Raw genomic sequence first — 57671 nt, 5'->3', positions numbered from 1 at the left:
CGACCCGGTGTTCAAATCGCTCGAACTGACGGCTCCGCTTCAGCTCACCGCCGAAGCACCACCACTGAAGGCCGAAACCTGGACCGAAAGTGCGACCGTGCGGTATATCTTCCCAGGCACCCAGTACACCGCCGGCGATACGATCCACGTAACCTGGTACGACGCCGTCGGCGTTCGCCCGCCAGCGGAAGTGACCGCTCATCTCCCCAAATCGTACTCGCTTCCCAACGCCGGATCGGTGCTGATTGGTGAAAAGGGTACGCTTGTGATTCCGCACGTGGCGATGCCCAAATTCTTCCCCAACGGTGCCGACACGGAAGCCGCGATCGAGGAAGTTCTCAGCGTCGATCACTACGTGCAGTGGGCCGACGCAGCACGGGGCGAAGCGGAGACGACGTCGGCGTTCGATTACTCGGGGCCACTCACCGAAACTGTCCTCCTGGGCACCGTCGGCATTCGCTTTCCAGGACAAACTTTGAAGTGGAATGCTCAGGAAATGAAGATTCCCAATTTCTCCGCGGCGGAGCCCTGGCTCACCAAGAGTTATGCCGCCGGATGGGAGCCGACCTGGGTCTAATCCAACCTACATGGTCACACTCCGAGACGTGATCGCGGTACAATAACGGGGTCAGCTTGATTCAATCACAAGCTGACCCAACAACCACCAATCTGCACCCGCGGGAGAAGACCATGTCGCGAGAGAAGTCGATCGAAAATCTGCAAAAGGCCCTGTCGATGGAATTGACGGCCAGCCATCAATATCAGTTGCATGCCGCCGTCCTGGAAGACTGGGGGCTGGACCTTCTCGCCAAGCGCATGCGAGAAGAAATGCAGGAGGAACTGGGGCACTCGGACTTATACCTCAACCGCATTTTGTTTCTTAAAGGGGAGCCGCAGCTGACGTTCGACAAGCAGCCGGTCCGTGCCGAATCGCTACAGGCCATCTTCAAGACCGACATGGAAGACGAGAAGGAAGCGATCGAGTTCTACACGAAGGCCTCGCAGCAAGCGTCCGCCGATTCCGATATCGGAACACGTCAGATCTTCGAGCAGATCGTCCTCGATGAAGAAGGGCACATGGCCTGGCTCGAACTCCAACTCGATTTGATCGAACGCATGGGAGAAGCGGCCTACATCGCGAAGCACATGTCTTCGCCGTAGGCGTTGCGACTTGAAAAGCGATATCAATGAACAGGGGGATGCCAACCGCGAGGTCGGCATCCCCTTCCTTTTTCGTGTGTCTTTAGAGCAGATTCTAACTACGCTTCGCTCGGTTTCGTCTTGGCAAACTTCCGCAAAACCACGTAGAAGACCGGCGTCAGGAACAACCCGAAGATCGTCACCCCCAGCATGCCGGCGAACACGGCCGTTCCCAGCACGCGTCGCATTTCGAAGCCGGCACCGGTGGCGATCAGCAGCGGAATCACCCCCAGGATGAACGAGAACGCGGTCATCAAGATCGGGCGAAGTCGCAAGCGACACGCTTCGATAGCGGCCTCAAATCGGTTCTTGCCGGCATCTTCTTCCGCTTTGGCGAACTCGACGATCAGAATCGCATTCTTACACGCCAGGCCCACCAGTACGATGAAGCCAATCTGCGTGAGGATGTTATTGTCCATCCCGCGAAACCAGATACCCATGATTGCGAACAGCAGGCACAGCGGAACAATCAAAATGATCGCCAGCGGCAAGAGCCAGCTCTCGTACTGAGCGGCCAGCGTCAGAAAGACGAACAACACCGCCAGCGGAAACAGGAAGACAATCGTGTTGCCCGCCTGGCGTTCCTGAAACGCGATGTCGGTCCACGCATAGCCGAAGCCTGGCGGAAGGTTCGCGTTGGCCAGTTGTTCCATCGTATCGAGAGACTGCCCCGAGCTATAGCCTGGGACCGTGTCGCCGTTGAGATCCGCGGCGGGGTACAAGTTGAATCGTACCAGGCGATCCGGGCCGACGACCCGCTCGACGTCGACGATCGAAGCCAACGGCACGCTGGCCCCTCGTGTGCTTCGCGTACGAAGCTGCAAGATGTCGCTCGGTTCGTCGCGGAACTCCGGCTCGGCCTGGGCGGTGACCCGGTAGGTGCGTCCCAGCAGATTGAAGTCGTTCACGTAGACCGAGCCGAGATAGACCTGCAGGGCAGTGAAGACGTCGTTGACCGGAATGTCGAGCATCTCGGCCTTCGTTCGGTCGACGTTCGCTTGAATCTGCGGAACGCTGAGCCGGTAGTTCGAGTAAACCTGAACCAGCCCCGGCTGCTGATTGGCCTGGGCCGCGATCTGATTGGTAACCTGGGCGAGTGCATCCAGGCCGGCACCGCTCTGGTCTTGCACGTACATCTTATAACCGCCCCCACGACCGATGCCGCGAACCGGTGGCGGAGGAATCACGAAGATCTGCGCTTCGTTAATGCCGGCCAGCTTTTGCCGCAGTTCGGCAACGATCACATCAATCCCGCGCCCCCTGGCACTTCGCTCTTTGGCGTCTTCCAGCGGCAGGAAGGTCACCGCGGCACTCGGGCTAATCGTAAAGGTCGATCCGGACAGGCCTGCGATACCGACCGAGTGAGCCACCCCGTCAATCTTGCCACCGATGCGGGCAACCTCCTTGGTGACGGCATCCGTTCGAGAAAGTGCCGCGCCATCAGGAAGCTGAATCGCCACGATGGCGTAGCCTTGGTCCTGTTGCGGAATGAAGCCGTTGGGAACCATGCCGAAGCTGTAGTAGGTCGCGACGAGCAGCCCGGCGTACATGAGTAGCACCAGGGCCGAGACGCGAACGATTCGCGAAATGATGCCGGCGTAGATGTTGCTCGTCACGTCGAACGTCTTGTTGAACAGTCGGAAGAACCAACCAAACAGCACGTCGACCACTTTGCCCACCCAGTTCTTCTTCGCATCCTTGGGCCGCAGCAGCAGGGCACACATGGCCGGGCTGAGCGTCAAGGAGACGAACGTCGAGAACGCGGTCGAGATGGCGATCGTGATGGCAAACTGCTGATAGAATCGCCCACTGATGCTGGGAATGAAGACCGTCGGCACGAACACCGCGATCAACACCAGCGTGGTGGCAATCAACGCCGAGCCGACCTCATCCATCGCTTTGTGCGTCGCTTCTCGTGGCGACAGCCCTTCGGCGATTAAACGTTCGACGTTTTCGACTACTACAATCGCGTCGTCCACCACGATCCCAATCGCCAGCACGAGGCCAAACAGCGAAAGCGTATTAAGCGTCACCCCCATCGTCTGCATCACGGCAAACGTTCCGATCAACGATATAGGAATCGCGATCACCGGGATGACGGTCGGTCGCCAGCCATGCAGGAAGATGAACACCGTGAAGACCACTAGCAGCGTGGTGATCAGCAACGTATCGAACACTTCGGCAATCGACTCTTCGACGAAGTCGGTTGGGTTGTAGGCAATCTGGTAGCCGATCCCCTGGGGGAAGTCAGTCGACAACTGGGCCATCGTCTCCTTGACTTCTTTGGCCGTATCGACCGCATTGGTGCCTGGCCGCTGGTAGATCAGCACCGCGACGGCCGGGTTGCCGTCCAAATAGCTCAGACGCGAATAGTCTTGTGCCCCCAGTTCCAGGCGGGCCACGTCGCTAAGCCGCGTCACGCGACCATCGTCGCCGCGTTTGATGATGATGTTACCGAACTCCCGGGTATCTTTCAGCCGCCCCTCGGTCGTCACATTCAATTGGAACGCGCCGGTACCGTCGTTGGGCGGCTGACCGATCACCCCGGCCGCGACCTGAGCATTCTGACCCCGAATCGCACCGATCACGTCACCTGGCGTCAGATCGAGATGGGTCATCCGCTCGATATCGAGCCACACCCGCATCGCGTATTCGTTACCACCGGCGATGCGAATATCGCCCACCCCATCCAGCCGCATCAGCGCGTCGCGAATGCGGAGGAACGCGAAGTTGCTGATGTAAAGCTGATCGCGGCTACCGTCGGGCGACTCCAGGTGCACCACCATCAGCATGTCGGGAATCTGCTTGCTGGTGGTGACGCCAATCTGGCGAACGGCTTCCGGCAGGCGCGGTTCGGCGATGGCCACGCGGTTTTGCACCAACACCTGGGCGTCGTCCAGGTCGGTGCCCAGTTTGAAGGTCACCGTCAGCTGCATCGTTCCGTCGGCACTGGACGACGACTCCATGTACAGCATGTCGTCGACGCCGTTCATTTCCTGCTCGATCGGCGTCGCGACGGTATCGGCAATCACCTGGGGCGTGGCACCGGGGTAACTGGCCCGCACCACGATCGTCGGTGGAGCAACGTCTGGGTACTGCGAAACCGGCAGTGTGAAGTAAGTAATACCACCCACCAGCACGATGATGAACGACAGCACCGACGCGAAGATCGGGCGTTCGATAAAGAAGTGAGGAAACTTCATCGGATCGCCTCCTCGGTCTTCTCAACCGCGGTTTGCGTCTTGTTCCGCAGGAGTTGAACCGAGCTAAGCCCAGGCGAAATCCACTGGTCTTGTGGCAGCGGCATATAGTCATCCGGCAGGCCGTCTTCGCGAACTTCAATTGTCCCTGTCTCAACCTTCACCGGCATCTCGGGACGCACCAGCAGAATACCTTGGATGACCAACGACTCGCTTCCATCGAGCCCCGTACGCACTACGCGTAGTCCGTCGACCAACGGGCCAACCTCTACGCTTCGACGTTCAATCTTGCCATCGACGACGATGTAAACGTACTGCGAGGATTGATCGGTGCCGATCGCCGAATCGGGAATCAGTACGGCCTCGTAAGCCGCGCTGCCTGGCAGGCGAACCCGGCCGAACATGCCCGGCACGAGAACTTCGTTGTCGTTGCGAAAGATGCATCGCACGCGAATGCTGGCCGTGTCGGAATCGAAGCGGTTATCGACGAAGTCCATGTGCCCCATATGCGGAAAGCCTTCTTCGTCGGCCAATCCGAGGAACACGGGGTTTTTCGCCGATCGCGAGCTTTCACGTTTGCCTTCAAGCGCCAGGCGTATGTACTTCAGGGCCTGCTGTTCGTTGACGTCGAACACGCAGTAGATGGGGTTTACCGACGTGATGGTCGTCAGCAAGGTCGAGGTCGCCGCGCCGCCACTGACCAGGTTGCCTTCGGTGACGTATTCGCGGCTGATCCGGCCGGATACCGGCGCGTAGATCTTGGTATAGTTCAGGTCGAGTTCGGCCGTTTCGACCGCGGCTTCAGCCGAATGGATCGCCGACTGAGCCGTCGCCACGCCCGCTTCCGCCAATCCGATGCCCGCTTCCGAGGCCGTTACGTCCGCTTCGGCTTGCGTGAACTCCGCTTCCCGCTGGTCGAGTTCGTCCTGGGCGACCGCGTTCGACGTGCGGAGCGTACGCGTTCGCTTGACGCGGGCCTCGGCCAGGTTCAGCTCGGCTTCGGCTTGCTTCTTCTGAGCACGCGCTTCGTCGAGTTGCGCCTTGGCCTGGGCCATTTGTGCTTGGGCTTGCCCCAGGGAGGCCTTCGCCCCATTGAGCGCCGCGATGAAGGGTCGCTGATCGATCACGAAGAGCAGGTCCCCCTCGTGAACGATCTGACCTTCGTCGAAGTGGATCGACTGAAGGTAACCGCTGACGCGTGCGCGGATCTCGACGAACTCGATCGGCTCGAGACGGCCCGTGTAGGCATCCCACTCGACGATCTTTTTGTTGACCGGCTGCGAAACGGTCACCGTCGGGGGTGGCCGATCCACAGGCCCTTGAGGTGCGCCGGAACAGCCTGCCAGAGCAATCGCGCTGATGCCACACGCGAGCGTGGCGAGCGCCAATGGATAGAAACGTCGAAAGATTTCCATAAAGCCAATCGAATGCTGGGAGTCGTTTTTTTGCACAGTCCTCTTGGATGGATTGCCAATTCTAGACAGCCTTTGGGCCGGGTCGAGAGAACGATACTCCAAGATCCTTGGCAGATCCTTTCAACAAGAAGCACCGGCAGCAATAACCGCGAGCAGGCGGATCAACAGAACGTTAAAAACGAGAGTAGGTCCGAGAAATGGCAAGGTGAGTCCTCTGGCCTCAAAAGCCTTATTATGGAAACGATATCGTTTCCTAGATGCCGTCATCCGCGCCGATGCCACCCGTTTGCGGTAGCTGATGGCGAGACATTACCCACCCCCTCATGGGACGAGAGGTCGAGGTCGATGATGACAAAAACTTCCTGCCAAGAAAGTCGACAAAAATCTTCCACGTAAACATTTAGCTGCCTAAGTGTCCACCTGGATTGGCAGCCTGAATATCACTGGATTCCCATGAAATACGGGGATTAGAGGCCCAGCGGCTTACGCTCGGATGTGATCGACCGACTTCTTATCGCGCTTATCGGGACCCAGATTTCGTTCGACGCCCATTCCGCGGAGCAGCTCGTTGTAGGCATCGAGCCCTTCCGCTTTGACGTCGACGACTTCGCCAGTCTTGAAGCGGCCGTTGGCACCAGTGACGGCATGAAATACGCCGGACAGCTCGCGCTTCACGTCGTTGTGACGGCCGTCGCCCGACTCGGTGCTGATGGTAAACAGCGAGTTCTCCAGAATGGTCCTGCCGTTGGCTTCCATCGCGTCCTGCTCGTCGAGCCGCTGGAGGAAATACGCCACCTCGCGCATCTTCATGTGAGCATGCGCCCGCAACTGTTCGTTCGATTTCTTCTCGTTGAACTGATGCCACCATTCGTGGCTGCATCCTTTGTCGCCGCTGGCCTTGAGCTGCTTGGCGTCGTCGAAGACGAACCGCTTCTCGCCGTTGTACTCGTAGTCGCCGGTCAGACGAATACGTTCGCCGGCGGCCAGGAAGGTAATCGAACCGAAACGGCAACGATCCATGGCGATGGCCAGCGCGTACAGGTCAGCCATCAGGCGCCATTCGGTAGTGAGTTCTTCCAGCGTGATGTCGATCCCTTGCCCGCTTGGGTCGGCCTCGTTGCCGTGTGGCAGCGGAGAAGCTGGCGGCACCGGCAGGTCGCGTCTGCGCTCTTCGGCTTTTTTCTCAAACTCGATCGTGCGCTGTTCGTACTCGCGCACCCGGTCGAGATGATCTTGCAGACGCGACCGTGAGACCTTCCCCAGTGGTGAGTTCGGCGCGGTATAATGCTTCGCCTGCCGCACGACGCTATCGAGCACGCTGCGCGACAACCGCTGGCGGCGCGGATCGAGCGAGTCAGTCGGGACTTCCCCGAAGATCCGACTGAACAGGTCACGCGGCTTCTCCTGCATGGCCGCGGCGGGCGTGCCGTCGTCTTTGAAGCTATGCGTATAGCGCACCACGCGGCTGCGGCGAAAGAAGGTACCGGCGATCAGCGTCGAGATCATCCCTGGTGGGAGGCCATTGGGATGATAATGCTGGCGGACTAGCTGATCGATCGAAGGACCGCCTGCCTTGGCCGTTCCTTCCGCGGGCATCGCGGTGAACGCCGCCGAAGCGCCATCGAAATGCGCATTGATGCCTGGCATGTCGCAGCGAACGTGGTCGACGTTCTTCATGACCAGCAACTTATCACGTAGCGGCTTCAGTGGTTCCAACACGCCGTCGAAGCCCTCGGTTTGCAGTGGAGAGGGTATCCCCAGACCGAAGAAGACGTTGAACGCCCGCACGGGAACTTCCGCCTTGGCAGCCCCCAGCACGGGCGTAACGGTCATCTCTTCCAATAGCGGCAGCCCGATGGCAACCGTCCCCAGACCTTGCAGAAGCGTTCGGCGATTGAGATGTGTTCGTTTCATCGGTGAAACCCAAAAGGGAAGGGGAATGTTAGCGTGACGTTTGGGAGGGAGGGAACTTCTGAACCAGGTCACTGAGGACGATGGCTTGCATGACGGCCTGATACGTACCGCCACCCGCTTGTGCTTGCTCGTGAATCTGTTTGACGATGGCCTCATCGCTGGAAGCCAACGGGCGCGAGATGGCGAACTGCACCAGCTTCCGCGTGATGCCCATTCGTACGCGATCACTCGCCGCGAGTATCTCCATCAACTGCCGCGACGACTCATACTTCACCGGCTCTTCGGTGCCTGGCAGCAGAATCTCACCATCATCGCGCAGGGGGTTACCAAATCGATCTTTGTCCGAGAACGCGCCAATGCCGTCGAACTTTTCGAGCCCGAATGCCAGCGGTTCGAATCGCGAGTGGCATCCACCGCACGAGGCGTTGTTGATACGCTCCATGGCGATGCCACGCTGCGTGAGTCCCTTCTTGGTAGGCACAGGGCTCGTATCGACGCACGGTGGCGGGGCCCCCACGTGACTGTAAAGCAGCTCGTGCAGCACGAAGAGCCCTCGACTGACCATCGAGGCGTTATCGCCCCCGAGCGTCAGCGTGCTACCTTGCGTCAGGATCCCTCCCCGCTCGGGATACCAAGCCAGATCGTACTTGCGGATCGGCTCGTACTGCACGATCACTTCTTCGGCCGAGAGTGCCCGGTCGTAGATCGCCACCGAATGCAGCGTGCCCAGCCAGGGGCGATCGCCGGTGACTTCGTTCGCCAGGCCGAAGACCATCTCGCTTTCCCAGTTCGAGAAGTCCCCCAAGCCTTTGCGTTCAGCAGCTAGTTTGCCGTCGATGTAAAGCCGCGCAACCCCGTCGTCGTCTTTCGTGTAGACCACATGCGTCCGCTGCGTCTTCACCTGGCCATCTTTCGTGCTGATCGATGGCATGCCGTTACGATCGGTCTTATTGGTTCGCAGGCGGGCATCGTATTTCTTTTTCTCTTGCCCCAGGGTGAAGTTGCGGCTGCTTGTGTCGTGCGAAAAGGTCACGATACGGGCAGGTCCGTTCTGTTGGAGGTCGTGCGGCGTGATCCAGGCCTCGATCGTAATCTGGTTCGTCTTTCGCAGCGCGGCGGTCATCGGCCGGGGCGGTTCGGTCGTGAAGATCCGTGTCGGTTTATGAACGACGAGCCCATCTGACGTCCAACGTACATTCTCCGGCGATTGAATCTTCAAGTAGAGGGATGAATCGCTGCGGCTTCGATCGTGCACGACATCGCCGCTCCCTTCACTGAAGTCATAGTAAGCGAGGACGCCGCTCGATGTCCCCGCTGTTTGCCGTGCGCCGGCCAGCGGTTGTCCCTGCGTGGCTTTCAAACCGTAGAAGCGGGCCAGCCGCGGAGAGACGACCGTGACCTGAGCATTGAGCAAATCGGCCAGCGGCCGCTGCTGTTGCCAGGCAACTTCGTCGAAGAAGGCCAGCGTCTCGTCTTGCATATCGCTTCCCAGCGCAGGGCTCCACGCCGGGTAGAGTTTCTCGTTGGGGCGCAGCGAATCGAGCCGTTCGAGTTCTAGCCACTCGTGCACGAATTGTGCTGACCGTGCTTTGGCGCGCGGATCGGTTAGCATCCGCTGGACCAATGCTTCCAGCTCAGCCCCCTTTAACTTGCCCGCATCGGCCAGGTGGATCAAATCCTCATCGGGCGGCGCGCCCCACAGAATGTAGCCGAGCCGGGAAGCCAGCTCGTATTGCGACGGCTTGTCGCCGTTGGGCTTTTCGATGCGATAGATAAACCGGGGCGACTGAAGCATCCCTTCCAGGATGTAGCCGACCGCTTCCTCATAAGTTCCCTTTTCCTGCTGAACGGCCTGGGCGATCTGCTGATAGCTTTCCACCTCCCACGGATCGAGCGGACCGCGCAGCACGCGTTTGCCCATCCGCTGGATCAGCTCGCTCAAACAGCCCTCGTCAAACGAACGGCAGTCGGCAAAGCGGGCCGCGAACTCGCCGCAGTCCATCTTCTGCACGATCCGCTGAGCCAACTCGTGGTAGGCTTGAACGTGACTCAAGTCGATCGTCTGGCTGTAGGCGGTATTCGAGAAGCCATCGGCCCGCACATCCGGGGGCAGCAGTCGCTTTGCCTCCGACGCGACGTCGACGCCGGTGATCTCGCGGACGGTCGTGATGTATTCGACAAGTGTGAGCCGCTGCACCCAGACTTCGGACGATTGTTTCACCAGGTGCGAGCCTGGGTCGATGACCTCGCGTGTCCAGACCGCGCCCTCTTCGATCCATGACTGGATGATCTTCTTTTCTTCGGCCGAAAGAGGAGCACGCTTCGGGGGCATTTCGCCTGACTCGATGGTAGTCCACAGTAGACTATCGGCAGAGTTGCCGGCGTGGATGACTTTCCCCGAATCCCCTCCGGCCAGGGCCGTTTGTTTGCGTGAAAGATTCAATCCCCCTTCGGTCTTGCCGGCCCCGTGGCACTCTAGGCAGTGCCTGGAAAGGATCGGAGCGACCTGCGTCTCAAAACGGTGAGCCTGCTGCTGCGGTTTGCTCGGCACCTCTTCGGCATGGGCGCGCGAGCCTAGCCAGGAAAGGAGCACCATCGCAAGAATTTGCGCACTGCGCAGAGGATGATTCATAGGGGACCAATCGAAGGATCGGGCGAGCGGACAGGCAAGTGAAAAGCGAGGAACGTGATCCGCGCATTGTAAGTAGAAAACGGAACTTTCGTCAATTTAATGGCAAATTGATGTCCTAATCCGTCTTTCACTGCTGACCACGTGGGGGCTCGTCGGAAGACTTTTCCTCGGTTTCGGCGCTTGGATGGTCGGTCCGGGTGAGCAGAAAGTCGACCATCTGGCTCAATTCTTCCGCAGTCAGCGAAGAGGCGAACGACGGCATATTGTAGCCGCCGTTATTGATGCGGATGACCAGTTCGCCCCGATCCAAGCGGTCGCCGATCACCGAGAGTTCCGGCCCGCGATACCCGCCAAAGCCGTCGACGTTATGGCAATAGAGACACCCCTTGTCGCGCAGCAGGACCGCTCCGTGCTGGATGTTGGGGTCGTCCGAGCGCACCACCTCCGGCGGCAGCGGTTTGACGTCGAAGTCGGGCGACCATGGTTTGCGGTAGCCATAGATCGTCAGCACGACAAACGCCGTCGCCCCCACGATGACCGTTGCCACGGCCCAGGGACGCTTCGACGGCGCCCGATGCCCGCGATTGGAAAGCATGGGAACGATAAACAAACCGATCGCCCCCAGGATCGGCATCCCCAGAATGACGTAGGTCTCCAGTTCCGGCGGCAACATCGAAAGGACCGCGAAGTACCACCAGAAATACCAGTCCGGCATTGGGTTGGCGTGAATGTTCGCCGGGTTCGGGGCCGGGCCGAGCGAAGGGGGGCCGACGAAGATCGCACAACCTAGGATCACCGCGACCATGATCGTGGAAAACACCACATCGCGCCAGGCGGCAATCGGCCAGAACGGCACGCCCGTCTTTTCGAGGCGCCCCTCGTACTGTTCCTTGTATGTTTCGGGGTCGACCGGCTGGTCGGCCTTGGGCATTTCGGAAATGCCGTGCCGGAGGATGAGCCACAAATGCAGACCGACGCCTGCGAAGATCAGCCCCGGCAGGATGAAGACGTGGATGGCAAAGAAGCGGCTGAGCGTCGAACCGCCGACCGTTTCGCCCCCCATCAGAAACTGGGAAATATACCCGCCGACAAACGGTACCCGAGCAGCCATCTCGGCGGCGACCATCACCGACCACACGCCATTAGCGTCCCACCGCAGCAACTGCCCAGTGAAGGCCATACCCAGCACGACGAACAGCAGCACGACGCCGCTCATCCAGTTCATCTCACGCGGGTACTTGTACGAGGCGTGCAGGAAAACCTGCGTCATGTGAATGACGGCCAGCATGACCATGGCGGTCGCCCCGTAGTAGTGCATTCCGCGCACCAGGTAGCCGAGCGTGGCGTCGTTGGTGATGTAGACGAGGCTTTCATACGCCGCGTCGCCGCCAGGGACGTAGACCATCGCCAGCGCGACGCCGGTCAACACCTGGATAATGAACGCACACAGCGTGGCACTACCGAACACGTACCACCACCGCGCATCGCGGGGGACGACATGCTCGAGCATCGGCATGACGACATCGGAGAAGCCGCTTCGATCGTCGATCCAATTCCAGATCTTGCCCAGCATCGTCATACCTGGTCGTTGGTGGTCAAGGGAACGGACGACGTTTCGATCTCGACGAAACCGTCTTTCACCCGCACGGTGTAACGGGCCAGCGGCTCGGGCGGAGGGCCGGCGGCGACTTCGCCATCTTCGTAATAGACACCCCCGTGACACGGACACATGAACAGGGAAGCGTCTTCGACCCAGTTCACCGGGCAGCCGAGATGCCGGCAGTTGATCGAGAAAGCGATGAACTCGTTCTCGGAAACGCGCCGCAGCCAGGCGCCACTCAGTGCCGTGACGCCAGCCCAGGGTTGGTCGATCGTGTCTTTGAATTCGACGCTGACGGTCTTGCCGACTTCGTACTCGTCAAGCTTGCCGAGCTTCCGCCACGCTTGCTTGGGCCGGGCAAACACCGGGGCGAGCACGAACCCGACGCCTGGCAGCGTGATCATCGCGCCGATCAGCGCTGACAAGCCCAGGCAAAGCTTGGTCAGAAAGCCGCGTCGGTCTTCGTCCGACGAAGGGGACCTTGTTTCGGGACTATCACTCACCAGTGTTTTCCTTCTTCCAATCAAGACGGATGTCGTTGATCCACATCCACAGCGACCACGCCATCACCCCCAGCCCCGCGAGCGACATGATCCACATCGTGGTCACGCCCCACAGCAGCATCATGATGCCCAGGGCCATCGCCGCCGGGGCATAGGTGGGCTGCGGCGTGGGGGACTCGTGCGAACTGGCGACTTCACTTTCGCTCATAGGGAAGCCTCCGGTAGGTTCTCATTCGAAGCGTGATCTTCCATCGCATACCAGCGGCACAGCACGCTGAGAATCGCACAGATATAGAGCGAACAAGGGGGCACCCACATCAACAGCCCGCCGAGTTGCTGATCGACCATCGGCGTGAAGCCGGCTTGATACAGCGACGTGAGGATGCCGACCCGATCGACCGGATTGGCAAACGCCGGACAGACCGACACCGGCGTGAAGGTGATGTAGATTCCCAGCAGCGTGCATCCGGCACACGCGGAAAACAAATAGATCACTGCCAACAGCGGATCCAACCGAAAGCGAGCCACCGGCGAATAGATGGGCCACCAGAACGCCAGGCCTGCCGCCAGGAACGTCGCGCTGCGAACGAAACCCAAAGCGTCGCTTTGGGTCGCCGCGCTGCACAGCGAGGGGACGTGCCACAGCCACATTGCCCCGAGACCAGCAACCCAGCCGACAATCGGTATGGACAGCAGCGCGCTGAACTTCGATAGGCTCGGTCGATTAAGCAGCGACTCGATCAGCTGGCGTGGAAGGAACAGCATCAGGGCAAGGGGCACGATCAACAGCAACAAAAGGTGCTGCACCATGTGAGCGCTAAACAGGTAACCACTGGCCAGCACGCCAATCGGGGAAACGAAGGCCAAAATTAGCACGACCACCGCGACGGCCAGCCACCACCAGTTGGCACCGGCGAACTGCTTTCGCCACGTCATGGCAGCGACAAGCAGCGGCACCACCACCAGCCACACCGGCGAGGTGAGGTTCCAAAGGGACGGACTCGTAAGAAACGTCATCACTGCAAGTACCCCATGTACACAATCAGGAAGACGATAATCCAAACCACGTCGACGAAGTGCCAGTAAACGCCGACGGCCCCGAACACTTTGCTTCGCTGGCTGGAGAATGAATCGCCGATCGCCAGGGCCAGCAAAATCGACAGCGCGATGAGCCCTGCCGTGACGTGCAATCCATGAAATCCGGTCACGGTGAAGAAGGTCGCCGCGAACAGATTCGAGTCGACGGTAACGTCACTTTGAATCAATCCGATGTATTCCCAGGCTTGCCCCAACATGAACACCGTCCCCAGGCCGATCGTCAAACCGAGCCAGCCCCGGAAGTGCTGCGACTTACCTGCTTTCAAGGCCCGTTCGGCAAACCAGAACGTGACGCTGCTCAGCAGTAAGCAGACGGTGAACGCCCCGGTACGTGTGGCATCGAGCGCCGTGGCCGAGGTCGGTCCTGCCAGCTCTTGCGAGTTGAAGACCACGTAAGATACCAACAACAGCAGAAAGAAGACCGCCTCCGAAGCGATGAACGTCCAGGCACATACCATCGCCTTGTCGGGGCGTCGGCCATTATCGCTTGGTGTCTTGGAGGACTTCCAGTCGGCATGCTCAGGCTGGTCTAGGTCCCAAACCGGACGTCGGCTTTTGACCTCGGGAATCGTCTCAAAATTTTCGGGCGGAGGTGGCGAGGTAGTGGCCCATTCCAGCGTGAAGCCGTTCCACGGATTGTTCCCGGCCGGCTGTCCACTGCGTAGGCTGATCGCGATGTTCCACAGCAGCACCAGCGTACCGGTGGCCATGGCAACGGCTCCGGCGGTGGCCACCATGTTCAGCAGCATCCAGCCTGGGTTGTCGTCGTAGGTGTACACGCGCCGCGGCATGCCCATCACGCCGAGCAAGTGCTGCGACATGAAGGTCGCGTTGAGTCCAAACACCCACAGCCACAGCTGCCAACGGCCCAGGCGTTCGCTGAGCATACGCCCGGTCATCTTCGGGAACCAATAGTAAGTCGCCGAGAACAGCCCGAAGACCGTTCCGCCAATCAGCACGTAGTGAAAGTGCCCCACGACGAAGTACGTATCGGTCAACTGCCAGTCGATCGGCACGGCGGCGAACATCACGCCGGTGAGTCCCCCGATCACGAACTCTAATAGAAAGGCCACCGCGAACTGCATGGCGACCGTCAAATGAATGGCACCGCCCCACATGGTCGCGGTCCAGTTGAAGATTTTTACCCCAGTGGGTAGCGCTATCAGAAGCGTTCCGACCGCGAAGAAGATGTCGGCTCCCATGCCCAAACCAACGGCAAACATATGATGAGCCCACACGCCGTAGCTCAGCAGCACGATCACGGCACTTGAGCCAGCCACGAACGCGTAGCCGTAGATCGGCTTGCGTGAAAAAGTCGGGATCACTTCCGAGACCATCCCGAATGCCGGCAGAATGAGAATGTAAACCTCGGGATGGCCAAACACCCAGAAGAAGTGTTGCCACAAGACGGCCGATCCGCCACGTTCCGGCTGAAAGAAGGCCGCACCCAGGAAGCGATCGATCAGCAGCATGGCAAGCGCCGCGTTCAAAGCCGGCAAGGCCAGCACGGTCAGGATCGCCGTCATCAGGCTCATCCAGACGAAGAGCGGTACGCGCTGCAAACTCATCCCCGGCGCACGCAGGGTCAGCACCGTAACGATGATATTGATCGCCGCGGCCACGCTTCCCACGCCGAGGCAAAGCAGGCCGATGATCCAGTAGTCTTGGGCAACCATTAGATTGTACGGCCGCGTCGAAAGGGGCGCGTAACTGAACCACCCTGCGCTAGGTGCCGCACCGGTAAAGAAGCTGAAGTACAGCAGGATGCCCCCCATCGGCAAAAGCCAGAAGCTCATCGCGTTGAGCCGCGGAAAGGCGACGTCGCGAGCCCCGATCATCAGGGGAACGAAGTAGTTCGCAAAACCAACCAGCACCGGCATGCCCACCAGAAAGACCATCGTGGTCCCATGCATGGTGAACATCTGGTTGAAGAAGTCGGGCGAAAGGAAGTCGTTCTTAGGCACCAGCAGTTGAAACCGAATCAGTAAGGCTTCCAGCCCGCCGATCGCCAGGAAGATGGTCGCCGTGCAGATGTACATGATGCCGATCTGCTTGTGATCGACCGAACTGACCCACGTCAGTAGCGGCCCCAGGGCCGAGCCCTGTTCGGCTTCCGTCTCCGTCGTTTCGATCAGTGGCATGCTCAACGGAGGGTCTCCAGGTAGGCAACCAATTGATCGAGTTGCTCGTCTTTGAGTTTGAAGTTCGGCATCTTGCAGCCCGGCTTCACGGCTTGCGGGTTGGCCAGCCAGATGCGGAGATTCTCGGGCGTGTTCTTGATCACGCCAGCACCCAGTTGGGATCGGCTGGCCAGGTGCGTCAGATCAGGCGCGAAGTCTTCTTTCGCCTGGGTTCCGGAAACGGCGTGACACTGCGAGCAGGTCAGCTTCATGAACAGGGCCGCCCCATCGGAGGCCAGCTTTTCGCTGGGCGCGGCAGCTGTCTGCTGCTCTCGCTGCTGCCAGGCATTGAAGTCGTCTGGTTCGTGGGCGATGACCAGGAAGTTCATCCAGGCATGCTGCGTGCCGCAGTACTCGGCGCAGCGTCCCTGGTAGGTGCCTGGCTTGTCGGCTTCCAGCCAGACGAAGTTCTCGTGCCCCGGTATCGCATCCATCTTGCGGGTCAACTGGGCAACCCAAAAACAATGAATGACGTCTTCCGAGCGCAGCGCGACGCGGAGCCTCTTTCCGGTGGGAATGTGGATTTCGTTCGCCGAGACGATGCCGGACGCGGTGTACTCGACTTCCCACCACCACTGATGCCCTGTGACGATGATGTCGATGCCGTCGTCGCCCGTCCCCCCCTTGGCATACTGCGGGGGCAAGGCGTTGATGGTCAGGATCAGTTTGATGCTGATCACGGCGATCCAAATGACAATGATCACCGGGCCCGCCATCCAGGCAATTTCCCGCCGATGGCTGCCGAAGTCTTGAACCGGTAGCTTTTCGGTGACGCGAAACCGGTAGAGGGCGAAGCAGATCAGCCCCGAGACGATCGCGAAGATACCGGCACTGATGATCAGCACCTGGACGAACAGATCGCGTATCGATTCCGCCTGGGGTGATGCCGGATCGAATACGGGAAATGTCGACTCCATCGCTTCCAAACTCTAGGGTACTGAATGCTTAGCGTAATCCTTACTGTTGGATGCGATTGTACGAAGATTCCGGCGCGTCGCAATCCGATTCAATCAGACATCGCTCACCGCAGCTTAACAATCGGCAAGTCGCGTTAAGCCTTTCGCACTACGTATTCAAGGCAATTTAGAGAAAACGTTTTGCCACGGGTGAGGAGTGCGTTCGAGCCGGTCCGTTATCGAACAGTTGGGGGCAGATGCCAGGAATACCTCGCTAGAGGTCAGGGCACGGGGATAGGTAGGTATTAGCGATGGCTATCCGTGGAGGGGGCGATGTCCTTCAGCGACAAGAAGCCATCGTCGTCGCGATCCATGGCGGAAAACTTCTCGGCCGAGGCAGGGAATTCATCCCGGGAAATCTGTCCGTCGCGATTACGGTCCAGGGCCTGAAACCACGCGGGACCTTGCGTTGGGCCTTGATCGAGCAGTTTTTGGCTGGGTCCTTGAGAAATGACGAAACGCAATTGACGCGGCAATTGACGCGGTACCAGTCGACCGGCTTGAACGACGCCAGCAGACTGAAGGACTTCCCAGGCCTCGGACAGTTCCTGAGCAGAGAGGGAACCATCGAAGTTTTCGTCGAGGGCCGTAAAGAGGTTTTGCTCGAAATCAAGGATGGCGACGACAACCACCGAGCCAATGTAAGCTTGGACCACGACCTGCCACTGGGCGAACTCCTGGGCGGTCAAGACGTCATCTCGATTCCGATCGGCCAATGGGATAAGGTTCTCCAGGTCAACCTGATTCTGCATTCCGGCGATTTCACTCAACTTGATCTCGTTATCCTCGCCGGCACTACTGGCAAACTGACTTGCCAGCTCGGCCAACGAGGCTTCGGCTCGGGAGTTACTCGGGGTGGTCACGTGCAGACGAGCAGTAGACGCGATGGAAGTGGAAGTCAGCGCGTTAACCTTGGTCTGGGGGGAACTCAGGTCCTGCAGGCTCGCGCCGTCTGGGGAAAGATTGATCGCCCAGTGGTGATCGCATGCGGCGGCATTTCCTTGCCGAACTTGGATGATGCCAAACGAATGAACCGATACGTTGTCGCCTGACACCAATCGCGTCGGTGTCACCCCCGGGTAGACATGCCGGGGAAGTAGTTCGCCGGGACTGATCAGTTCGTCCGCGTTCATATCCAATGTCATCAACCGCATCATGCTACGCTCAATCCGCTTTGGATCGACCTTGTCGCCTGGCATGATTGCCATAGCACGCAGCAGCGCTGCATTCATCTCGGCGTTGCGGGGCGTCACGTCGCTGGTCAACCATAACCCAGCCTTGCTGAAAGCCGCGTAGTACGTCTGAAATTCGTCCAGGGTTATCAGGCCATCCTCGTTGGGATCGATATCCGTGGGACGCTGGACCATGGTGGGCAGCAGTCGTCCGAGTGGAAGCTGACGCAGTCCAGCCGGAGATGCAATCGTCTGTGATTCCACTTCATCAAGCCGCTGGTCGTTGTTCAGGTCATAAAAATGGAATAACGCCGCGGTCGCTTCACCGGCGCGCTTGGCAACCGGCTGACCATCGGCCTGAATCGTCAATGCCCAAGCTTCGATCTGGTCGCCGGTCGTCATCTGGACGACGGTGGTTTCGAACGTTTCCTGTGCGAAGACGAATCGCGGAAGAATCGTGACCAGCGCAAACCCGATTAACAAGCACGCGTTTCTCATCCAACCAGTTCCTCGATCAAGCCAGCGGATGGATCGGCGATGCGGATTGGCCGGTTGACGTTCGAATCGTTCTGCTTCATCGGGTCGATTCCCATGCTGGCACAAACGGTGGCGATCAAGTCGGGCACCTGGTATGGCTTACTTTCGACGACCGTTCCGTCCTTGCTGGTGCTGCCGATGACCTGCCCATGGCAGTTCGGTCCCCCCGCGGCCATCACCGCCCAGGCCTTGGGCCAATGATCGCGGCCGGAGTTGGCATTGATTTTGGGCGTTCTTCCGAATTCGCCTTGGCAAAGAATGAGCGTCTCTTCCAACATGCCCCGTTCGCTCAAATCTTGCACCAGCGAAGCGAAGCCGCTGTCAAGCTGGGACGACAATCCCGCGACGCGGCCGAAGTTATCGTAGTGCGTGTCCCATCCGCCCAGCGAGACCTCCACAAACGGCACGTCTCGTTCGGCCAGACGACGTGCCAGCAAGCAGCCTTGTCCAAAAATGGTACGGCCATAACGATCGCGTACCGAGTCCTTTTCACGTTCCAAATCAAACGCCGCGACCACATCGGGATGCATCATCCGCAGGGCCCGCTGCGTGGCAGCGGCTAGTTCAATGGCCTTACGGTCGGAACCTTGGGCCAGGAAGTGCTCGTTCATCTGGCCAAGCAAGTCGACTCGTCGCGACTGGCCGAGCGGCGATCGTTGCTCCAGGTCTCGCACGACCAGATCGTCGACGCTCTTGGCCATTTCTCCCACGACCAGCGGGGAAGCGGCTGTATCGAGAAACCCTCGACTGGCAATTGCCGGACGCTGCGGTGGAGCGATACTGATGAAGCCGGGCAGGGGGGCCTCCGACTGTGCCTGTTCTTGGGCGACTAGCGCGCCGAGGTCTGGAAAGTCGATGCCGGCCTGGGGAATGTATCCGGTGCGCGCCAGGTGCACGGCACGGCCATGGTCACCTTCGCGGGACGTCATCGAGCGGACGATCGCGCAGTGATCGGACCATTTCGCCAGACCGGGAAAGTGCTCGGAGATTCGCATGCCAGGCGTCTTGGTGGCGATCTCCTTGAACGGACCACCATTGTCGTGCTCGGGCTTCAAATCCCACAGATCGATCGTTGCCGGTCCACCGTGCAGCCATAGCAGAATGACGCGTTTCACCTTCGTGTCGGAGGTCTTCTCGGCGGCGGACAAGCTTCGCAGCCAGCTACCTTGCAGCATCATTGATGAAGAGGCAGCGGCCAGCGACATTCCGAACAGGCGGCGGCTAATTCCTTGAAGCACGGTAGTTTCCCTTAAATGACGCGGACTTCCGCGCGGTCAATGATTTGTGTTGAACTCAACGGAGTTAACCAACACCCAAAACAAGTCCCCCAGTCGCTGGGCACGCGTGGCCGGGTCGTCTTCCAGGTAGCCTGCTACCCGCAGTTGCTGCCAGTCGGGCTCGCCTGGGGGCCGGTTAAGCGTTGACCAGAAGAGGCTCTCGACACATTCCCGCTCGGTGAGAAACGGAGCGGCGGCCAGCCCTCGGACCAATGGGTTCGAGTTCGGATCGCTCAACCGGGCAATCTTCTCGCCATTCATCAGCGAAAGTGCCTGGGTCACGCAGCGCTCGACGTCGACGCTACGATAGGCCGGAAACATTTCAAGGAACGCCTGGCGATCGTGAAGCTGCTCGGCCGAGTCGAGGTCGCCGCGAATCGGTGGTTTTCCGGCGGCGATATTCAGGCTGTCGTATAGCTGCGGGCCCGTCAGACCGCGCGTCGTCATGTAAGGAAAAGGATCGGTCGCCGTGGTGGCCGGGCCGCGATGGTGGATTTGGTAGGCATCCGTCGAGACGATCGTTTCGGCCAGCCAACGCAGATCGAATTGATGCTCGACCCATGCTTCGGCCAGAATCTCCAGGGCTTGCTCGCGCACCGGGCTGGCGATTTGATCGGGCTGTCGCGTGACCAGCGGCGCACCAAAGTATTCGGCCCACAACTGATTGACGGTCCGCCGGGCGAAGAAAGGATTGTTCGCCTGACCGACCCACGTGGCGAAGACTTCCCGTCCGGAGGTGAGCTGCAAGTCAGGCGATTCGCTTTCCAAGGGCAAATCACCGGTGAATAGCACGGGAGCAACTGACTTGCCGGCATCGGGAATCTTGATCTCGATTTCATACCAAGGGCGGTTTTCCTCGAAGCGGCTCTTGGGCACAAAGAACGCCGCCGTTTGCCAGAACTGCTCTTGGCTGTAGGCATCGAAAGGATGATCGTGGCATTGGGCACAGCTGAGATCGACCCCTAAAAAGGAACTCGTCGCGTTGGCTGCCATGCGTTCGGGACGGTGGTCGTTCGCTTCGATCAGCGTCTTGGGGGTCGTCAGGCTGCCCATCGGGCCGCCGCTTTGTTCGCTCGTTTGTGGGGCGTACGAAACCGAGATCAGCTGCTGGGCGATTTCGTTGAGCGGACGATCGTGATTCAACTGATCCGCGATCCAGGCCTCGGTATCGCCAGCCAGGTACTCGTAAGGCGCGACGGACGTTTGCGGAAACCAAAGGGTTCGCACGAAGGTTGCCAGATGCTTCGCGGCGGCCGGACTACGGCTAAGCCGCCGGATCGCTTGCTCACGCGTCTCTGTATCCTCGCTGGCAACAAACGCTCGCGCTTCGGCGGCCGTGGGAATTCGTCCGATCAGGTCGAGCGACGCGCGACGCAGAAAGGTGGTCCGATCGGCAAGTTCGTGGTGATTCGACTCCAGCAACTGCGCAAGCTGCCGGTTCACCTCTTGAACGACGCCCTCTGGTTGGTCGCCCAGTGCTGAAACGCCACTTGGAATCGCGGAAAGCAAACAGACAAGGAAAACACGTTGCATGAATTACTCGTTGGCCTGGTAGTCTTCAGCTGAAATGAACTCGCCATCGGCGATGCTGACTAGCGCGACCATCACTTCCTGTTCCAAGCCGGCCCGCAACGGGGCGACGCTTCCATCGGCCATCAATGCGTGGGCTTTCTGGGGATGAAAGCCGTAGATCGAGCCTCCATTGGAACAGTTGACCGCGCACCGGCCGAACTGGTTGCGACCCTCTTTATCGTAGGAACGCAGGTGGTTCCAGTTGGGTGCGATCCATTGTCCAAAGCTGAACCCTTCCACCAACGGGCGATGTTCCTCGTCATCGGTCTTGTGGGCATGCAGCTTGCCGCTTCGCCACTCGTTCGGTTTATCGGCCATCTCGACCACCAAAAAAGAATTGGCTCGGCCATCGGTGATGTCGCTTAGCTTGATCGCGTGACCGGCGGTTACTTTCGATCCGCCGTAGTATCGACCGGGCGAAGCCATCGCGCCGCGATAGAGTCGCTCTTGCACGTTGGTCAGCAGGTAAGCCCCTGAAGAGGCCACGTAGTCGGTCGCTGCCGCGGTGAACTCCTTGCCGTCCGGGTCTAACAGTCGTACTTCACGATCGCCGTGCGGAGCCGAAGGACAGACGAGCCCACTTAGGTGTGTTGCTCCGACCTGTTGGTTAGCCCCGTCCCACCACTCGCGACTCAGCTGGTACTGATCGTAAAGTGCGGCCTGATCCATGAAGGGAAGAACCAATGTATTCCAGCCGCGATGGGGCTCGCGCCCGTTGCTGGGCAAGGAATCTTGATGGACTTCCGCGAAGGCCAGGCAGGCCTTGCCAATCACAGAGAGGTTCTTTTCGCAGAGAGTGGCTCGCGACTCTTCCCTTGCCCCGGCCAACCAAGGCGTACCAATCGCGACCACCAGCAGTACGCTGGCGGTCGCCACGATCAGGTCAAGTAGACGATCTTGTTGTTGACCAAACATGTCAATCGATTCCTCGGTTGGCAGGGCAGGACACGTAACTTGGGCGAAACGATTTTAGAAGTCGCCTACTACGTTGCCATCAGCTTTGAAACACAAGTTCAGGAACGTTTGCGTATCGACCGTTTCAGGAATCGTGCGCGTGGAGCCGTCGGCCAGCACCACATTGATGATGCCGGGATGAAACGCGTAGGGGGCCGTTTCATTGTCGATATTGATGTAGCTGGTACAGCCGTCGCAACCCTTGGCGCTTCCATCGCTTTCCCAGTTGTAGATCATCACCCCGTTGTTCCCGGACCAGGGTCCATAGCCGTAAAACTGGGCGTTGGTAACTTGCAGCTGTTTGCTCATATTCCAGTGAACGGGCTTACCGGCCATTTCGAACAGCAGGATTGTGTTGCTGGTCCCGTCAGTGATGTCGGCGAAGTCGGCGCCCGCTTCATTCAGAATGCCAACTTCGCGGCCTGGTACGTCGGTATGGTTGCCGGAACTATCGAGCACGTGCATACCGCGAATACCCTGGTAGTCGGTCGCCACACCGGTCACGCTTGGATCTAAAGCGGTCGGGTCGGTCGTCCAGCCCATGTTCCAGCCAGCGTAAAGGGGCATCTTGCGATCACCGCCGGGGGCACTCGGGCAGAGGTAAATATCGATCGGCGTGTTGACGGCATCGTGGTTCGCTGGATCGTCAAAGCCATACGACTGGTTGTAGATGTTCGAAAGGTTTCCCTGCTCGACGAACGGCATGATCATCGCCAGAAACCCAGTCACGACCTTGGTGCTGTTTCCTGAAGAATCAAAACCGTTGTAGACCAATCGGCCCGGAGCAAACGTACGAAATGTATCGTGGTAGTTGTGACAAGCCAGGCCGATCTGCCGCATGTTGTTCGAGCACTGCATGCGCCGAGCCGCTTCGCGAGCTTGTTGCACTGCCGGCAATAGAAGGGCAATTAGAATCCCAATGATGGCAATCACCACCAGCAATTCAACCAGCGTAAAACCAGACGGACGTGAACGTGACACGGTAGGCATCTCCCAGGAACTCTTCGATTAAAAAAACACATGGAACGCATTTGTTTCCAAGCGTCGCAATCGCGAGGTGCCTTGGGCTTTTTGAGAGAGCCTGGGTGCCTAACGGCTAGCTTTAACTTTCGGTTGCGTTGTAAATCAGATCAGCAATCTCTGCAAGAATCATTCCAAAAGGAAACGGGGGTTTCCTCCTGGATTTCGTCAATTTCTTTCGAGATTAAGTGCCCGTGACAAAACGTCATGACCAACAGCCACCTCATGGTGTCGGTTGATACGACATCCATGTCGTATTGCGCTACACGCGATTCCTTTTTTTGAGGAGCGGACCAGTAATTACCGCCTCTCGATCTCTGACGTTGTGAGTTATCTGTGGCCGGTTCGAACCATAGTCACTCCAGGGGAAGAACGACCCGTCGGAATATCGCTGCGTACACGTACCTATGATTTCAACTATATTGGAAGGCAGCCCACCACTATTCGATCCCGCCAATGCCTGGAACCTGCCCATGATCACGGTTGGACCTACAACTGCTCGACCTCTACTTGCTAAACGAATGCTCTTTCCATGGGCGGTTTCTTTCGTTCTCGTAGTGACCGGCGCGTGCCGCCTGTCGCTGGCCGAGCAACTAACGTCACCCAATGGACGCATTCAGGTTCACGTCGATCTCAAGGAAGTCGACCAGAAGAGCCAGCTGAACTACTCAGTGAAGTTGGACGGTGACGTCTTGGTGGATGACAGCACGATCACCTTCGTGCGAAACGACCATGCGGTCATTGGCGACCACTTGAGGCTCTTACAAACCACGAAAGTGTCGAGCATTCGTAACACGTGGAAGCCGGTGTATGGCGAGCGGTCCGAGATCGCCGACAACTACAACTTCCAGTTGTTCCAGTGCGAAGATACGAAAGCCAAGTGTGCGCTGCACGTGGAAGTCCGCTGCTACGACCAGGGGGTCGGTTTCCGAATGCTAGTCGGTGATGGCAAGCCGATTACGCTGGTGGAAGAGCGAACCGAGTTTCGCTTCCCAGGCGCCCCCTGGGCCTGGCGTACCAATGCCGCCCAAGGCGAATACGAGAAAGTGCGGCTGGTCGAACTGGGTGCCAACGTCGAAAGGCCACTCACGATTCAGATTGGCGCGTATCGCTACGCCGCGGTCGCCGAAGCAGGTGCGATCAACTATCCGATGATGCGTTTGAAGTCGGTCACCGGTGATCGGCCGACCGTCATGAGCCAACTACAAAGCGAAGTCACCTCCGGCACGTTCGTGCGAACGCCGTGGCGCGTCATTTTGATTGGCAACACGCCTGGCGACCTCCTGGAAAACAACGATCTGATCCTCAATTTGAATGAGCCGTGCGCGATCGAAGACACGAGTTGGATCAAGCCCGGCAAGGTGCTGCGCGAGATCAGTCTGACCAACGACGGAGCCAAGGCCGCCATCGACTTCGCGGTCGCCAATAACTTTCAATACGTGGAGTTCGACGCCGGTTGGTATGGCTACGAATACGACGATGCTTCCGACGCAACGACCGTCACCCTAGACCCAAGACGTTCGGCCGGGCCGCTCGATCTACAAGAGATGGTCAAGTATGCCCATGAGCGAGACATCGGCATCATCGTCTACGTCAATCGTAGGGCGCTCGAGAAACAACTCGACGAAATCCTGCCGCTCTACAAGAGTTGGGGAATCGCCGGCGTGAAGTACGGATTTGTGAACACCGGTTCGCAGAAGTGGACTTCATGGCTGCATGAGGCCGTGCGCAAGGCCGCCGAGCACCAATTAATGGTCGACATCCACGACGAATACCGCCCCGTCGGTTACTCGCGAACGTATCCCAACCTGATGACGCAAGAAGGAGTCCGGGGAGACGAGGCGAAGCCATCGACCAGCATGGCCGTCACAACGCTCTTCACCCGAAACCTGGCCGGTGCGGCGGATCACACCATCTGCTACTTCGACCCGCGCGTTGATCAGTTATGGACGCATGGTCAGCAGTTGGCCAAGGCCGTGTGCACCTATTCGCCATGGCAATTCCTGTATTGGTACGACACGCCACTAACTCAACAGCAAGACGGTAAGTCCTCGCGAAGCCGTATTGTCGATTCGCCTGAGTTGGAATTCTTCCAGCAGGTTCCGACCGTCTGGGACGAGACCAAGGTCATCCATGGCGAAATCGGCGAGTACGCCGTGATCGCTCGTCGCAGTGGCGATGTGTGGTTCGTGGGCGCGATGAACGCCAACCAGAAGCGTGAATTGGGCCTGCCGCTGACGTTCCTTTCGCCGGACGCGAAGTACCAGGCCCGCCGCTATCGAGACGACCCCAACATGGAGACCAAGACCAAGGTGCGCATCGAGAACCTGACCGTTGACGCCACAACCAAGCTGACACTCACTCTGCTGCCCAACAGTGGCGAAGCCATCCGGATTGCTCCTATTAAGCGGTAGCCATCTTTCCCAATAGCAGCGCAACACAATGCTGTTTAAAGACTTGCGACGCCCTGAAAATCTAGTGAATTTATAGCGATTTTACCGATTGCTCAGTTCTCAGCGGTTATCCATTGGGCTAAAATCTTGGCGTTTGCTATCCACCCGAAGAGGGTGGCGGCCCCCATCACACAGCAGGTCCTCGCAATTAGTTCCCCATACCGAGCCACGATGCCGAGTTTCGCTCTGGGCGGGGGAGTTGGAAGATACATCTTGATTCGCCGCACGATTACCCAAGCTCTCCGCCGTACAACAAACACTGTTCTGAAAAGCCTGCCGGCCATCAAGCCAGTGAAGTCGAGAAACTCGAAGTTTCGCGCTCGCTCGTTGCGGCTGGAAACGATGGAAACCCGGGTCATGCTGGCCAACAACCTGGTAGCCGACTTCAATACCGATCCGGTTGAGTACGAACTGCACGAGGTGCTTGAATTCCAGAACAAACTCTTCTTCGTCGGGTCGGATCGCAACGGAACCTATTGGAATGCCAAGCTGCGCTACTATGATCCCGTCACGGGAGAAATCACGCATGTGGCACGTCTGGAAGGTACTGGCTATACGGGCAATGCCCCCAAACCGGGTGAAATGACCGTCATCGGAGACCAGTTCTTCTTTCGTAGCCATGTCGATGGGGGAAGTCAGCTATGGCGCTACGATTCCAACGCCAATGACGGAGCCGGCGGCGCTTCGATGGTCGAGGACTTTGGTGATCCTGGTTTTGATTCGTATCCCACCTTCTTAACCGTCTTGGATGGCAAGCTCTATTTTCAAGCCTATACCAGCGAAACGGGAACTGAGTTGTGGGTTTTGGATCCGCAGGCCATCGGGACGGAGAATCAAACCAAGCTGGTCGCCGACCTGGTCCCGGGCAGTGGATCTTCCTCTCCGAGTCATCTGACGGTATTCGACGGGAAGCTCTTCTTTCAGGCGAACGATGGAGAGTCCGGTGCGGAGCTTTGGGTGTATGACCCTCAAGCCGATAATGGTGCCGGGAGTGTCTCTTTATTCGCCGACATCGCGCCCGATCACCAGTCTTCTTCGCCGCAAGAGATGGCGGTTCTCAATGGTATTCTCTACTTCCAGGCGACCACGCTCGCGGAAGGGGCCGAGCTATGGCAATACAACCCGGCTCCCGAAGAAGGGGAGGTAGAAGTCACCATGATCGCCGACATTTATGACGGCTACGGGAGTTCGGCACCGACCCAGTTAACCGTCGCCGGCGGCAAGCTCTATTTCCGGGCCACCGATTACTATCACGGTACGGAGCTCTTTGTCTATGATCCCGAACAAGGAGTCAGCGTGGCGGCCGACATTGGATCGGGAGACTACGGTTCCGATCCAGAATACCTGACCGAGTTAGGTGGGCTGCTCTATTTCCAACCGACCCGCGGAGGCGGGGGAGTGGACGTCCGGGTCATCGACCCAGCCACCGGTGAGATGCAGCTGATAAGCGTGCCCAATGGTTCCCGTACGCCGGAGAACTTCGGCGTATTTGATGGGAAGCTCGTTTTCAATTCAGGAGCCGAGCCCTACTATCGCACCGACGTCTATATCTACGATCCCCAAGATGAAAGCCTATCGATCCTGTACGATCCCGTTCGCACGGGCGAGTCGGCAATTTGGGGAATCGTCGAAGTTGATGGCGTTGTCTATGGGGGCGTTGTGACAGATGCCGAAGCCAAGGAGCTTTGGAAATTCGATCCTTCGGCCAACGGCGGCCAAGGAGAAGCCTCGGTGGCGGCACGTATCCCGGGGTCGAATGTCGGGTACTATCCTGCCGAACTGACGGCGTTCAACGGAGACGTCTATTTCCGTACGACCACCGGACCGTCGTTTTCGCTCACGCTTTACCGCTACGACCCAGACACCAACGGACCGACGCAAGATGCCGAACTCGTCTTCAGCATTCCGGTGACTTACCCCAGTCCGTTGACCTTCCAATTTATGCCTGCGGACGATCGGCTTTACTTTGTAATGAATGATCGTATGCATGGGGAAGAGATTTGGGAGTTGATTCCGCAAGAAGAGGGACAACCACCCATCGTTCGCATGGTGGCCGATCTGGCCCCCGGGATGGCCTCGCTTGATCCGGAACCACGATTTGTCCACGACGGGAAGCTTTATTTCGTCGCCCATCGAGGCGTTCCGGGGCTGTGGCAGTATGATCCGACCGCGAACGATGGCCAAGGAGAAGCGAAGCTTGTCGACGACCTGGCCGAGTATGACGTCACAGGCATTACCGAGCTCAACGATCGCTTCTATTTCGGACACGACAAGCAGCTTTGGGAGTACGATCCGACCTCGACCGACCAGCCGAACACGCCTCGCTCGCTTGGCTACATGGGCAGCGACCCGGTGCTGCCCGACGACTTTGTTGCGCTGGGCGAGAAGGTGTACTTTATCTCCGACCAGAAACGTCTGTGGGAGTTCACACCCAATGCCCCCGCAGGAGAAGCCAACTTACAGGCGATCGTAGGCCCCGGAGTTAACAGCCGTGGCTACAGCTACTATCTGACAACCAATCTCGTCGCGAATTATGGACGGCTCTACTTCGGCTACGCCCCGGAGACTGCATTAGATTACGAATTGTGGGAGTACTACCCCGAAGACACCGGCGGTGACGGCCAGTTACGGCAAGCCAGCAACATTCAATCCGACCTGGGTGCGTCTCCTTCCGACTTGATGGTCATCGACGGCGATGTCTATTTCGCAGCCTACCACGAAGATGTCGGCCGCGAACTGTTTGTGTATTCGTTCAATCCGGAGCCGGTCGTCGGTAATGACACCTACGAGACCGACGAGGACGTCGAACTGGTGATCGACACCACCTCGCTGCTGGACAACGACTTCGACTACAACAGCGAAGACTTTTCTGCAAGTTACCGTACAGGGCCGGCCCACGGGCAGGTGACCATCAATCCCGATGGCACGCTCCGCTACGTGCCCAACCCCCATTATCATGGCACCGACTACTTCACCTACTTTGTAACCGATGGGGAAGGGGCTACCTCGTTCGGCGAGGTCTTCCTCACGATTCATTCCCAACAAGACCCAGCCACGATCGGCGGCGTCTTGACGTACACAACCCACGAAGACGAGACCCTGCCGATCAGCGCCAATCTGATCGTCAACGATGTCGACGAGGGCGAGGCGTTTGTTCAACCTGTTACCGACCAAAGCGGCACGTACGGCACCTTTAGCATCGACACGTTGGGCCAATGGACCTATCAGCTGAATCCGGCAGACGTACAAACGCTTCGGGCCGGCGACGCGGCCGAAGACTCGTTTGACGTTATCTCTTACGACGGCTTGACCACGGAAACGGTAACGATCACGATCGATGGCCTTAACGACGTCGCGATCCTGGGTGGAACCTCGACCGGTTCGACGTTCGAGGAGTCGACTGATGACGTGACGGGAACGCTTTCGATCGATGATCCCGACCAAGGCGAGTCGCTCTTCACGGCTCGCACCAGCGTGCCAGGAACCTACGGAACGTTCAGCGTCACGGAGCAAGGAAGTTGGACTTTCCAGCTCGACAATCAGGCCGCGCAGCATCTTGGGCAGGGGGAGAGCTTTCAAGAAACCTTTACGGTCACTTCGGTCGATCAGGCAGCTTCCATCGACGTTCGTATCACCATCTCGGGCGAAAATGATTTGCCCTCCAGTATGGTTCATGCCGTCGAGGGCTTTCGCATCGAACAGCAGCTTATTCATATTCCGATCTCTGCCAGCGACATCGACCAGAATAATACGCAGTTTACCCATGCCTATCGAGTCGTTCGCATTGCCGACCAGCAAGTGGTCGACTCGGGAAATGTTGTCGATGTCGATGAACTCACCGTGACGATTCCCGCCGCCGGCCAGTACCGGATCGAGCTGACCACCACCGATAGCCACGGGGGGCAAACGACTTCCCAGCGAGAATTTTCCGTCGGGCCGCAGTCGACCGTCGCTCTGAGCATCTCGCGCGATCAGCAGGCCGAACCAGGCACTATCAGCGCTACGCCAGAGACCGGTCTCAGCTTCCACGAGTGGGAAGAAGCTGCCGGACATCTTTGGTTTACCTTGCAAGAAGGTTTGCCCAATCAGCCGTTTGACTTCACGTTTGAGCTTAGCAAGAGCGGCTCCTGGTTGGGCGATCCCCAGGTGTTGGCTCATCTGGGATCAGAGCTTCAGTGGACCTCGGACGAAAACGTCTTCACCGGAACTCTCTCGGAGCTCGACCTGACAGGCTACCAGGTTGGCGATCGGGTTTTGCTGGCGACGCTGTTGCTGCCGAAGGATCTGCAAAATGCGGTCGGCCTGCCAATGGATGGCCAAGGAGCTTACCCGCAAGCCACTATGCAGACCGGCATTTCGCTCACTGGTGCTCACGCCGATCTGCTGCATCCATTCGCAATTCAAACGTCGGACAACGCCGAGTTTCGACCCGTCATCTACGATGCCAGCGACGATGGCCGAGTCGGCATTGCCGACTTCGCCCAGTTCATCAGAAATTACGGCCGAAACGCCGATCAAGATTCGCCGGACGCCTATCGCTTCGACTACGATGTCAACGGCAAGGTTGGCCTGAGCGACTTTGCGCTGTTCATCCAGCATTATGGGATTCAGAAGTCTGGCGATCGACCGATCAACATGCCGGTCTTCAACACGCCGCAGCCACCGGCCGAGACGCAATCGCTACTCGAGAGCGAACCGCTATTCCAATCGGCCGAATTGCTTACAAGTCCCACGGAAACCTTCATCATGCCGATCGCCGATCCGTTCGATGATGGACAGTCCGCAACGACCAGCCACAGCGACTTGCCAGCGTCAAACGAAGTTCCCAAAGACGCGCCGCTGGAGGTGTCTACCCATCTTGACGCTCGCCTTATCGATGCCGTCTTCCAATCGGAGGAGCATGCCCCAGCGTACGACTCGTCGCCATGGGATGAAGAACTCCTTGGACTGATCACGTCCGAAGATTTGGAAGACTCACTCTTCTGATTCCTTCGCGCCCGCTTTCACACGGCGATGCGCCCCGGCGAAGAACGTTTTGTGCACATTCAGCAGTCGGGCAAGCTCCGTGACTGGCTGCTGATGATCGTCGACGCGCAGGTCGATGTAACGATCGTTCCCCCCGTAGCCGGCACCTTGTCGATAGACCATCAAGGCAGCCGACTGCTTGCCGCGTCGGTCTCCTCCGGCGTCGTCACCGGCAATCAAAGCAGCCATCAACCAGTCGGCCAGTTCTCCATCCCCTTGCTCACGCGCCTCGCGATATTTGGCTGCCATGTCCTGAAGCACCTTTTCGCCGGCCAGCAAATTTCCTTGGACGGTGAAGTGCTCGCCCACGATATGCCCGGCCCATGCATTGCACTTCTCACCGGTGAAGCTCGCCGCTCTTCCCTGAGCGTCGACGATGCCAAGCTGGCGAATGGCCCGGCCTTCGTCGGCGCTGGTCAAAACACGCACGACTTCTTCGGCTGACTTATCCTTCAGTAGTTCCAAGCCATCGGGTCCGTACGCCGTATTGGCCGCCGATTGGGTGGCGATCGCACCTCGTCCGGCTTTACCCCAGGGCACAATACAGCCCACGCCAAGCACCTTGCTGGCAACCGCAATTCCAAGATCACCGGTCTCGGGATCATACGCCACGATCGAAAAAGTGTTGACTTCAGGTATCGATCCCTCCGCGGCAGTAGCTGCGGGTTGATTCTTCCTGGCCTGGGTAACGAAAACTATTCCAGTCATCATAAGTGGAATGGCGATGACGGAAATGATCTTGAGAGCATGCATAGCAGCGCGTCCATCGAGTTTAGGGATTGCCTCGGGGTTACCTTCAACTCGGCCAAGTGCTTTTGGCGAATTCGCTTTGAGAAGGTCTGTTTACTCTAACTCTTCCAGGTTCATACCGGTAGTTTCGATTCGCATCATCCATGTAACCAAGGCACCCAGAATCGACGTCACGACTAAGATGTAGAGCAGATAACGGACGCCAATATCCGCTAACAGGATTGGAAAGAGGAAAGCCGTTAGCACCGCGCCGATTTTGGCAAATGATGCAGCAAAACCAGCCCCTTTACCGCGAACCTTCGTGGGAAAGACTTCACCGGCGATTAAGTAGGTCTGCGCATTGGGACCAAGATTGGTCATGAAGCTGAAGACCATAAAGCCCGCGAAAATCAGATAAAGCAGCATCAGACCGGTAAATTCAACGGACAGCGATGCCAGGAACAGTCCGATGGCACAGCCGATGAAACCGAAGACCTGCAGCTTGATGCGACCGACACGATCCGCCAACAGGACGGCCGCGATGATTCCGAAGATCAGCAGGACATCGATCACTGCCGCCCCTTTCGCGGCAATCATATCGTTCTGCACGAGATCCGAAATGGCCGTCGCGTGCTCCTTTTTATGCCCCACCGCGGCTGCCAAGATGGTCGGAGTGAATATTCCGATTCCGTATGTCCCAAGATCTTGCAGGAACCACGGGACCGACGCCAGCACCGTTGCGCGGCGGGTTTTCTCGGAGAAGAGTTCGCGGTAGCCGGTACCTTCGTTGGACGTTGCCGTATCGTCCTTATGGCTTCCTTCTCCCAAGTCAATTTCACTGGGATACTGCGGTTGTCGACTGAGCAGGCGTAACATCACCTGCTCAGCTTGGTCGTTCTCCCCTCTGGCAAACAACCAGTGAGCACTCTCGGTAATTGTCAGCCGTGCCAGCGTCACCAACACGGCCGGAATGATAGCCGACGCATACATCCAGCGCCAGGCGCTTAAGCTGGGGTTTTCGTACAAAATGAAGAAACCAACACCGGCTCCCATTAGCGCTCCGATCGCCTGAAAACCAAAAGCCCCCAAGACGAATTGACCGCGACAATTGCTCGGCATGCTTTCAGAAATCACCAAGTGAGCCGTTGGGTAGTCACACCCCAGTGCCAGACCCAGGCCAAAAAGGCAAAAAACGAGCGTCGGAAAGTTTGGGCTCAGTGTTACGCCCACCAGAAAGATGGTGAAGATCGCCATCTCGATGATGAACATGGGCTTTCGACCGAAGCGATCGGATAGCCCACCCAACGCGGTGGCGCCAATCAAAATACCCAACAGCGATGCGGCACCAACGATTCCATGCGCGGCAGGCCCAAGCGAAAACTCCTTCGCTAAGAGGGGCAAAGCCACACCAGTCGTAAAGACAACCAATCCTTCAAAGAACTTACCAGCCGCCGCGAGCGACCAGATTCGCCACTGCATCGGCGTCATCGGTGTCGAGGCCGTCTTCGTTCCGTCAGACCAAACCGGCGTTTCATCGATATACTGCTGGACCGACTTGTTGCCGTTATCAGTGGAAACAACCGGCTGGCTTTCCATAATGTCGTTCCTCAAGAATCCGGCTCCGTCCGTCGTTCCTACCGGCCTGCTCATGAAACTTCCGGCGTCGATCTGTGAACTGTATCAACTTGTTTCCGGATCACAAGTGGAAACCGGCAAGACCGTCATTAAGCTCTTGTTAGATTCTGACGAATCACCGCCATGCCGCTTCTACCGATCGCTTTCGGAAGGCGGTCCAACAAAAGACCGTAGAACCCCTAAATACTACTGGAAAACGCTGCCCGCAACTTGGATATTATGAGAACCACCAAAGGTTGGGAAATTAGTCCGCAATGCAAACAACTTCCACATGAAAACCTTTACCGAAATCTTGCAAGCCGCCGGGCGGGGAGACGACCGGGCATCGGATGAATTGCTTCCCCTGGTCTACGACGAATTGCGTCGATTGGCGGCTTATCACCTCGCTCATGAAAGCCCAGGGCAAACACTTCAGCCGACTGCTTTGGTACATGAAGCCTACATGCGTCTCACCGGTGGTGATCAAACACAAGTTTGGGAGGGACGTCGACATTTCTTCGCGGCCGCGGCGATTTCGATTCGACGCATCCTCGTCGACAACTCGCGCAGAAAACGCAGCCAGAAACGGGGAGGCAATTTCACCCGGCAGGAACTCGTCGACGAACAGATTTGCGTCTTGCCGGAACCAGTAGAAGATTTGCTGGCCCTCGACGAGGCACTCGATAAGCTGCAAACCGAACATCCCGATGCCGCCCAGTTGGTACAACTCCTTTATTTCTCAGGATTACAGCGAACCGAGGCTGCCGAGATTCTGGAGATCTCGCCGCGGACCGCGGACCGTCTGTGGACGTTTGCCCGGGCATGGCTAAGACGCGAGATGTCTCCTCACGAAGATATATCAAAATAATTCCGCAGAATTTTGGCAACCTCGACACGCCGTTTTCGCATGAGTCTTTAGGAAGCATTCGTACGCAAGGTTAACGATCAAAGACATCGAGCTTTATGGCTGAGCTGAACGAAAAATCAGTGTTCCTAGCTGCACTCGAAATTGCTGATGGTTGCGAGCGTGCTGCCTATTTAAACAAAGCGTGCGGCGGAGATTCTCTCTTTCGCAAACGCATCGAAGCCCTTCTCGTCGAGCACCAACGATCCGGGCAATTTCTTGAGGTGCCGGTGCTCGAGCAAATGGCCGCCGGGCAAGATTCCGCTGAAAGCGAGCTAACCATCACAACGCAAGGAGCCGGCGATCAGCCTGACCCCATCGATTTCTCATTTCTGGAACCATCGGACAAGCCTGACTCGATGGGCAAAATCGGGCATTACGAGATTCGCGAAATGATTGGCCGGGGCGGCTGTGGCATCGTCCTCAAAGCGTTCGATACCAAACTGGAGCGAATCGTCGCCATCAAGGTCATGTATCCTGAACTGGCAGCGACTTCGCCGGCTCGCAAACGTTTCTTGCGCGAAGCGAGGGCCACCGCCGCAATTCGACACAAGAATGTCGTCAGCATTTACGCGGTCGAAGAGCAGCCACTTCCTTACCTGGTGATGGAATTGATCGACGGCCCCACCTTGCAGCAAAAAATCAATGCCATCGGACCTTTGGAACTGATCGACGTTTTGGAAATTGGTCAGCAAGCCGCGGCCGGACTGGCTGCCGCCCACGCCAAAGGGCTCATTCATCGCGACGTCAAGCCTGCCAACATTCTGCTGGAAGGAAACACCAACGAAGTCAAGCTCACCGATTTCGGCCTGGCGAGATCAGCCGACGATGCCAGTATCACGCAAAGCGGGATCATATCAGGCACCCCACTCTACATGTCGCCCGAGCAAGCGCAAGGGCTGGAGATGGACGAGCGTAGCGATCTGTTCAGCCTCGGCAGTGTACTGTACGTCATGTCGAGCGGACGCCCGCCATTTCGCGCCAAGGCCACGCTGGCCGTGCTTCGAAGAGTTGTCGAAGACCAGCCGCGACCGATCCAGCAGATCATCCCCGAAGTGCCGGACTGGCTGGTCACGATCGTTGACATTCTTCTTGCCAAAGAACCGGATCGACGCTTCGAGTCGGCGCAGGAAGTTGCCAGACTGCTGCAATCTTGCCACGATGCCGTCATTCATCATCAGTCGGTTCAACTTCCAGCCGACGTCCTGCGAAAAGCCATCCCCAAGTCGCAGACAACCAGCGTTCGTCCCGTTCAAGTGAGGCGCAGACTTGTTTTGGCTGGCGGATTCGTTGCCTTGATTGCGATCGTCGCACTTGCGCTATCCCACGGCAAGGGACGATCGTCACTGTCTCTGGTAAGCAATCCCCAAACGACGCCACCCAAGTTATTAGCTCCCCCGTCTGAGAACACTACAAAAGAGACCATTTCGCCGAAAGAAGAACCGGCCGCCGATAGCAAAGCCGAACAGCCGGAATCGCGGCCCGCATACACCGATCGCTCGGCGGAGCTTGCTGGCGCGGGGGCATGGGTCAACGATGGAGAAGAATTCGTGCAGGCCAAGCCTGAGCCGGCAGCCATTTACTTTGGTGACCCCGATTGGACCGACTACGATGTTTCCGTCGAAATGAAGACGCTTTCCAGAGACCCACGCAGCCAAGGGGGCTCTTTGTTTGTGCGAGCGGTGAATGATCGCAATCGGTATTCGTTCACGCCTGGAAACTACTACGGCCAGGGGACCGATCTTGCGTATCGATTCAATGGCCAGTTTCAACGGGACAATACTTACCAGCCTGGACCGTACGAAAACAACCGCTGGTATCTTCTGCGTGCGGAAGTCCGTGGAAGATCGATCCGAGTATGGCTCGATGACAAGCTGATGTTTCAGACGGACAACAAACAATTGCCGAAAGGTCGCATCGGCCTGGCAACCTGGAACTCGATGGTCCGTTGGCGCAACCTGATCGTGACCGATCCCGACGGAAAGCTGCTCTGGAAAGGGTTTCCAGAAGTAGACACAACCACAGTGAGTGACTTGGACCTGATTGCCACCGAAACCTGGCAGCCGTAGCTTCGCACTGAGGAAGCGTTCGACCGTGTGCTCGCAGCGTCTCCGCCACTCTACGAATCCGAGGGAGCCTATGCGAAGTACATCGACGGTGTCACCGAGCTCCATGCCAAGAACCTCTTCTTCACCGACATCATCGCCAAAGACGCAATCATTCGGGCCAAGATTCGTAAGATTGAGGGGTCGTGGGGAGGATTCTACTTGCGTTCAAACAAGGATCACATCGCTCTCTACTCGGTCACTGATCGCCAGTTCCATATCTGGGCCCACGATGGGGAGCAGCACATGCGATTGGCCGAGATCACCGTAGATGACGAAAAGTCGGACTTCTTTGAACTCGCTTTCGCGACGATCGGCGAAACACTGTCGGCCTATGTCGATGGCAAAAAGATTTATGAGGGACAAGACGAGCGCGCAACCGATTTCGCCGGCATGCCGGCAATTCGTGCGAGCTTCTCACCCCCACGATCGACTTTTCAATTCAAAGATGTCGAGATCATGGTTCTGGATCCGCCGTTGACCGAGCAAGAACAAGAACAGTTGACGGCGATGCAGTGGGCATGTCGAAACGGCGCCAAAATGAACGGCTACATCAATGATAAGTTCGTGGCCTTTGATCGCACGAAGCTTCCAGTTGCCGTTCCTACCAACGGCATAATGGATTTCGATATGCGTGAGATGACCAACGTTTCCGTGGAAAACGTCGCCAAGCTTAATCGTCTACCCAACGTCCATCGCGTCTTCAATGCACCGCCTGGTGCGGACGATTTTTTACTACAGCAGCTGATACAAACGCCTGGCATCAATTTCGCGCCCCACCTTGATATTCGAGATTCCCTGGTTACCGACGAATTCTTCGAACATCTGCGCGACATGCCTAATCTTTACGGAGTCTGCTTCAACAATACGCAGGTGTCATCGAAAGCGCTCAATCACCTGTTGAATCTGAAAAACAAAGGAATCATGGCGGAGAACTGCCTGAACATCGATGACCATGCCTGCGAGATTCTCGCCACGCGTTCGCGGTGGCTCTGGCTGACACTCTCCGGGACGTCCATTACCGACCAAGGCCTGGAAAAGCTCTCGGCCTGCAGTGGGCTCGGTTCGGTGGACGTCCGTAGGTGCAATGTTACGGAAACGGCAATTCAAAGGCTCTCCGAAGCACTCCCCACGCTGGAGATCATCTGGGACGGTGGCAGAGTGGGTCCGAAGTCGAAGCCTGTCGCAACGTATAAGAATGCACGCGGAATGCAGTTTGCGCTGATCCCTCGCGGCAAAGCCTGGCTCGGTGGTGGCGACGGCAAGCCAGGCACGACCGAGGTCGTCTTTACCGAAGATTTCTATCTCGGCACAACCGAGGTCACCCAAGAGCAGTGGCACTCCGTCATGGGGCGCAACCCGAGCTACTTTCAGCATCGTTCGGCTCAAAACAGACACAACGAAACGATTGACGAAAAGCTCAAGGGCCTGGCTTACGAGGACCTGAAAAAGCTTCCGGTGGAAATGATCTCTTGGGAAGAAATTCAGCGATTCATGGCCAAGCTGAACTCGGAACTGAACGAGGAAGGCTGGACCTATCGCCTCCCCACCGAAGCAGAATGGGAATACGCCTGCCGCAACGGCCCCATGACCACCCAGGCCGAGTCCGCGTTCAGCTACTACTTTGCCGAAGGAACCAACCGCTTGGAGATGGACCAAGCCAACGTAGGCAATCGCCTGGGTCGCACCGATATCGTTGCCAGTTATCAGCCCAACAAACTAGGCCTGTACGACATGCACGGCAATCTGTACGAGTGGTGTCACGACACGGTCGCCGACAAGAACGGCCAAATCCGCCACCCCGTCCGAGGCGGCGGTTTCTTCCAAGGCCCCGACCAAAACAAAACCACCAAACGCAACCTCGACCCCCCAGACTTCCGAAACTTCCTAAGCGGCTTCCGCATAGCGCGCGTGCGAAACAGCCAGGTCGTAGAAGCCCACAATGAACCGATCAACAATAAGTAGGCCAGGCAGGACTTGAACCCGCGACCAAGGGATTATGAGTCCCCTGCTCTAACCAACTGAGCTACTGGCCCAAAGCGTTGCAGGAGTAGGGGGTTATGGCTTGGATTGTACTGGCCGTAAAAACCACTCTGAAGCCCGCTTTGACACTTGATTCGATGCCGCCTGCACTGGTGCGTTCCTCTTCAGACCGTTTCCCGTCTTCGGTAGTTCACCCTTAGCCGTGGCGTCGAATGTGTAAGTCTAACGCCAGACAGCCTTTCAAGCCATACCCGTGTGCTTGGTTTGGGGGCGAGGGGTTGCCGGTCGCTGCGATTCAGGCGTCCTGCCTGGTTGGCAATCACTTGGGGCGGCCTGGGGATTGGATGCTTGGTCCGGGCGACGTTACCTCCCACGATTCGGTGTCTTGCTCCCACGAGTCGTTGGTGCGCGACCAGTTGATGTGGATGTCGGTCGCGTAATCCTCACGCGGCTCCACACCTTTGCTATCTCGCTTCCAGTCGAGATTGTCCCGGACTTGCCAATGTTGGCTTTTGGACATGGGGGAGTTGGCGTACCAGTTCCAGCATTCCTGCAGGGCGGTTTCCACGTCGCAGAGGACCGCGGTTCGCTCGTTATTTAGCTGAACGAACAGTGTTCCGGCGATTGCCACTCCGACTCTTAGCGTCAGTTCTGTTTTCTCGGCATGCGGTTGCCGTGGTGGCAGTGCGTCGGAGAAGAAGCGTTGGTAATACGTTTGCAGATCCGAATCGATCCGCGGGAACTCTTTCGCCGGGGTACCCTCTGCGGGAACGGAGACAAACGGATAATCGTTGTCAGGCTTCTGTCCGTCCCACAATTCCATCGTCATTTGCGGCTCGGCAGTTGCCGGCTGGAAGTAGGCCGACCCGCCCCCTGCATGACGAAGTATCACCTGGGCCAGGCTCTCGATCGCTTCGTGCGGGCTTCGCTGAAACAGCGAGGGAGCATCTTGCGTTTCCGGCGGGTGGGGTGCGTTGTCGCCTCCTAGAAGCAATGCCTTGCGCGACGCATTAAACAAGGCGACGGCAAGCTTCGAGGTTTCGGTGGATATGCCAATCAGTTTGTGCAAGGAAGGCAAATCGCCGGCACCAAGATCGCTTGGATCACTGGCGAAGTCAATCGATAACACGCCCCGATCGACCTTGCCGTACTGTTTGTCGGATGCCATGTAATGCAGCAGCGTCTCGAACGAGTCAATCTCGGGGTCACGGTACGAGCAGCACTTGAAGTGAAACGGCAGGCAGACGCTCAGACGAACCTGGCGCGACTCCGGTACGATCGCTGTCGACCGGGGAACGCCATCGGTGAACTGCGCGACGACCAGCTTCTGGTGCGTCGTGGCCCACCATCGGTTGCCTTCGCCGATCCGTGGGTGCGAGATCATGGCGCTGGTCGGCCGATTGCTCGAGAAGGTCGATTCGTAAGCGACCATCTTCATGACGGGCCAACCCTCTTCGTTTCTGCCTGCCAGGCTCAGATTGGCAAGGATCCGATAGCGTGGCTTTCGCGGCTCTTCCTCGGCTTGAGCGGCAACGAGAAGAAGGTCTGATAGAATCCCATTCAAGTAGCGCCAATTCCAGTATCTTGAACAGTAGGGAGACGCCAGCCTGGTCATGGCTGCCTCGTGTACGGTCTTGCCGTTGGCGCCGCCGTGGAAACCTTGATTCTCCGACTGCAGATGGTCCGATGCATAACGAAGCGACTGCTGGCACATCTTCACAAGCTTCTGAAGCAGCACCTCGTCCAGTTCCAGGTACGGAGCCCGATCACGTCGCCGGTTCACCCGAATGACGCCGGCGGATGGCTTATCGGGGCTAGGTCCGTGCGTCGCAACCGAGGCACCCAGAAAGCGATAATGATTCACCGGCGTCAGCGCGACTTTCTCAGCGTACTTGAAGCCTGGACTTACATTGACAAGGCGTCTGCGTTCATGGTTTCCGGAGTACACGCGTTCGGTCATATCCGGCACATCGTTCTTCCTGATCGATCGTCCTCCTCGAAACCCCAGATAGCGCGTCATTCCGATCGGGTTGTCGTCATCGTACGGATCGTCTTCGAGGTCGTAGTGATATGCCGCACTGGAAGTGACATTCTCCGGGCTGCCTGAGTGGACCAATCCAGTGGTCGACACACACTTCAGACTCTTGATCTCATCACACAGCAGATCGGAAGCGAAGATGGAACAGGCATCGGAGTCAAAAATATCTCCCATGGCAAGACGTAGCGCATCGAGCATGTCGCTGCCATGAATCCCATCCCGGAACAGAACCGTCGCCACCTTCGCGCACGAAATCTTGCTCTGAAGCGCGTGGTACTCGGCAATCATCCTGGCTACTAGCTCTGCCAGCTGGACGAGAATGCGATCGTTGAATATTTCGTCGACATCGACGAGTCCAATTCCGTAGCGTGGCGAGAAGAAGAACAGATCGAGTACGCCAATGGGCTTGTTGCCTTGGGACAGACGTCCCTCGATCGCCGAATCTTCGAGGTAGATCGGAGTTCCTTTCACCGATTGCAGTTCCACCTTTCTCGCTTTTCGCTTGAGCGTACGAAGCTCCGCGGCTGCCTCGGTAAAATGCCGGTGTCGCACGCTCCCTTTGGGTGAATGAAGTACCAAGCTGGTAAAGTTGATCAGATCCTCTTCCAAATTGGTATCGACCTCATCCGAACTGCTTGGTGGCGTTACTAACGGAAGCCACTTCTCCTTTTGATACAGATAGTCGAATCCGGCCGTTCCTAGGGCATTGAACCGGTTCTTCTCCCAGTCGGCGATCCACACGGTACAACCGATTCGCGGAGGCGTGGCGACATGTCCGACTAGCGTTGAAAGTTCGTAGCAGAATCGTTTCACAAGGCCTGAAAGCCCAGACCCATGAATCCCCGGATGACAGCATAAAGCGGATGTGCTCTTATTGGCGGTTTGAATGACGACTAGATCCTTGACCAAACATTCGGCATCGCTTTTCAATAGGCCCAGCATATGCCAATCGAACGCATATTTGGAATTCGACTCCAGGCTGAGAACCCCAATTACCTGCGGGTCACTTCCGCGGGTGCCGTCCCTCAGAAAGATCGGCACCGAAATCAGGGACTTGGTTGATTCGATATCGACCTGGTAGGGGGCCACGTTGGGTCTATCGGAGTGCATGTCGAATTCGATGGCATCATGCACGATCCCTTTGCCGTACTTCGCGACATAGGCCGTCGCCGAGATCTCCTTGTCGTCGGCAGCGATCTCCAACTCGCTCGGCTTCATTGGGCAGTTGTAGGTCACACAGGGGACGAGCTTCTTCGGTGTCTTATTACTCTCATCCCACGGCACATAGGTCAGGAAACCGGATGTTGCCCCATATCGCTCGACCAACTCGGCCACTTCATCGTAAAGCCTCCGGCTTGCCTCGTGGACCGATTCAGCTGTGACCTGACGAAGCAGCGACCACATGTTGGGTAGAATATCGTGACGCGTGCTCGACTTGCGTCGCTGTTCCCTTTGTCGGATCCCGGTAAACTCGTGACAGCGCGAAAGGATCTGCTCCAACTCGTCTCGGATATCCACGTCCTGAAAGTCGGAACGGTTTCGCAACCCCCTCAAGCGCTCTTCACACTTCGCGGCGCGATTGAACTCGAATTCCGCCAGCGAGACACCATCCGCCACGATACAGTCGTGCGCATGGAAGTGCCATCGCGAAAGCGATATCTCGCCGTTGCGAAACAGGTTCGCCAGCCGCTGCAGCTTGATGTACTGAATCGCGTTGCCATCGCATCGGTTCAGGTGATCTTCAATCTGGCCAAGAAGTTTAGGACCGTTGATCTGCTTTAAACCATCTTCGGTCTCTTCCATCAGCTGGGTCGTTTTCAGCCAATGGGCAATTTCCAGCGATGACGATTGCTCCTGGCCCGAAACGATCGAGGCCAACCCACACGTTCGGATTTTTTTCTGCGGGTTGTTCACGGCGGTCTCGACGGCAATGTTCTCGACAAAGACGTCTACGATCAGAATGCCGTCCCCCTGAGGTAGTTCGCCCGACGGCTTACCACTGAACCACCAGCTCTTGCCGCGTTCATCCAACGGAAGCATCACCGAACTCGCCCCGAAGTTGCCAGTGTTGCAGTAGACCACGCACTGCTTGTTACGCGTGTAGTGCCCGATGATGTTGTCGAATACCTCCCGTTTTACGTTATACGAAGGGATCACGATCATCTTGCACTCGTCAGGGTCAGGCAGTTCGTGGTGTTGCAGGGCCTCGGAACATACCAGCGTATGAAACGAAAACAGGGCCCCATCGCGGGTCCGCATCTTGATAATCTTGATCCCGACGAGCTTGTCGTTACGGTAGTCGTCGGTCCGTTCATGGGGCGATGGCGACTGCTTGCGCCGTAGCTTGACCTTCGGTGATTTGCCAACGCGGGGAATGATCTCGGTGACGATACTGGTCGTGCCGGCGACATTCGCCACCAGGCTGTTGATCGTGTCATGCGATACGCCAACCCTTTGATAGGTCGCAATCGCTTTCGGGTCGGTGTTTCGAAAGGAATGCGTCCCGGCCACAATCGCGGTGTGCGTTTGCTTGGCAAAGTCAACCAGAAAAGGCAAGCAGTCCTGCGGGACGCCGCCTTCGGGAAACACAATCAGGTCCGGCATTCGCGAACAACTGGCGGTTTGCTTCCCGTCAGATTCGTCGTTCATCGAATGCCGAGCCGATGATCGCCCGCTGGCCGGCGTTTCTGGCCGGTCCGAGCCTGGATTCTCAGGCGTCGCCCACTCGTCACGCATCCAGGTGAGAATCTGCTCGATGCGGTGCTTTTGCCACTTGAGATAGTCCCCCCGAAACTCCTGCGCCAGGCAAGCAATCTCGCCGGAGACATCCGCCATCCGGGAAAGCGAAGGGACATCCCCCGCCAAGGTGAACGGCTCGGACGTAAAGTCGTGCCCACCAACCAACGAGTCAATCGGCCCAGAAAGTTGCACCACAGCGATTCGAATAGGAATAGACATGCATGCCTCCGCCAAGGGGGTAAGTTGGCCACATTCTAGTGCCCCCAGCAAGCATGTCACTACTGTTAACCACATTTATCACCAATGATTTCCCAGGGGGGACATACACTAGGACAAATAGAGAAACCATGCAGCCCTACAGCTCAGTTTTCCCTCTCATATGCGACTATATCTACTCCTTAGATTCCTACTAATAGCGTGCAAGTGCATCAATTTACCATATGGCGCCCGGTGGACTAACGAGAGGGGAGTGAGGTCGTAGACGGAAAGTGCGTGTCTGCCGCTGCCAGATACGAAAAGTCGATTACTTGTGTGTCACATGTTCCCGGTGTTACACAGTCAGATCAATTCGTACGCCCCCGCAGGCGATCTTCTAGCCCTAGCTCTATCGCCATGGCGTCCAGTTTGCGACCAATTTGGCTGTTGGCGAGTTTCTGCGACTCTTTGGCCTTCTTTCGCAGGCCAGAGACGATTGCTTGTATCTCTTCGACCTTCTTCAGGCTCATAAACGACGCGCAGTCGTGCAGGACTTCGTAAACCTTGTAGAACTCCTGGGCGAGCGAATCGATTTCTTCAGCGGTTAGCGTCTCGCTGCGGTTGGCGATTTCTCGACCACGACTATCCTTCATCGGCTGATGGGGCCCGGTGGAGACGGCCGAAGGGGGATGCTTCTTTTCTTTCGCGGCGACCAGCTTGCTGTCTGCCGATGGCTTGGCGGCGTCGGCCTGGTTTTTCTTTTTGGGAGGCATTTTGGTGACTGCTTTCATAGAAAGAGCTTGCGGCAATGCTTCACGCTATCTTACCTGCTTTCTTTTTGAATTATAGCCCATAAGTGCTTGACAAAGCGTCACGCTTTTTGTATCCTAAACAAAGCGTCACACAAAGCGTCACGCTTTAAAGCAGTGCTTCACGAACCATCCTGTTGAAAGGTTGCCCGATGTAGCCCCTCATCACCCAGCCAAGAGCACCTGAACCGACGGATATCGAGCGAAGGACCGCTCCCGACTTCCAGCAGCCGAAACGGATGTTTCAGTGCCCCTGCGCGCCGGCTGCTTTTTTCATGCGCACGTATCGATCTGCAAAGGACCGACATGACCGACGCCGTTGAAATTTCGCTCGAGCTCGACGAGATCGACACGTCTCGCGGATGCTTCTGGGCTCAATTGGTCGTCCACGTTGAAGTGACTGGGCGGCATATCCTGTCAGCCGCCATCATGCAAATCGACGTGATTGACTTTGCCAGCGATGCGACCGAGGCCGACGACCTGGCAAGCGACGAGCGACATACCTGGTGCGAAGAGATCGCCGCGGCTGTTCTTTGCGACGGACTGCTTAGCGAGCAACGGCTACTCGACCAGGCAATTGCGGAAGTCGAACGCTCGGCCTTCTCGCGCGAGGAATCGTTCCGCGAAGAGTTGGCCCGCGGTTGCCGCTGATGCTGCCGTAGATCGAAAGCTGGACCTCCTTTACCAAGACTTCTCAATATCCGAAAGCAAATCCTATGAGTTCACGACAACCCTTGAAAACGGGACAGCCAGTCAAGTATCGCGAGGCGGCCCAGGTCTATCCGGCCACTGTTCGCGGCGACCTGGAAGATGACATCTACTACATCGATGTCGATCGCCGTGGGAAGGTGACTTCGAGCATTCCGGCCCACCGGCTTGATATTTATTCGGATGAAGACCTCCCATTCTTAATCGACGACCTATTTGGTGTTTCCGAAGACGCGTTGGCCGAGATCCATCAGCTGTTGCAGTTGGGATCGAATCCAATTCGAGCACCGCTTGATCAAAAGACCGGTACTGCTAACCCCAAAGAATAGCCGCGGCTCGCGAGATAAGAACAAGCGACATGAAGACTTCTTCCACAACAGATGATCCTGGACCGGCAGAAGGCGACTGTCCGGAGTTGTACCAGGTGGTCATCCTCTGCGACAGCGAAGACCAACAACGCAAACTTTATGACGAGATGCAGGAAAGAGGGTTGCCATGCAAATTGTTGATGCTTTAGTCGAATGCCCGGTAACGGAGTCGTTTCGTGTTCGTCAACTGGCCGGCATGTTCGACGTGCCGTTGGAAGACAAGCTTACGCGGCGATTTCAGGTGGAACTACCGTCCGAAGAAGACGATTGGCAAGTCGGCATGATCGTCGGTGACTCTGGCAGCGGAAAATCGACCGTGGCTCGGGCAGCCTACGATCATCGACTCGTCCAAAGATTTGCCTGGAAACGGGGCCAGGCTCTGATCGATGGCTTCGGTATTTCCCTCTCGACGCGAACCATCACCCAAACGTTAGTGGCGGTTGGCTTGAGTTCACCGGTTGTCTGGTGCCAGCCGTATCACTGCCTTTCGACAGGGCAGCAGTTTCGAGCAGACGTTGCCAGGGGGATGCTTTCTCGTCGAAAACTCATTGCTTTCGATGAGTTCACCAGCGTGGTCGATCGCACTTCGGCTCGTTTTGGTTCGATGGCTCTTCGCCGGGCGATTGATCGCGGGCAGATCTCCAAGAAGCTCGTGGCCGTGACGTGTCACTTGGACGTAATCGATTGGCTGCGGCCTGATTGGGTGTTGGATATGACCAGTGGCAAGCTCACGCGGAGGTGCCTTCGGCGACCGCGATTACAACTTTCGATCCATCGCTGTAGCCGAGACCTTTGGCCGTTGTTTGCGTCGCATCACTATCTCGATGGACAACTCAATCCAGCAGCCCGGTGCTATATCGGCCTCGTCGAAGGCCAACCGGCGGTGTTCGCGGCCACGCTGAACAACTTCCGCAAGAATCACCTCCGCATATCACGACTGGTGACGCTGCCTACGTATCAAGGGATCGGGCTGGGCGGACGCATGCTGGACGAACTATCCCAGCATTTGACCAACGAGGGAGCAACCCACATCCACATCAGCGGCAGCCACCCGGCCGTGGTCGCCCATTGCAATCGATCAACGCGCTGGGAGTTTCGAAAGCTTTTGAAGACAGGCCGCCAGCGAAGCGGCATCTATAGCGATAACTCCCACTGGAAAACAAGTACCGGCCGAGCCGTGGCGACGTTTCGTTTCGTCGGCGGCTCGGAGAGCGATTAGGCAGAAACCAAGCTTCTATCAACAACGATGTAAGGACAGCATCATGCGTGGATACACCAAGACCCCAGACCAGGTTCATGCGATTGAAGACGCCTTTGCCGACGGCATGAGCCTGCGAGCCGTGGTAAAGAAGTTTCGAGTCGGAACGCAAACGGCCCAAAACATTCGCGACGGAGTTCACCCGCTACAAAACGACGAGCCCATCTACGAGCGCTGCCCCGGCTGTGGCGGCAAGGTGATCATGCCGTGTATTCTTTGCCGAGTGCGGAAGGTAATGGATCAAGAGCGAACCGTCAAGTTGCAGCTGAGGGACCGGCGTCAGGAAGTGGATACATGCGGCTGGCGGTGATGTGTTCCCGCGAATCGCATCAATGTTCGCTCCGCGATCTAGGTACCATCAATCGGTCAGCTCAATCGCCGCTGGCTCGCGTCACCAGGGCATTGAGGGTCTCTTGGTCGATCGACTCAGGCAGAAAACGGACCGAGCCATCGGCCAGGCCGACATTGGCTCCGCCGGCGTGAAAGCTGTAGATGCCGCCGGAGTTGCTTTCGTTGATCCCTTCCTCGTGTCCGAAGACGAGCCACCAGAAATGCGTGCTGACACCCCAGGCAGCCTGGTGATGATCCATCCCGGTTGTCGGGTCGTCGTAAGGGTACACGTCGACCGGTTCCCCTTTTCGATACCAGTCAGGCCGGCCGGCGCGTTCGGCAACCAGGATGGTGTTCGACTGGCCATCGCTCACGTCGCGCAGTCGCGCTTTACGATAGGCGTCTTTCGCGGGTAACGGATTGTAAGACCTTGGTTCGCCCCAGGCACCGAATTTGATGTTCTGTAAATCGACGGTGCCGGATGGCTTGAACCAGTAACCACCGATCGCCTCGTAATCACTGCGTGCTGCCGTTCCGATGACTTGAAATGTCAGTGTGCCATCTGCTGCTGGCGGCGAATAGATGTCTGGTACGACACGATTATGCGGATTTGCCGAAGGGCAGAGGTAGGTCGCCAACTCGACATTGATCGCAGCTTGATTGGCTGGATCGGTCGCGAAAAGCTCGGAAACGCAACGGTCATACAAAGCCGTTTGTTCGATGTGTGGCAACAGAACCGTTCGCCACGAATGAAAGTGAAACTCATCCATCGCACTTCGCGGCTGAGCGAGCGGGGTACCATTGTATAGGGGCGGAAGCATCCCATTGGCTGACTCGTGATTGGCAATGCCCAGTACGATCTGGCGAAGGTTGTTCTGGCATGTGAGCTTCCGGCCTGACTCGCGAACTGCCTGAACCGCAGGAATCAGAATCGCCAGCAGCAGCCCGATAATGCCGAGAACCACCAGTAATTCAACCAGCGAGAACCCTCGCCGGCCGGCTCCTGTTGAGCAAGTGCGTGTTGCGATAAGTTGCCTCATGGGTTCATCCCCGCCAAACGGCGATCCCAGGCCTAACCGATCAGTAAACAACGTCTATCGTAACAATCGGCCCCGAGGCAGGCGAACGATTTGTATCTGCCGGAAAAATCACCTACCTTAATCGAAACACGTATCGGCGTACTCCAGTATACGCAAGATCATCACTCATTTATGACAGTTCGACGACGCCTACCAAGTTGGTGACATCGCTCGGCATGAAAATTTTCATGACTGAATTCAATTTCCGCGAAGCTCTGAAGGCGGCCATCGACCAACTCAGATCCGAAGGCGTACCCAACGGGTTTATCGAGCTTCACAACAGCGGTTACATCAGTTCACGAGAAGTAAAGGACAATATCTTTCGCCATTGTGTGAGCGACAACTCATTCACCGGCTTGATTCAGAAGATAGAGAAGCACCCAGAGTCGTGGGTTCGTGACATCGCGGAAGATCTCAAAGACACACTTCAAAGAATTCGCGATCGGATTACTGATCTTGATGAAATTGAGCGCTCGTCTCCTCTCAAACCCGGAGCCAGAATCTTTCTGACTGGTGGCTACGAACACCCGGAGCCCTGGTGGCTGGCAGGTAGGGACGGATATTGGGGAACATTCGTCCGCTTTGCACCGGCTAGCGAGGGAGCTATGCCGATCGCGTTTGTGAAACTCGACCAAGAGATTCATCGTATCGAGGCCGTCGGTACCAGGCACGAAGGTGTCTGCGCTTTACTTCGACTCACCGGGGTAGCAGCCAAATGGGAGTCGTCAGGAACAGTTACGATACATGTCGTACAAGAGTTTCCCCAGGACGTTGCAACCTTCTACGACGAACACCCGTTTGGCACAGAGTTGGAATGGGGAGCAACGTACCAACTCAAGACACTCGCGCATGAGACGTAGCGAGCACGACGATTCAGGTCGGGATAATGCAACACACTCTCAACTTCGAGACGACCACATGCTGCTCTAGCATAGTACTTATTGGAAAAGTCGAGTGACCTACGACATCAAATCGTAAAACAGTGCGATTGGGCAGCCTGGAGCCCATTTCAGCCGAATGAACAAGTTAGATCAAGTTAATGAGGAACCCAAAAGAAAGTCCCAGAAGCAGCAACAGCCCGCCGACGACGGTAAAGATGATGCCATCTCGTTTTGTATTCGCAGGTGCATCGGGCGCAGACGCCTTATTCAAGTTGCGAACGCCTTGCACGACGACGTAGATAGCGACGCCGATGATCAATAGTTGAATCATGATGTGTTCTCATTCGTATGGCAGATAACCCGATAACGGCTCGCACCATTGGAATATCTTGACCTGCGAAGTCAAGCAGTCGTTTCTAGCATTCTGACAATCCCCAGAAGAAATACGACGAAACGCCCGAAATTCGTATGGCGCAAAGATATAGCAACGCACAAAAGAACGGCGTCACCCACCAGGATAACGCCGTTTGCACGTTTGACTCTCGGCCGCGCCAGCTTAGCCGACCTTCTTCAGCAGTGAGATGCGTCCACCGACGACCCACTCGGCCAGGTAGATGTTGCCGTTGGCATCAAAGGTCGCACCGTGTGGATGGACAAACTTGCCATCAACCCAATTGCTGCGGTTCTGGCGAACCTTGCGGCCGTTGACCGTCTTGCGCCACGCGTCGTGTTTCTCTGCCTCATGGTCTTGCTCCCGCCAGACACCGATCCCTGGTACATCCTAAATCCACCAAGGCTCATCGTAACAACCAAATCTCTACACAGGCGAACGAATTGTATCTTGCCGCTTTCTTCGTACTGATATTCAGCCGATCGTGAAAATGGTTTAATCGCCTGCCCGCGTACTCTAAAATACGTCTCGCGTGGAAACCTGCCTTCTTGATGTTCGCGTCGCCCGTCGTCTCTTGCCTGGAGAACCTCTCATGAAAACCTTGGGCCTGCTTTCCTGTATGGGACTGCTCATTGCCATCTCTGTTGCCCCCGTTTCGCTTTCCGCCCAGGACGAGACGACTGAAGAGATTATCGAAATCGTCGACCGGCTGTCGCAGAAGGTGCCGGCCCCCAAGTTTGAGATCGTCCGCATGTTTCGCACGCCGATGCGGCACAAAGAGTACATGGACGTCTCGGAGGACGGCTCGCGAATGGTGTTCATCCAGCGCGACAAAAAGATTTCGACTTGGAACCTGGATGCCTCGATGAAAATCGCCGAATTCATGGCCGCCGGACAGGCCATCGAAGGCGTGCTGAAGATATCTCGCGATGGGCGCTACGTTGCGTTCGCAAACCAGCGGAAGTTCGTCGAGGTGTGGGAAGTCGAGACGGGCGAGTTGATTCAAACGTTCGCCGAGATGGACTGGAAGATTGGTGATCTGGGTTTTTCGCTCGATAGTCAGTTGATGTATATCTCAGGCACGCGCGGGCAGCGGATGATCGTGACGCCGGATGGGGAAGTGGTCGACATGCGGGCCGAGCCGCTGATCGACGAGGAACGCAGGATCCGCGTGTGCAATTTCGGCCAAGACTGCTGGGCCACGGTCATCGAACGCACCGACAAAGATGTCAACGAAGTGTTCTGGGAAACGCCGGACGGGGAAGGGCACGCGGATCTGCCTCATCGCAATCCGCCGAACATTTCCGGTGGTCCTGGCGTCTTCTGCGTGTTTTGCGGGGCGGAATATTGGGTTGGTCCTTATGGGTCTGGGCATGTGAGTGGATTCTCGACCCAGCAATGGCTCACCGACGTGCGGATCGATACGATCGAGAACCCGGAGGTGGCCAACTATTTGTGGATCGCTACCTGGAGCGGTGCGGAAGTGTGCGGCGTCTGGCATCCCGAGCACACCAACCTGATCACCGTGCCGCGCCCCTTCGATCCATACGTAATGCTGTTGCCGGCACCTAACACCCAGCGGATCATCGAGCAAAGCCCTGGCGGCCGGGTCGTTGTTCATGAACTCGATCGAAAGGAATTCCGCGCGTCTGCCTACCGCACCAAAACCATTCTCGACTCGGTGCTCTTCCAGAAGCGATTCGACGTGCTGCAGGGCGTCGCCAAGCGCTGGGAGCATCGCGAAGATCCAATTATCGACAACAAGCTGACGACGGCCTACTCCGAGTTGGTTCACTACGTGGCCAACTTCCGCGACACGCCGCGCAATAATGATGAGCAGATCGAGTACCTGAAGGAGATGGCCCAAGAGCACCCCGATAGCGACGTCTTCCGCCTGGCCCTGGCCAGCAAGTACTACTCGCTGGGTACCGAAGCTCGCGGTAGTGGTGCCGCTTTCCAAGTGGCGCCGGAAGCATGGGAGACGCTCGATAAGTACATGGAAAAGACGTGGGAAACGATTGAGCCGATGCTGGACCAGGAAAACGTGCCGCCAGAGGTCTACGTGTGGGTAGTGATGGTGGCTCGCTATCAGAACTGGCCTGATGCCCGCCTCGATCCTTACTTGGAGCGGGCCATGAAAGAGTGCCCCACCTACCATCGCATCTGGAAACAGGCCTGCATGTCGAAGCTGCCGCGATGGGGAGGCGCCCCTGGCGATACCGAAGCCTTAGCTGCCAAGGTAGCCGATCATATCGGCGGCATCGAAGGAGATATCGTGTATGCCGAGGTGGGCCGGTTGATCTATATCTTCTTCACCTGGCGCGGGCTGGTCGAGGAAGCCGGCTTTGATAAAGACCGCATGATGCGCGGCATGGTCGGTCTCTGCGAACGTTCCCCGGACGTCTACGCCGAGAACCTGGCGTTGCAGTTTGCCCGGGAGTTCAAAGACCACGCCGCCGCCCATCGCATTGCGACGCTGTGGAAAGAGCGCAACCATACGTACATCCACCGATTATGGAAGTGGGACAAGAAGGAAATCGATGACACGTTAGCGTGGGCACTCGCTGACGAACTGCCACAGAAGGAGGAAGAACCCGCGCAGCAGGACCATGAAGCCGACCAGTAATCAGGAGGCAGGATGCCTACCGGCATCATCGACGGCTAACCATCTCTGTCAATTCAGCCGGCTGTTGTTTTCACTAAAAAAGCTAGCCTGATTGCTGTGAGCGTGGCGAACGGCAATCAGATAGGGGTGGGGGAAACCCATACCACCATTGATGTTCCAAGACCATTTACTTTTTGGCATCCTCTTTGCACTGACTGGGCAATATTCAATTACGACTCACACAGGAGGTAACGATATGAGTATTCGCCTTAGCCTAACCTTGTTGACCGTCGCGCTTTTGCCGGGTCTTGCTCTCGCCAATCCTTGGAAGACGATGGTGGGGCATGAGTATCCTTCCACTTCATTCGACCGCACGAGAATCGTCGCGGAAGTGGTCAGCGATGGAGATGACCTGCAAACCGCCGCCCAGGACTGGTACGAAGATTACTACAATGGTTACGACGACGATGTTTACATTCATGGCGCCTATCACGCACCGGTAGCGGTTACTGCGGCACCGGCCGCGGTTGTCATCCACAAGGATAATCATCACCGCGTGGCCGAGTTGGAAGCGGCCCTGGCACGTGACGTCGCCGCTCGCAAGGCACTTCAAGCCGAGGTCCGCGAACTGCGTGCCGAGCATCTGAAATATGAAATGATGCTGCAGAAGGAAATCCGCGAGCGAGAGCTAGTGAAGTACCAAGAGATTACTCCACCAGCGCCGCCGGTTCCCCCGTTTCACTCGGTTAAAACGAGTCGTTAATCGAAATAGATGAGACCAATGGAAAGCCATGCTCCTGCGATCTGAGCATGGCTTTTTTCGTTTCGAAGTGAGCGTCTGGTGAAATTGTGATCGCGCTGGATCAGTTCGGACCAAGTTCAGTGACACTCGTCTCTGCTTCTTCAGTAGGCCTGACCGGTTGCAGACAATAAACAACCCAGCTGACGAAGTAAATGTTGAACGCGACGATCGCGATGACCATCACATAAGTGTCAAGGAAGGTTCCGATTTCCCCATAACCGGCCTCAAAGCGGCTATCTCACAACTCGGCAAAGGGCTGAGAATTCGGAATGATAAGGATGAATGCGCAGGTGATAATCCCAGCAACGAGTTTTCCCCAGCGCGTTTTCACCGTAAGCGGAAGGGCCAGTCCCACACTAGCGAGCACCATCATTTCATAAATACGAAAATCCGTGTGTGATTCTTTGAACCTCTGAATGATGACCGGCATAGCCGACACGTAAGGAAGCCACGCGGCCAGAGCGAACGCAATTCCCGCAATCAAAAGCAGTATCTGACGAATCGAATACTGCCGTGCGCGTACGGGTAGTTCGGCTTTAAGTAGGAAGGTTACCCACATGAGCAAAATCGTTCCCATGGCTGTTGTGGTGATTAGTATTGCCCACATGAGCATTTGCAGGGATATATCTGACCCGCCATAACTCTGCATCGAGGCGTACCGGAAATAGAACATGCTGATGGCAAATAAAAACCACCGCAGCCAATGTGGAAGGCGAACTCCCCCAACCACCACACCTAACGTGAGCGCATGACCGGCCAGCAGAGGCCACCAATACGTTTGGGGAACGCACGCCCAAAAAGCGATCGCGGCGTTGAAAAGAGCCAGCCAAACAAGTGCAAGAATCAGGCTGATCCGGGTGACAACGTGGGAACGATTGGTGGTCATTTTCAACACTCAGTGGAAACAGATCATGGCCCGGTGTACTCTACTGTGGCAACCGTCTGATGGACGATGCTCCACTTTACGTTTGTGCTCTCCCGTTCGCAGTTGTAACTAGCCATCACCTGGTAGCTCCATCGCTCAGGAACCAACAACAAACGAAGTCTTCTTCCAATTGGTAAGTTGCTTGTAGGCTGATCAGCTTTCCGTTTGCCGAAGTTACGTCGATCGGCTTAGCTTTCTAGGGATGATCGCCGGTCGTCTCCACTGCGTGATCCGGCGTCGGCGTCAGCCACTTTTCGTAAACCAGCGTACTGCCTGGCACTCCTTTGACGCGTTTGACTGGCAGCAAATTCAACTGGGCGATCTCTCGGGCAAGCGTGTCGTAATAGTCACAAGAGAAACTAACCATCAACGGATAGCGTTTTGGCTCGGTTTCGTCCCGTACGACGAGAATCAATTCCGAGATGTTCGTCTCTGCCCGGAACTTCCCGTCGTCGTCCGGCATGTCGTTGCGTACTTGCAGATGGTCGACCTGGTCAATCGGCAGGGAAAGATTGTGCTTAGAGACGCGCACCATTTGCTCGACCCGATCGACCAACAGCGGCGGACCTTCGTTCTCAGCGGCGCGGTACGAAAAGTAAATCACCGTAGTGGCAAGCAGACAAATCGAAGCGGCAAACAGGCTGAACAGGGCCACGACAGACCACCGTTGGTCCGGCTCGCCCCACACCAATACCGGCACAGCCATCAAGCCGCAGAACAAAATAAAGAGGGCGCAGAACACGCCAATCCCGCCCCACGGTACCGGCCTGGGTACCAGGACCACCTCGGCCTCGGTCACGACCAGGTTCCACGGGTGAACCACAAACACGACCGGCTCGTTGACGATGGAAGATCGAGCGTCTTGTTTGGCTGCGAGAGTCAAAGTGTTGTTTCCGTAAACGAGTGATTCGGTGGCCCTATATTAGCAAATGTCGTTAACGATCGATACCTTCGTCGCCACTCGCGAAAATATGCGTTTCGCGAATCTTCGCACAATTCGTGTAACAGGTCGGCGCCTGAGTGGGGTAAACTTATTACTTGACGTTTACCCCGCTCAGTTGGTGAGCGCCCGGAGACGACCGCGCTCTGGGCGCGCTGCTTCTCTGGAGAGAAGAAACCGTCATGACCACCCCATTTCGCCGCCTGCTCGTTATTGCTGCCGTTCTGTTGGGATGGGTCAGCAACGTTTTGTCTGACGAACCAAACAACATCAACGCCTGGATGATCTACACCACGATTCAGTCGTGCCAATTGGCGGCTGCGGAAAGCGTGCGGCAGGACGTCGACGGACTGAGCGCCGAGCATGCCAAGAAGCTCGGCGCGCTCCACGAGCATTGGGAAGCGAAGATGAAAGACTTTCGCAAAGCCAACCGCAAACCCACCGAAGAGCAGATCACCAGACTATACGACGAACTGACCGCAGACATTCTGAGCGTGATCAAACCGCCGCAACTCGCCCGGCTGCAGCAGATCCAATTCCAATGCGATGGCCCGGCCAAGGTAGTGGTGATGCACCCGGCCAGCAGTATCATCTTTGGCCTGAGCGAGGAAACACAGAAAAAGATCTTCTCCATCGAGATGAAATACCAGCACCAGTTGGCGGAAGCCTCCTTCAAAAACATATCTCCCACTTCCCCCAAGCGGCAGACCGATCCGCCCGAAATCGTCAAGCTGCGCCAGGATCGCAACAACGAAGCCCTCGACCTGATGACCCAGCCTCAACGCGATGCTTGGGAAAAACTAATCGGTCAGCCGCTGGCCGCCCCCTTGCGCGATACCAACGGCAAGCGGGTTCATCCGAAGGTGATCTCTTTGCCGTAAGGTCAAATACTCGGCATGCCATGCGAGCCAGCGTCTGATCGACGCTCAACAAAACGATAAGGCAAAAATCGTGGGATGGATCTCGGAAGATGATCGACTGCTGACGTACTACGAAGGTGCCGTCTATGTGACCAGCCTGAACGAGCCGGCCCAGTCGGAGATCTATCGCATCTATCCCCCCAAGCAATATGGCCCGTCCAAGACCAAGACGCTTCGCATCCGCGCCGGCAACCAAAGGTTTTTGGAGGTCGACAATAGGCCCTACACGATGGACATGGTTTTCCTGAATTCTATTTCCTGGCTTCCACGGTCAACACGAACTTTCACCTTGGAAAACGTGCCGGATTTTTGGCACCGACCACCCTACTTAAGACCTCCGAGTGAACGTTTCCCAGGCTTACTTTTAACTCTTCAGGGTTTGACCTATCTATTTCTGAAGATAAAGCGTATACTTCGCATGGTTGGTCAGTCGATCGTGACTACGTTTTCACCCCTTCTCTAAGGGTTGGTCCCCGACGCTCTTTCGCCCGTCCCGCCTGGTAGGTCGTATTGTCGACCACCTTCTTTTTTCTTTCGGGACGCGGCCTAGTGCCACTGCCTGGTACTCAATGGGAGTTCAAACTTTGGGTAAAAAACTGTATTGCGGTAATCTTAGTTACGATGTCAGTAGTTCCGACCTGGAACAAATGTTCGGCCAATATGGCATGGTCGAAAGCGCACAGGTCATCACCGATCGCGACACCGGACGTAGTAAGGGCTTCGCATTCATCGAAATGAATTCGGACGCCGAAGCACAAGCGGCGATCGATGGCCTGAACGAATCGATGCAGGGCGGACGTGCCCTGACCGTCAACGAAGCGAAGCCTCGCGAAAACCGCAGTGGCGGTGGCGGTGGACGCGGCTACGGTGGTGGTGGCGGCGGAGGTGGCCGTGGTTATGGCGGTGGTGGCGGTCGACGCTACTAATCGCGTATCTTCGCGTTTTCGCTGAATCAGCACCTGGATCCAAGCGATCATTTTGATGGCGTTTGCGTTGCGTAAGAGTACGCGCGCAAACGCCATTTTTCTTGCAACAACTGAGGAATCATGGCCAAGAATCAAAATACCATCGAAAAACGTCGTCGAGAGATGGAAAAGAAACGTAAGGCCGAAGAGAAACGAGAAAGAAAGCGATTCAAGAAGGATCAACCCAACACATAGAGAATAACGACTCATTCTCAATTGCCCGCGTGAATCTGGGAATGGACTGAAGGTCGCGCCGCTCCTCATCACCCTTTGTCGCGAGGCACCCAGCATGTTATCCCCAGCCGAGCAACGAGTCATGAAAACCTTTCGTATGTTCTACATGCAGACGGGCGAAATGCTCTGTTTCAATGGCGTCGACCTAGTCACCAAAACGCCTGCCCTGGATAGTTTGGTCCACAAGAAGTATCTTACTCGTGAGAAGTTTGCCGGCGCGTTTTCGCTTACTCGAGCCGGCTATAGCGAAATGCGAGATTCGGGTCCATCGGAATGACCTAAACGACAAGACCAACGCCCGATACCTCATCCCACCATCCCTTCTTCATCATCTGTGGTTGATTGTTGCCGGTCAGTGAAGGAAATGCCCATGTCCAAAGCAGCACTATCCATCTACATGGACGATCACTACGCCATGCTCTCCGGCGAGTTGGAACTAGTCCATCGCGTCAAGAAAGAGAACCCAAAAGGCGAACTCGAGAAGTTTCTCGTCGACTATGAGCACGAACTGCAGTCGCAGCGAAATCTCCTCGAGGCGCTGCTGGCCTCTCAGGGTCATAGTCCCAGCATGGCGAAGCAAGCGCTGACATGGGTAGCCGAGAAGATCGGTCGTCTTAAGCCTAACGACGGCGGAAGCAGCTATACCGACCTGGCTCGGCTGTTGGAACTGGAAATATTGCTCGCGACCGCTCAGGCCCGGCTGCTCATGTGGCGAACGCTCAACCGTGTGTTTACCGACCGGGATGCGGATATGGAGAAGCTCAAACAGGCCAGGAAAGCTTCTGACGAACTCGTGAAGTCACTCAAACCGCTGCATCGCGAAGCAGAGCAGCGTGCGTTCCCAAAAACGGACTCGTAAACTCTAGAGCTGGTTTTAGAACCGTTTTCGAGTGCGAGATTGTTTGGCCGAATGCCTGATGCAAGGAGGCCGAAGCAGGCGAATCCACGAGATTCGTCGATGCAGGCCGACGAAGCAGCAGCGAGATCACAATCGCAGCCGAAATAAGGTTATGAAACGGGCTCCAGTATCTTTCCGAAAAGCACCAATTATCTTGTTCGCACAGGGCGATTAACTTTCAACGACGCTCGGCATATTGGTTCCAGGCCACCTCGAACTGGGCGTCGTCGACGACGGGCACGTTGAGTTTTCCTAAAACGTCCAAGCTCAGCTGATCGCTGCATGCAGCTTCGCCCTGATCGCGCATCATGGCTTGAGCCGACCCGAGTCGGGTGTAATTATCGATGCTGACGTTGATCAACTTGATGAAGGAACGAGGAGGACTCGCCTCCTCTTTTTTTTGCTCCGTAGCGAATCAGAAAGACCGCATCGGCGAACAACAGCAGCGCCCGGCTGGGTGATTGATTGGCATCGGCACTATGAAAGTACTGCAGAATCGGATATTCCAAATGCTTGCGGGCGTGCCGTCAATCGACTTCCGAG

43 protein-coding genes and 1 tRNA gene (1 of these 44 cut by a window edge) are annotated in these 57671 nt (G+C 56.9%); 19 read left to right on the top strand and 25 right to left on the bottom strand.

Features of this window, described 5'->3' with window-relative positions:
- On the top strand, nt 1-577 hold the 3' end of the coding sequence (locus Pan97_RS12265) for a Gfo/Idh/MocA family protein (RefSeq protein ID WP_144972916.1). Its footprint begins 767 nt before the window's first position; 577 of the gene's 1344 nt are visible here — the last part of the coding sequence; the start codon falls outside the window, past its left edge; it ends in the stop codon at nt 575-577.
- A 113-nt stretch (nt 578-690) separates the two neighbouring features.
- Nucleotides 691-1161 carry a bacterioferritin gene (locus tag Pan97_RS12260; protein WP_144972914.1) on the top strand — a complete coding sequence of 157 codons (471 nt, stop codon included), beginning with the start codon at nt 691-693 and terminating at the stop codon, nt 1159-1161.
- Nucleotides 1162-1259: 98 nt separating this feature from the next.
- On the opposite strand, the gene Pan97_RS12255 is transcribed toward Pan97_RS12260, so the two are convergent.
- From Pan97_RS12255 to Pan97_RS12185, 15 genes are all read right to left on the bottom strand, one after another.
- Complete coding sequence (locus Pan97_RS12255; protein WP_144972913.1) at nt 1260-4403, bottom strand: efflux RND transporter permease subunit; 3144 nt, start codon at nt 4401-4403, stop codon at nt 1260-1262.
- Entirely contained in the window at nt 4400-5815 is a 1416-nt protein-coding gene (locus tag Pan97_RS12250) for an efflux RND transporter periplasmic adaptor subunit (protein WP_144972911.1), read from the bottom strand. The genes Pan97_RS12255 and Pan97_RS12250 overlap by 4 nt, the downstream gene beginning before the upstream one ends.
- A 483-nt stretch (nt 5816-6298) precedes the next feature.
- A complete protein-coding gene (locus tag Pan97_RS12245) occupies nt 6299-7729 on the bottom strand; it encodes a DUF1552 domain-containing protein (RefSeq protein WP_144972909.1) in 1431 nt (476 codons plus the stop codon).
- 28 nt (nt 7730-7757) lie between these two features.
- Nucleotides 7758-10361 (bottom strand): DUF1592 domain-containing protein, encoded by a 2604-nt coding sequence (locus Pan97_RS12240; RefSeq protein WP_144972907.1) that lies wholly within the window; start codon nt 10359-10361, stop codon nt 7758-7760.
- 127 nt (nt 10362-10488) lie between these two features.
- Nucleotides 10489-11940, bottom strand: a complete 1452-nt coding sequence (locus Pan97_RS12235; RefSeq protein WP_144972905.1) for a cytochrome b N-terminal domain-containing protein — start codon at nt 11938-11940, stop codon at nt 10489-10491.
- Nucleotides 11937-12464 (bottom strand): QcrA and Rieske domain-containing protein, encoded by a 528-nt coding sequence (locus Pan97_RS12230; protein ID WP_206668928.1) that lies wholly within the window; start codon nt 12462-12464, stop codon nt 11937-11939. Before Pan97_RS12230 ends, Pan97_RS12235 begins: the two co-directional genes overlap by 4 nt.
- On the bottom strand, nt 12457-12672 hold the full coding sequence (locus tag Pan97_RS12225) for a hypothetical protein (protein WP_144972903.1): 216 nt from the start codon (nt 12670-12672) through the stop codon (nt 12457-12459). Before Pan97_RS12225 ends, Pan97_RS12230 begins: the two co-directional genes overlap by 8 nt.
- Nucleotides 12669-13481: a cytochrome c oxidase assembly protein gene (locus tag Pan97_RS12220; RefSeq protein ID WP_144972901.1), complete on the bottom strand. Its 813-nt coding sequence runs from the start codon at nt 13479-13481 to the stop codon at nt 12669-12671. The genes Pan97_RS12225 and Pan97_RS12220 overlap by 4 nt, the downstream gene beginning before the upstream one ends.
- Complete coding sequence (ctaD, locus tag Pan97_RS12215; protein WP_144978355.1) at nt 13481-15703, bottom strand: cytochrome c oxidase subunit I; 2223 nt, start codon at nt 15701-15703, stop codon at nt 13481-13483. The genes Pan97_RS12220 and ctaD overlap by 1 nt, the downstream gene beginning before the upstream one ends.
- A gap of 2 nt (nt 15704-15705) precedes the next feature.
- Nucleotides 15706-16659, bottom strand: a complete 954-nt coding sequence (gene coxB / locus Pan97_RS12210) for a cytochrome c oxidase subunit II (RefSeq protein WP_144972899.1) — start codon at nt 16657-16659, stop codon at nt 15706-15708.
- A gap of 284 nt (nt 16660-16943) precedes the next feature.
- Nucleotides 16944-18368: an EF-hand domain-containing protein gene (locus tag Pan97_RS12205; protein WP_144972897.1), complete on the bottom strand. Its 1425-nt coding sequence runs from the start codon at nt 18366-18368 to the stop codon at nt 16944-16946.
- On the bottom strand, nt 18365-19645 hold the full coding sequence (locus Pan97_RS12200; RefSeq protein WP_196782373.1) for a DUF1501 domain-containing protein: 1281 nt from the start codon (nt 19643-19645) through the stop codon (nt 18365-18367). Before Pan97_RS12200 ends, Pan97_RS12205 begins: the two co-directional genes overlap by 4 nt.
- A 36-nt stretch (nt 19646-19681) precedes the next feature.
- The gene (locus tag Pan97_RS12195; RefSeq protein WP_144972895.1) at nt 19682-21217 is read right to left on the bottom strand and encodes a DUF1549 domain-containing protein; all 1536 of its coding nucleotides are present in this window, start codon (nt 21215-21217) and stop codon (nt 19682-19684) included.
- A 3-nt stretch (nt 21218-21220) separates the two neighbouring features.
- Nucleotides 21221-22171: a DUF1559 family PulG-like putative transporter gene (locus tag Pan97_RS12190; protein WP_144972893.1), complete on the bottom strand. Its 951-nt coding sequence runs from the start codon at nt 22169-22171 to the stop codon at nt 21221-21223.
- A 54-nt stretch (nt 22172-22225) separates the two neighbouring features.
- Complete coding sequence (locus Pan97_RS12185; protein ID WP_165698722.1) at nt 22226-23191, bottom strand: DUF1559 domain-containing protein; 966 nt, start codon at nt 23189-23191, stop codon at nt 22226-22228.
- A 512-nt stretch (nt 23192-23703) separates the two neighbouring features.
- On the opposite strand from Pan97_RS12185, the gene Pan97_RS12180 reads away from it, so the two are divergent.
- Both Pan97_RS12180 and Pan97_RS12175 read left to right on the top strand, forming a co-directional pair.
- The gene (locus Pan97_RS12180) at nt 23704-25644 is read left to right on the top strand and encodes a glycoside hydrolase family 97 protein (RefSeq protein WP_165698721.1); all 1941 of its coding nucleotides are present in this window, start codon (nt 23704-23706) and stop codon (nt 25642-25644) included.
- 210 nt (nt 25645-25854) lie between these two features.
- The gene (locus Pan97_RS12175; RefSeq protein ID WP_144972889.1) at nt 25855-30669 is read left to right on the top strand and encodes a VCBS domain-containing protein; all 4815 of its coding nucleotides are present in this window, start codon (nt 25855-25857) and stop codon (nt 30667-30669) included.
- On the opposite strand, the gene Pan97_RS12170 is transcribed toward Pan97_RS12175, so the two are convergent.
- Together Pan97_RS12170 and Pan97_RS12165 are read right to left on the bottom strand one after the other, a co-directional pair.
- Nucleotides 30658-31461, bottom strand: a complete 804-nt coding sequence (locus tag Pan97_RS12170; protein ID WP_196782372.1) for a DUF1028 domain-containing protein — start codon at nt 31459-31461, stop codon at nt 30658-30660. The genes Pan97_RS12175 and Pan97_RS12170 overlap by 12 nt on opposite strands.
- 90 nt (nt 31462-31551) lie before the next feature.
- Nucleotides 31552-33048 carry an MFS transporter gene (locus Pan97_RS12165; protein ID WP_206668926.1) on the bottom strand — a complete coding sequence of 499 codons (1497 nt, stop codon included), beginning with the start codon at nt 33046-33048 and terminating at the stop codon, nt 31552-31554.
- A gap of 295 nt (nt 33049-33343) precedes the next feature.
- On the opposite strand from Pan97_RS12165, the gene Pan97_RS12160 reads away from it, so the two are divergent.
- From Pan97_RS12160 to Pan97_RS12150, 3 genes are all read left to right on the top strand, one after another.
- Nucleotides 33344-33919, top strand: a complete 576-nt coding sequence (locus Pan97_RS12160) for a sigma-70 family RNA polymerase sigma factor (protein WP_144972887.1) — start codon at nt 33344-33346, stop codon at nt 33917-33919.
- 119 nt (nt 33920-34038) lie between these two features.
- Nucleotides 34039-36024: a protein kinase domain-containing protein gene (locus tag Pan97_RS12155; RefSeq protein WP_144972885.1), complete on the top strand. Its 1986-nt coding sequence runs from the start codon at nt 34039-34041 to the stop codon at nt 36022-36024.
- Between the two features lie 27 nt (nt 36025-36051).
- Nucleotides 36052-38025, top strand: a complete 1974-nt coding sequence (locus Pan97_RS12150; protein WP_144972883.1) for a formylglycine-generating enzyme family protein — start codon at nt 36052-36054, stop codon at nt 38023-38025.
- Here Pan97_RS12150 and Pan97_RS12145 read toward each other — a convergent pair.
- From Pan97_RS12145 to Pan97_RS12135, 3 genes are all read right to left on the bottom strand, one after another.
- Nucleotides 38023-38096: transfer RNA gene (locus Pan97_RS12145), tRNA-Ile, on the bottom strand. The two genes, Pan97_RS12150 and Pan97_RS12145, sit on opposite strands and share 3 nt — an antisense overlap.
- A 266-nt stretch (nt 38097-38362) precedes the next feature.
- Nucleotides 38363-43039, bottom strand: a complete 4677-nt coding sequence (locus Pan97_RS12140) for a GAF domain-containing protein (RefSeq protein WP_144972881.1) — start codon at nt 43037-43039, stop codon at nt 38363-38365.
- 344 nt (nt 43040-43383) lie between these two features.
- Nucleotides 43384-43788, bottom strand: coding sequence for a hypothetical protein (locus Pan97_RS12135; RefSeq protein WP_144972879.1), 405 nt, complete (start codon nt 43786-43788; stop codon nt 43384-43386).
- Nucleotides 43789-44130: 342 nt separating this feature from the next.
- Here Pan97_RS12135 and Pan97_RS12130 point away from each other — a divergent pair, with 342 nt between their 5' ends.
- The 4 genes from Pan97_RS12130 (at nt 44131) to Pan97_RS12115 (ending at nt 46468) form a co-directional block, all read left to right on the top strand.
- Nucleotides 44131-44475 carry a hypothetical protein gene (locus Pan97_RS12130; RefSeq protein WP_144972877.1) on the top strand — a complete coding sequence of 115 codons (345 nt, stop codon included), beginning with the start codon at nt 44131-44133 and terminating at the stop codon, nt 44473-44475.
- A 65-nt stretch (nt 44476-44540) separates the two neighbouring features.
- On the top strand, nt 44541-44861 hold the full coding sequence (locus tag Pan97_RS12125) for a hypothetical protein (RefSeq protein WP_144972875.1): 321 nt from the start codon (nt 44541-44543) through the stop codon (nt 44859-44861).
- 166 nt (nt 44862-45027) lie between these two features.
- Nucleotides 45028-46119: a GNAT family N-acetyltransferase gene (locus Pan97_RS12120; protein ID WP_144972873.1), complete on the top strand. Its 1092-nt coding sequence runs from the start codon at nt 45028-45030 to the stop codon at nt 46117-46119.
- Nucleotides 46120-46162: 43 nt separating this feature from the next.
- The gene (locus tag Pan97_RS12115; protein WP_144972871.1) at nt 46163-46468 is read left to right on the top strand and encodes a hypothetical protein; all 306 of its coding nucleotides are present in this window, start codon (nt 46163-46165) and stop codon (nt 46466-46468) included.
- A 61-nt stretch (nt 46469-46529) separates the two neighbouring features.
- On the opposite strand, the gene Pan97_RS12110 is transcribed toward Pan97_RS12115, so the two are convergent.
- Nucleotides 46530-47528, bottom strand: coding sequence for a DUF1559 domain-containing protein (locus Pan97_RS12110; protein WP_144978345.1), 999 nt, complete (start codon nt 47526-47528; stop codon nt 46530-46532).
- Nucleotides 47529-47755: 227 nt separating this feature from the next.
- On the opposite strand from Pan97_RS12110, the gene Pan97_RS12105 reads away from it, so the two are divergent.
- Complete coding sequence (locus Pan97_RS12105) at nt 47756-48427, top strand: hypothetical protein (RefSeq protein WP_144972869.1); 672 nt, start codon at nt 47756-47758, stop codon at nt 48425-48427.
- A gap of 166 nt (nt 48428-48593) precedes the next feature.
- Here the strand turns inward: Pan97_RS12105 and Pan97_RS12100 are convergent, their stop codons facing one another.
- Complete coding sequence (locus Pan97_RS12100; protein WP_144972867.1) at nt 48594-48779, bottom strand: hypothetical protein; 186 nt, start codon at nt 48777-48779, stop codon at nt 48594-48596.
- Nucleotides 48780-49431: 652 nt separating this feature from the next.
- Here Pan97_RS12100 and Pan97_RS12090 point away from each other — a divergent pair.
- Nucleotides 49432-51465, top strand: coding sequence for a WD40 repeat domain-containing protein (locus Pan97_RS12090; protein ID WP_144972865.1), 2034 nt, complete (start codon nt 49432-49434; stop codon nt 51463-51465).
- Nucleotides 51466-51700: 235 nt separating this feature from the next.
- A complete protein-coding gene (locus Pan97_RS12085; protein ID WP_144972863.1) occupies nt 51701-52207 on the top strand; it encodes a hypothetical protein in 507 nt (168 codons plus the stop codon).
- 277 nt (nt 52208-52484) lie between these two features.
- Here Pan97_RS12085 and Pan97_RS12080 read toward each other — a convergent pair whose 3' ends face one another.
- The gene (locus tag Pan97_RS12080) at nt 52485-53132 is read right to left on the bottom strand and encodes a hypothetical protein (protein ID WP_144972861.1); all 648 of its coding nucleotides are present in this window, start codon (nt 53130-53132) and stop codon (nt 52485-52487) included.
- A 235-nt stretch (nt 53133-53367) separates the two neighbouring features.
- Nucleotides 53368-54054, bottom strand: a complete 687-nt coding sequence (locus Pan97_RS12075) for a hypothetical protein (protein ID WP_144972859.1) — start codon at nt 54052-54054, stop codon at nt 53368-53370.
- Between the two features lie 239 nt (nt 54055-54293).
- Here Pan97_RS12075 and Pan97_RS12070 point away from each other — a divergent pair, with 239 nt between their 5' ends.
- The 5 genes from Pan97_RS12070 (at nt 54294) to Pan97_RS12050 (ending at nt 57089) form a co-directional block, all read left to right on the top strand.
- Nucleotides 54294-54992, top strand: coding sequence for a hypothetical protein (locus Pan97_RS12070; RefSeq protein WP_144972857.1), 699 nt, complete (start codon nt 54294-54296; stop codon nt 54990-54992).
- Between the two features lie 70 nt (nt 54993-55062).
- Nucleotides 55063-55494 (top strand): hypothetical protein, encoded by a 432-nt coding sequence (locus tag Pan97_RS12065; protein WP_144972855.1) that lies wholly within the window; start codon nt 55063-55065, stop codon nt 55492-55494.
- A 121-nt stretch (nt 55495-55615) separates the two neighbouring features.
- Nucleotides 55616-55957: an RNA recognition motif domain-containing protein gene (locus Pan97_RS12060; protein ID WP_144972853.1), complete on the top strand. Its 342-nt coding sequence runs from the start codon at nt 55616-55618 to the stop codon at nt 55955-55957.
- 355 nt (nt 55958-56312) lie between these two features.
- Nucleotides 56313-56507 carry a hypothetical protein gene (locus tag Pan97_RS12055; RefSeq protein WP_144972851.1) on the top strand — a complete coding sequence of 65 codons (195 nt, stop codon included), beginning with the start codon at nt 56313-56315 and terminating at the stop codon, nt 56505-56507.
- A 93-nt stretch (nt 56508-56600) separates the two neighbouring features.
- A complete protein-coding gene (locus tag Pan97_RS12050) occupies nt 56601-57089 on the top strand; it encodes a hypothetical protein (RefSeq protein ID WP_144972849.1) in 489 nt (162 codons plus the stop codon).
- Between the two features lie 217 nt (nt 57090-57306).
- On the opposite strand, the gene Pan97_RS27025 is transcribed toward Pan97_RS12050, so the two are convergent.
- Complete coding sequence (locus Pan97_RS27025) at nt 57307-57438, bottom strand: hypothetical protein (protein WP_261342374.1); 132 nt, start codon at nt 57436-57438, stop codon at nt 57307-57309.
- Nucleotides 57439-57671: the final 233 nt, after the last annotated feature.

Origin of the sequence: Bremerella volcania (genome assembly GCF_007748115.1) — a bacterium.
GTDB classification, from domain to species: domain Bacteria; phylum Planctomycetota; class Planctomycetia; order Pirellulales; family Pirellulaceae; genus Bremerella; species Bremerella volcania.
Note: the sequence above shows the minus strand (reverse complement) of the source record. Positions and strands in the feature narration are given on the sequence as shown.

Bases quoted from the DNA above. Each gene is read 5' to 3' on its own strand.
- Pan97_RS12260 (WP_144972914.1), top strand. From the start codon at position 691: ATGTCGCGAGAGAAGTCGATCGAAAATCTGCAAAAGGCCCTGTCGATG.
- Pan97_RS12255 (WP_144972913.1), bottom strand. From the start codon at position 4,403: ATGAAGTTTCCTCACTTCTTTATCGAACGCCCGATCTTCGCGTCGGTG.
- Pan97_RS12250 (WP_144972911.1), bottom strand. From the start codon at position 5,815: ATGGAAATCTTTCGACGTTTCTATCCATTGGCGCTCGCCACGCTCGCG.
- Pan97_RS12245 (WP_144972909.1), bottom strand. From the start codon at position 7,729: ATGAAACGAACACATCTCAATCGCCGAACGCTTCTGCAAGGTCTGGGG.
- Pan97_RS12240 (WP_144972907.1), bottom strand. From the start codon at position 10,361: ATGAATCATCCTCTGCGCAGTGCGCAAATTCTTGCGATGGTGCTCCTT.
- Pan97_RS12235 (WP_144972905.1), bottom strand. From the start codon at position 11,940: ATGACGATGCTGGGCAAGATCTGGAATTGGATCGACGATCGAAGCGGC.
- Pan97_RS12225 (WP_144972903.1), bottom strand. From the start codon at position 12,672: ATGAGCGAAAGTGAAGTCGCCAGTTCGCACGAGTCCCCCACGCCGCAG.
- Pan97_RS12220 (WP_144972901.1), bottom strand. From the start codon at position 13,481: ATGACGTTTCTTACGAGTCCGTCCCTTTGGAACCTCACCTCGCCGGTG.
- ctaD (WP_144978355.1), bottom strand. From the start codon at position 15,703: ATGCCACTGATCGAAACGACGGAGACGGAAGCCGAACAGGGCTCGGCC.
- coxB (WP_144972899.1), bottom strand. From the start codon at position 16,659: ATGGAGTCGACATTTCCCGTATTCGATCCGGCATCACCCCAGGCGGAA.
- Pan97_RS12205 (WP_144972897.1), bottom strand. From the start codon at position 18,368: ATGAGAAACGCGTGCTTGTTAATCGGGTTTGCGCTGGTCACGATTCTT.
- Pan97_RS12195 (WP_144972895.1), bottom strand. From the start codon at position 21,217: ATGCAACGTGTTTTCCTTGTCTGTTTGCTTTCCGCGATTCCAAGTGGC.
- Pan97_RS12190 (WP_144972893.1), bottom strand. From the start codon at position 22,171: ATGTTTGGTCAACAACAAGATCGTCTACTTGACCTGATCGTGGCGACC.
- Pan97_RS12180 (WP_165698721.1), top strand. From the start codon at position 23,704: ATGATCACGGTTGGACCTACAACTGCTCGACCTCTACTTGCTAAACGA.
- Pan97_RS12175 (WP_144972889.1), top strand. From the start codon at position 25,855: ATGCCGAGTTTCGCTCTGGGCGGGGGAGTTGGAAGATACATCTTGATT.
- Pan97_RS12170 (WP_196782372.1), bottom strand. From the start codon at position 31,461: ATGCATGCTCTCAAGATCATTTCCGTCATCGCCATTCCACTTATGATG.
- Pan97_RS12160 (WP_144972887.1), top strand. From the start codon at position 33,344: ATGAAAACCTTTACCGAAATCTTGCAAGCCGCCGGGCGGGGAGACGAC.
- Pan97_RS12140 (WP_144972881.1), bottom strand. From the start codon at position 43,039: ATGTCTATTCCTATTCGAATCGCTGTGGTGCAACTTTCTGGGCCGATT.
- Pan97_RS12135 (WP_144972879.1), bottom strand. From the start codon at position 43,788: ATGCCTCCCAAAAAGAAAAACCAGGCCGACGCCGCCAAGCCATCGGCA.
- Pan97_RS12130 (WP_144972877.1), top strand. From the start codon at position 44,131: ATGACCGACGCCGTTGAAATTTCGCTCGAGCTCGACGAGATCGACACG.
- Pan97_RS12125 (WP_144972875.1), top strand. From the start codon at position 44,541: ATGAGTTCACGACAACCCTTGAAAACGGGACAGCCAGTCAAGTATCGC.
- Pan97_RS12120 (WP_144972873.1), top strand. From the start codon at position 45,028: ATGCAAATTGTTGATGCTTTAGTCGAATGCCCGGTAACGGAGTCGTTT.
- Pan97_RS12115 (WP_144972871.1), top strand. From the start codon at position 46,163: ATGCGTGGATACACCAAGACCCCAGACCAGGTTCATGCGATTGAAGAC.
- Pan97_RS12110 (WP_144978345.1), bottom strand. From the start codon at position 47,528: ATGAGGCAACTTATCGCAACACGCACTTGCTCAACAGGAGCCGGCCGG.
- Pan97_RS12105 (WP_144972869.1), top strand. From the start codon at position 47,756: ATGACTGAATTCAATTTCCGCGAAGCTCTGAAGGCGGCCATCGACCAA.
- Pan97_RS12100 (WP_144972867.1), bottom strand. From the start codon at position 48,779: ATGATTCAACTATTGATCATCGGCGTCGCTATCTACGTCGTCGTGCAA.
- Pan97_RS12090 (WP_144972865.1), top strand. From the start codon at position 49,432: ATGAAAACCTTGGGCCTGCTTTCCTGTATGGGACTGCTCATTGCCATC.
- Pan97_RS12085 (WP_144972863.1), top strand. From the start codon at position 51,701: ATGAGTATTCGCCTTAGCCTAACCTTGTTGACCGTCGCGCTTTTGCCG.
- Pan97_RS12080 (WP_144972861.1), bottom strand. From the start codon at position 53,132: ATGACCACCAATCGTTCCCACGTTGTCACCCGGATCAGCCTGATTCTT.
- Pan97_RS12070 (WP_144972857.1), top strand. From the start codon at position 54,294: ATGACCACCCCATTTCGCCGCCTGCTCGTTATTGCTGCCGTTCTGTTG.
- Pan97_RS12055 (WP_144972851.1), top strand. From the start codon at position 56,313: ATGAAAACCTTTCGTATGTTCTACATGCAGACGGGCGAAATGCTCTGT.
- Pan97_RS12050 (WP_144972849.1), top strand. From the start codon at position 56,601: ATGTCCAAAGCAGCACTATCCATCTACATGGACGATCACTACGCCATG.
- Pan97_RS27025 (WP_261342374.1), bottom strand. From the start codon at position 57,438: ATGATGCGCGATCAGGGCGAAGCTGCATGCAGCGATCAGCTGAGCTTG.